Origin of the sequence: Paracoccus sp. S3-43 (assembly GCF_029027965.1) — a bacterium.
GTDB lineage: Bacteria > Pseudomonadota > Alphaproteobacteria > Rhodobacterales > Rhodobacteraceae > Paracoccus.
The window spans coordinates 2,687,358-2,741,171 of sequence record NZ_CP119082.1 but is presented as its reverse complement, the minus strand read 5'-3'; the positions used below and the strand labels follow the sequence as shown (position 1 = coordinate 2,741,171).

The 53,814-nt window shown below is 68.6% G+C and carries 57 protein-coding genes and 3 pseudogenes (2 of these 60 running past the window's edge); 36 read left to right on the top strand and 24 right to left on the bottom strand.

Features of this window, described 5'->3' with window-relative positions; translation table 11 throughout:
• The 8 genes from PXD02_RS14175 to PXD02_RS14140 all read left to right on the top strand — a co-directional run.
• Nucleotides 1–294, top strand: the end of a protein-coding gene (locus tag PXD02_RS14175) for a vWA domain-containing protein (RefSeq protein WP_275104480.1). 606 nt of this gene lie to the left of the window's left edge; 294 of the gene's 900 nt are visible here — the last part of the coding sequence; the start codon falls outside the window, past its left edge; it ends in the stop codon at nucleotides 292–294.
• Complete coding sequence (locus tag PXD02_RS14170) at nucleotides 291–905, top strand: hypothetical protein (RefSeq protein WP_275104479.1); 615 nt, start codon at nucleotides 291–293, stop codon at nucleotides 903–905. Before PXD02_RS14175 ends, PXD02_RS14170 begins: the two co-directional genes overlap by 4 nt.
• Nucleotides 899–2,059: a hypothetical protein gene (locus PXD02_RS14165; protein WP_275104478.1), complete on the top strand. Its 1,161-nt coding sequence runs from the start codon at nucleotides 899–901 to the stop codon at nucleotides 2,057–2,059. The genes PXD02_RS14170 and PXD02_RS14165 overlap by 7 nt, the downstream gene beginning before the upstream one ends.
• A 94-nt stretch (nucleotides 2,060–2,153) precedes the next feature.
• A complete protein-coding gene (locus PXD02_RS14160; protein WP_275104477.1) occupies nucleotides 2,154–3,749 on the top strand; it encodes an ABC transporter substrate-binding protein in 1,596 nt (531 codons plus the stop codon).
• 87 nt (nucleotides 3,750–3,836) lie between these two features.
• A complete protein-coding gene (locus PXD02_RS14155; RefSeq protein WP_275106441.1) occupies nucleotides 3,837–4,829 on the top strand; it encodes an ABC transporter permease in 993 nt (330 codons plus the stop codon).
• Nucleotides 4,826–5,731, top strand: a complete 906-nt coding sequence (gene nikC / locus PXD02_RS14150) for a nickel transporter permease (RefSeq protein WP_275104476.1) — start codon at nucleotides 4,826–4,828, stop codon at nucleotides 5,729–5,731. Before PXD02_RS14155 ends, nikC begins: the two co-directional genes overlap by 4 nt.
• Complete coding sequence (locus PXD02_RS14145) at nucleotides 5,728–6,606, top strand: ABC transporter ATP-binding protein (protein WP_275104475.1); 879 nt, start codon at nucleotides 5,728–5,730, stop codon at nucleotides 6,604–6,606. Before nikC ends, PXD02_RS14145 begins: the two co-directional genes overlap by 4 nt.
• Nucleotides 6,607–6,676: 70 nt before the next feature.
• On the top strand, nucleotides 6,677–7,429 hold the full coding sequence (locus PXD02_RS14140; RefSeq protein ID WP_275104474.1) for an ABC transporter ATP-binding protein: 753 nt from the start codon (nucleotides 6,677–6,679) through the stop codon (nucleotides 7,427–7,429).
• On the opposite strand, the gene PXD02_RS14135 is transcribed toward PXD02_RS14140, so the two are convergent.
• Nucleotides 7,430–7,849, bottom strand: coding sequence for a DUF1801 domain-containing protein (locus tag PXD02_RS14135; protein ID WP_275104473.1), 420 nt, complete (start codon nucleotides 7,847–7,849; stop codon nucleotides 7,430–7,432).
• A gap of 103 nt (nucleotides 7,850–7,952) precedes the next feature.
• On the opposite strand from PXD02_RS14135, the gene PXD02_RS14130 reads away from it, so the two are divergent.
• The 6 genes from PXD02_RS14130 to PXD02_RS14105 all read left to right on the top strand — a co-directional run bounded on the left by PXD02_RS14130 (nucleotide 7,953) and on the right by PXD02_RS14105 (nucleotide 13,236).
• A complete protein-coding gene (locus PXD02_RS14130) occupies nucleotides 7,953–9,011 on the top strand; it encodes an aldo/keto reductase (RefSeq protein WP_275104472.1) in 1,059 nt (352 codons plus the stop codon).
• 57 nt (nucleotides 9,012–9,068) lie between these two features.
• Nucleotides 9,069–9,992, top strand: coding sequence for a DnaJ C-terminal domain-containing protein (locus PXD02_RS14125; RefSeq protein ID WP_275104471.1), 924 nt, complete (start codon nucleotides 9,069–9,071; stop codon nucleotides 9,990–9,992).
• Between the two features lie 3 nt (nucleotides 9,993–9,995).
• Nucleotides 9,996–10,349 (top strand): hypothetical protein, encoded by a 354-nt coding sequence (locus PXD02_RS14120; RefSeq protein WP_275104470.1) that lies wholly within the window; start codon nucleotides 9,996–9,998, stop codon nucleotides 10,347–10,349.
• Nucleotides 10,350–10,505: 156 nt separating this feature from the next.
• A complete protein-coding gene (locus tag PXD02_RS14115; protein ID WP_275104469.1) occupies nucleotides 10,506–11,876 on the top strand; it encodes an MATE family efflux transporter in 1,371 nt (456 codons plus the stop codon).
• 29 nt (nucleotides 11,877–11,905) lie between these two features.
• Nucleotides 11,906–12,142: an Lrp/AsnC ligand binding domain-containing protein gene (locus tag PXD02_RS14110; protein WP_126154199.1), complete on the top strand. Its 237-nt coding sequence runs from the start codon at nucleotides 11,906–11,908 to the stop codon at nucleotides 12,140–12,142.
• A complete protein-coding gene (locus PXD02_RS14105) occupies nucleotides 12,142–13,236 on the top strand; it encodes a pyridoxal phosphate-dependent aminotransferase (RefSeq protein WP_275104468.1) in 1,095 nt (364 codons plus the stop codon). The genes PXD02_RS14110 and PXD02_RS14105 overlap by 1 nt, the downstream gene beginning before the upstream one ends.
• A 68-nt stretch (nucleotides 13,237–13,304) precedes the next feature.
• On the opposite strand, the gene PXD02_RS14100 is transcribed toward PXD02_RS14105, so the two are convergent.
• The 5 genes from PXD02_RS14100 to PXD02_RS14080 are packed head-to-tail and all read right to left on the bottom strand — an operon-like array spanning nucleotide 13,305 to nucleotide 19,294.
• Nucleotides 13,305–16,412, bottom strand: a complete 3,108-nt coding sequence (locus tag PXD02_RS14100; RefSeq protein ID WP_275104467.1) for a valine--tRNA ligase — start codon at nucleotides 16,410–16,412, stop codon at nucleotides 13,305–13,307.
• A gap of 60 nt (nucleotides 16,413–16,472) precedes the next feature.
• Complete coding sequence (locus PXD02_RS14095; RefSeq protein ID WP_275104466.1) at nucleotides 16,473–17,141, bottom strand: glutathione S-transferase family protein; 669 nt, start codon at nucleotides 17,139–17,141, stop codon at nucleotides 16,473–16,475.
• On the bottom strand, nucleotides 17,138–17,776 hold the full coding sequence (locus PXD02_RS14090) for a glutathione S-transferase family protein (protein WP_275104465.1): 639 nt from the start codon (nucleotides 17,774–17,776) through the stop codon (nucleotides 17,138–17,140). Before PXD02_RS14090 ends, PXD02_RS14095 begins: the two co-directional genes overlap by 4 nt.
• Nucleotides 17,773–18,561, bottom strand: coding sequence for a VOC family protein (locus PXD02_RS14085; protein WP_275104464.1), 789 nt, complete (start codon nucleotides 18,559–18,561; stop codon nucleotides 17,773–17,775). Before PXD02_RS14085 ends, PXD02_RS14090 begins: the two co-directional genes overlap by 4 nt.
• A gap of 10 nt (nucleotides 18,562–18,571) precedes the next feature.
• Entirely contained in the window at nucleotides 18,572–19,294 is a 723-nt protein-coding gene (locus PXD02_RS14080) for a DUF1428 domain-containing protein (RefSeq protein ID WP_275104463.1), read from the bottom strand.
• A gap of 79 nt (nucleotides 19,295–19,373) precedes the next feature.
• Here PXD02_RS14080 and PXD02_RS14075 point away from each other — a divergent pair, with 79 nt between their 5' ends.
• Nucleotides 19,374–20,018, top strand: a complete 645-nt coding sequence (locus PXD02_RS14075; protein WP_275104462.1) for a winged helix-turn-helix transcriptional regulator — start codon at nucleotides 19,374–19,376, stop codon at nucleotides 20,016–20,018.
• Nucleotides 20,019–20,028: 10 nt separating this feature from the next.
• Here PXD02_RS14075 and PXD02_RS14070 read toward each other — a convergent pair whose 3' ends face one another.
• Complete coding sequence (locus PXD02_RS14070; RefSeq protein ID WP_275104461.1) at nucleotides 20,029–20,460, bottom strand: Lrp/AsnC family transcriptional regulator; 432 nt, start codon at nucleotides 20,458–20,460, stop codon at nucleotides 20,029–20,031.
• A gap of 177 nt (nucleotides 20,461–20,637) precedes the next feature.
• On the opposite strand from PXD02_RS14070, the gene PXD02_RS14065 reads away from it, so the two are divergent.
• The gene (locus tag PXD02_RS14065) at nucleotides 20,638–21,792 is read left to right on the top strand and encodes a type III PLP-dependent enzyme (protein WP_275104460.1); all 1,155 of its coding nucleotides are present in this window, start codon (nucleotides 20,638–20,640) and stop codon (nucleotides 21,790–21,792) included.
• A 35-nt stretch (nucleotides 21,793–21,827) separates the two neighbouring features.
• On the opposite strand, the gene PXD02_RS14060 is transcribed toward PXD02_RS14065, so the two are convergent.
• Complete coding sequence (locus PXD02_RS14060; protein WP_275104459.1) at nucleotides 21,828–23,090, bottom strand: endonuclease/exonuclease/phosphatase family protein; 1,263 nt, start codon at nucleotides 23,088–23,090, stop codon at nucleotides 21,828–21,830.
• 72 nt (nucleotides 23,091–23,162) lie between these two features.
• The gene (metF, locus tag PXD02_RS14055; protein WP_275104458.1) at nucleotides 23,163–24,035 is read right to left on the bottom strand and encodes a methylenetetrahydrofolate reductase [NAD(P)H]; all 873 of its coding nucleotides are present in this window, start codon (nucleotides 24,033–24,035) and stop codon (nucleotides 23,163–23,165) included.
• A 90-nt stretch (nucleotides 24,036–24,125) separates the two neighbouring features.
• On the opposite strand from metF, the gene PXD02_RS14050 reads away from it, so the two are divergent.
• From PXD02_RS14050 to PXD02_RS14030, 5 genes are all read left to right on the top strand, one after another.
• On the top strand, nucleotides 24,126–25,040 hold the full coding sequence (locus tag PXD02_RS14050; protein ID WP_275104457.1) for a LysR family transcriptional regulator: 915 nt from the start codon (nucleotides 24,126–24,128) through the stop codon (nucleotides 25,038–25,040).
• Between the two features lie 54 nt (nucleotides 25,041–25,094).
• The gene (locus PXD02_RS14045; RefSeq protein WP_275104456.1) at nucleotides 25,095–25,901 is read left to right on the top strand and encodes an endonuclease/exonuclease/phosphatase family protein; all 807 of its coding nucleotides are present in this window, start codon (nucleotides 25,095–25,097) and stop codon (nucleotides 25,899–25,901) included.
• A gap of 232 nt (nucleotides 25,902–26,133) precedes the next feature.
• On the top strand, nucleotides 26,134–26,922 hold the full coding sequence (locus PXD02_RS14040) for an inositol monophosphatase family protein (RefSeq protein WP_275104455.1): 789 nt from the start codon (nucleotides 26,134–26,136) through the stop codon (nucleotides 26,920–26,922).
• A 78-nt stretch (nucleotides 26,923–27,000) separates the two neighbouring features.
• Nucleotides 27,001–27,954, top strand: coding sequence for a DMT family transporter (locus PXD02_RS14035; protein ID WP_275104454.1), 954 nt, complete (start codon nucleotides 27,001–27,003; stop codon nucleotides 27,952–27,954).
• Between the two features lie 51 nt (nucleotides 27,955–28,005).
• Nucleotides 28,006–28,572 carry a dual specificity protein phosphatase family protein gene (locus PXD02_RS14030; RefSeq protein ID WP_275104453.1) on the top strand — a complete coding sequence of 189 codons (567 nt, stop codon included), beginning with the start codon at nucleotides 28,006–28,008 and terminating at the stop codon, nucleotides 28,570–28,572.
• Between the two features lie 13 nt (nucleotides 28,573–28,585).
• Here PXD02_RS14030 and PXD02_RS14025 read toward each other — a convergent pair whose 3' ends face one another.
• Nucleotides 28,586–30,640, bottom strand: a complete 2,055-nt coding sequence (locus tag PXD02_RS14025; protein WP_275104452.1) for a lytic transglycosylase domain-containing protein — start codon at nucleotides 30,638–30,640, stop codon at nucleotides 28,586–28,588.
• A 109-nt stretch (nucleotides 30,641–30,749) separates the two neighbouring features.
• On the opposite strand from PXD02_RS14025, the gene dapA reads away from it, so the two are divergent.
• Both dapA and PXD02_RS14015 read left to right on the top strand, forming a co-directional pair.
• Nucleotides 30,750–31,625 carry a 4-hydroxy-tetrahydrodipicolinate synthase gene (dapA, locus tag PXD02_RS14020; RefSeq protein ID WP_275104451.1) on the top strand — a complete coding sequence of 292 codons (876 nt, stop codon included), beginning with the start codon at nucleotides 30,750–30,752 and terminating at the stop codon, nucleotides 31,623–31,625.
• A 94-nt stretch (nucleotides 31,626–31,719) separates the two neighbouring features.
• The gene (locus PXD02_RS14015; RefSeq protein WP_275104450.1) at nucleotides 31,720–31,893 is read left to right on the top strand and encodes a hypothetical protein; all 174 of its coding nucleotides are present in this window, start codon (nucleotides 31,720–31,722) and stop codon (nucleotides 31,891–31,893) included.
• 18 nt (nucleotides 31,894–31,911) lie between these two features.
• Here the strand turns inward: PXD02_RS14015 and PXD02_RS14010 are convergent, their stop codons facing one another.
• Nucleotides 31,912–32,511: an HNH endonuclease gene (locus PXD02_RS14010; protein ID WP_275104449.1), complete on the bottom strand. Its 600-nt coding sequence runs from the start codon at nucleotides 32,509–32,511 to the stop codon at nucleotides 31,912–31,914.
• Nucleotides 32,512–32,696: 185 nt separating this feature from the next.
• Between PXD02_RS14010 and PXD02_RS14005 the strand changes: the two genes are divergently transcribed.
• The 4 genes and pseudogenes from PXD02_RS14005 to PXD02_RS13990 all read left to right on the top strand — a co-directional run.
• Nucleotides 32,697–33,122 (top strand): VOC family protein, encoded by a 426-nt coding sequence (locus PXD02_RS14005; RefSeq protein WP_275104448.1) that lies wholly within the window; start codon nucleotides 32,697–32,699, stop codon nucleotides 33,120–33,122.
• A 120-nt stretch (nucleotides 33,123–33,242) separates the two neighbouring features.
• Nucleotides 33,243–33,859: pseudogene (locus PXD02_RS16915) on the top strand (transposase); the annotation flags it as partial.
• Nucleotides 33,811–33,984, top strand: a complete 174-nt coding sequence (locus PXD02_RS13995) for a hypothetical protein (protein WP_275104446.1) — start codon at nucleotides 33,811–33,813, stop codon at nucleotides 33,982–33,984. The pseudogene PXD02_RS16915 and the gene PXD02_RS13995, both read left to right, overlap by 49 nt.
• A gap of 123 nt (nucleotides 33,985–34,107) precedes the next feature.
• Nucleotides 34,108–34,488, top strand: a pseudogene (locus PXD02_RS13990) (transposase); the annotation flags it as partial.
• On the opposite strand, the gene PXD02_RS13985 reads toward PXD02_RS13990, so the two are convergent.
• The gene (locus PXD02_RS13985; protein WP_473092029.1) at nucleotides 34,450–35,415 is read right to left on the bottom strand and encodes an IS481 family transposase; all 966 of its coding nucleotides are present in this window, start codon (nucleotides 35,413–35,415) and stop codon (nucleotides 34,450–34,452) included. The pseudogene PXD02_RS13990 and the gene PXD02_RS13985 overlap by 39 nt on opposite strands.
• On the opposite strand from PXD02_RS13985, the gene PXD02_RS13980 reads away from it, so the two are divergent.
• Nucleotides 35,381–36,570, top strand: a protein-coding gene (locus PXD02_RS13980) for an IS3 family transposase (RefSeq protein WP_275103585.1) whose coding sequence is annotated in 2 segments (ribosomal slippage) — nucleotides 35,381–35,633 and nucleotides 35,633–36,570 — 1,191 coding nt in all. Because the reading frame shifts where the segments join, the coding sequence is not laid out codon by codon here. The two genes, PXD02_RS13985 and PXD02_RS13980, sit on opposite strands and share 35 nt — an antisense overlap.
• An 18-nt stretch (nucleotides 36,571–36,588) precedes the next feature.
• Here PXD02_RS13980 and PXD02_RS16910 read toward each other — a convergent pair.
• From PXD02_RS16910 to PXD02_RS13965, 4 genes and pseudogenes are all read right to left on the bottom strand, one after another.
• Nucleotides 36,589–36,684: pseudogene (locus tag PXD02_RS16910) on the bottom strand (IS481 family transposase); the annotation flags it as partial.
• A 221-nt stretch (nucleotides 36,685–36,905) separates the two neighbouring features.
• Nucleotides 36,906–37,556 (bottom strand): alpha/beta hydrolase, encoded by a 651-nt coding sequence (locus PXD02_RS13975; protein WP_275104444.1) that lies wholly within the window; start codon nucleotides 37,554–37,556, stop codon nucleotides 36,906–36,908.
• Complete coding sequence (locus PXD02_RS13970; RefSeq protein ID WP_275106440.1) at nucleotides 37,553–38,137, bottom strand: DNA-3-methyladenine glycosylase family protein; 585 nt, start codon at nucleotides 38,135–38,137, stop codon at nucleotides 37,553–37,555. The genes PXD02_RS13975 and PXD02_RS13970 overlap by 4 nt, the downstream gene beginning before the upstream one ends.
• 43 nt (nucleotides 38,138–38,180) lie before the next feature.
• Nucleotides 38,181–38,807: a GntR family transcriptional regulator gene (locus PXD02_RS13965; protein WP_275104443.1), complete on the bottom strand. Its 627-nt coding sequence runs from the start codon at nucleotides 38,805–38,807 to the stop codon at nucleotides 38,181–38,183.
• A 66-nt stretch (nucleotides 38,808–38,873) separates the two neighbouring features.
• On the opposite strand from PXD02_RS13965, the gene PXD02_RS13960 reads away from it, so the two are divergent.
• From PXD02_RS13960 to ilvD, 6 genes are all read left to right on the top strand, one after another.
• Nucleotides 38,874–39,566 (top strand): pyrimidine 5'-nucleotidase, encoded by a 693-nt coding sequence (locus tag PXD02_RS13960; RefSeq protein WP_275104442.1) that lies wholly within the window; start codon nucleotides 38,874–38,876, stop codon nucleotides 39,564–39,566.
• A gap of 45 nt (nucleotides 39,567–39,611) precedes the next feature.
• On the top strand, nucleotides 39,612–39,797 hold the full coding sequence (locus tag PXD02_RS13955) for a hypothetical protein (protein WP_275104441.1): 186 nt from the start codon (nucleotides 39,612–39,614) through the stop codon (nucleotides 39,795–39,797).
• A gap of 10 nt (nucleotides 39,798–39,807) precedes the next feature.
• The gene (locus PXD02_RS13950; RefSeq protein ID WP_275104440.1) at nucleotides 39,808–41,007 is read left to right on the top strand and encodes a UbiH/UbiF family hydroxylase; all 1,200 of its coding nucleotides are present in this window, start codon (nucleotides 39,808–39,810) and stop codon (nucleotides 41,005–41,007) included.
• Nucleotides 41,007–41,405 carry an NUDIX hydrolase gene (locus PXD02_RS13945; RefSeq protein WP_275104439.1) on the top strand — a complete coding sequence of 133 codons (399 nt, stop codon included), beginning with the start codon at nucleotides 41,007–41,009 and terminating at the stop codon, nucleotides 41,403–41,405. Before PXD02_RS13950 ends, PXD02_RS13945 begins: the two co-directional genes overlap by 1 nt.
• A gap of 103 nt (nucleotides 41,406–41,508) precedes the next feature.
• Nucleotides 41,509–41,823 (top strand): DMT family transporter, encoded by a 315-nt coding sequence (locus PXD02_RS13940; RefSeq protein WP_275104438.1) that lies wholly within the window; start codon nucleotides 41,509–41,511, stop codon nucleotides 41,821–41,823.
• Between the two features lie 165 nt (nucleotides 41,824–41,988).
• Nucleotides 41,989–43,827 (top strand): dihydroxy-acid dehydratase, encoded by a 1,839-nt coding sequence (gene ilvD / locus PXD02_RS13935; protein WP_275104437.1) that lies wholly within the window; start codon nucleotides 41,989–41,991, stop codon nucleotides 43,825–43,827.
• On the opposite strand, the gene nagA is transcribed toward ilvD, so the two are convergent.
• From nagA to PXD02_RS13915, 4 genes are read right to left on the bottom strand one after another with little or no spacing between them, the layout of a single operon-like run.
• Complete coding sequence (gene nagA, locus PXD02_RS13930; protein WP_275104436.1) at nucleotides 43,814–44,938, bottom strand: N-acetylglucosamine-6-phosphate deacetylase; 1,125 nt, start codon at nucleotides 44,936–44,938, stop codon at nucleotides 43,814–43,816. The genes ilvD and nagA overlap by 14 nt on opposite strands.
• Nucleotides 44,935–45,771, bottom strand: coding sequence for a glucosamine kinase nucleotide-binding domain-containing protein (locus PXD02_RS13925; protein ID WP_275104435.1), 837 nt, complete (start codon nucleotides 45,769–45,771; stop codon nucleotides 44,935–44,937). Before PXD02_RS13925 ends, nagA begins: the two co-directional genes overlap by 4 nt.
• 25 nt (nucleotides 45,772–45,796) lie before the next feature.
• The gene (locus PXD02_RS13920) at nucleotides 45,797–46,852 is read right to left on the bottom strand and encodes a YcjF family protein (protein ID WP_342759109.1); all 1,056 of its coding nucleotides are present in this window, start codon (nucleotides 46,850–46,852) and stop codon (nucleotides 45,797–45,799) included.
• Entirely contained in the window at nucleotides 46,849–48,216 is a 1,368-nt protein-coding gene (locus PXD02_RS13915) for a YcjX family GTP-binding protein (RefSeq protein WP_275104434.1), read from the bottom strand. Before PXD02_RS13915 ends, PXD02_RS13920 begins: the two co-directional genes overlap by 4 nt.
• Before the next feature lie 112 nt (nucleotides 48,217–48,328).
• On the opposite strand from PXD02_RS13915, the gene hrpB reads away from it, so the two are divergent.
• The gene (gene hrpB, locus PXD02_RS13910) at nucleotides 48,329–50,800 is read left to right on the top strand and encodes an ATP-dependent helicase HrpB (protein WP_275104433.1); all 2,472 of its coding nucleotides are present in this window, start codon (nucleotides 48,329–48,331) and stop codon (nucleotides 50,798–50,800) included.
• On the opposite strand, the gene PXD02_RS13905 is transcribed toward hrpB, so the two are convergent.
• From PXD02_RS13905 to PXD02_RS13890, 4 genes are all read right to left on the bottom strand, one after another.
• The gene (locus tag PXD02_RS13905; RefSeq protein WP_275106438.1) at nucleotides 50,797–51,129 is read right to left on the bottom strand and encodes a DUF2794 domain-containing protein; all 333 of its coding nucleotides are present in this window, start codon (nucleotides 51,127–51,129) and stop codon (nucleotides 50,797–50,799) included. The genes hrpB and PXD02_RS13905 overlap by 4 nt on opposite strands.
• Before the next feature lie 64 nt (nucleotides 51,130–51,193).
• Nucleotides 51,194–51,478: an I78 family peptidase inhibitor gene (locus tag PXD02_RS13900; protein WP_275104432.1), complete on the bottom strand. Its 285-nt coding sequence runs from the start codon at nucleotides 51,476–51,478 to the stop codon at nucleotides 51,194–51,196.
• Nucleotides 51,479–51,483: 5 nt separating this feature from the next.
• On the bottom strand, nucleotides 51,484–51,837 hold the full coding sequence (locus tag PXD02_RS13895; RefSeq protein ID WP_275104430.1) for a hypothetical protein: 354 nt from the start codon (nucleotides 51,835–51,837) through the stop codon (nucleotides 51,484–51,486).
• A 130-nt stretch (nucleotides 51,838–51,967) separates the two neighbouring features.
• Nucleotides 51,968–52,609 carry a TetR/AcrR family transcriptional regulator gene (locus PXD02_RS13890; protein ID WP_275104429.1) on the bottom strand — a complete coding sequence of 214 codons (642 nt, stop codon included), beginning with the start codon at nucleotides 52,607–52,609 and terminating at the stop codon, nucleotides 51,968–51,970.
• Between the two features lie 228 nt (nucleotides 52,610–52,837).
• Here PXD02_RS13890 and PXD02_RS13885 point away from each other — a divergent pair, with 228 nt between their 5' ends.
• On the top strand, nucleotides 52,838–53,814 hold the 5' portion of the coding sequence (locus PXD02_RS13885) for a Glu/Leu/Phe/Val family dehydrogenase (RefSeq protein WP_275104428.1). 451 nt of this gene lie beyond the right edge of the window; 977 of the gene's 1,428 nt are visible here — the first part of the coding sequence; the start codon lies at nucleotides 52,838–52,840; its stop codon lies off the right edge, out of view.

Sequence of the window (53,814 nt, the reverse complement as noted above, 5' to 3'; positions counted from 1 at the left end):
GCCGTGGCCGAGGCCGACCGGCTGGCCGCGCAGGGCGTCCGGCTGTGGGCGCTGCGGCTGACCGAGCGGGCCCCTGACGCGCCCGCAGCGCCGCCGGACGCGCTGGACCGGCTGGTGCGCGGCGGCGAGACGATGGACTGGGACCGCATGGACCGCCTGGCCGCGCGGCTGGCCCGCAGCGGCGGGTCGGTCCGCGATCCGGTCCTGCAAGCCCTGCAATACCGCGATCTTGGCCCTTGGCTGGCGATGCTGGCCCTGCCGCCGCTGCTGGTCATGCTGCGGAGGCTGGAATGAGGCCCGCGCTGATCGCCCTGGCCGGGATCGCGGCCCTGGCCGTCGCGGGACCGGGCGCGATGGGGCGGCTGGCGCTGCACGCGGGATGGGACCGCCCGGCGGCCTGGCTTCTGTCCGACCCGGCGGCGCGGGGCGTGGCGCTGTATCGGCTGGGCGATTACGCGGCGGCGGACGCGGCCTTCGCCAGGGCGGGGCGGTCGCAGACCTATAACCGGGGGCTGTCGCTGGCGGCGGTCGGGGATTACCCGCTGTCGGTCGCCTATTTCGACGCGATGCTGTTCGCCAATCCCGCCGACGAACAGGCCCGCGCCAATCGCGACCTGGTCGCGGCGATGTATCCGCCGCACCGGGGCGATTCCGTGGTGCCCGGCCGCATCAAGGGCGCGGGCGGCCTGCCTGCGGGGCAGAAGCCGATCTCGGAGCTGCTGGCCAATGCGCCGGGGCCGGACTGGGAACGCAGGTTTGACGCCAAGGGCCTGGCCGCGACCGACCAGTGGCTTGACACCATCGCCGACGATCCCGGCGAATTCCTGAAGCTGCGCATCCGCGCCGAATTCGACCGCCGCGCCGGGCTGGGCCTGATCCGCCCGCAAGAGGGCGACCCATGGTGATCCGCGTCCTTCTGGCCTGGCTGCTGATGGCGGGCGTGGCGGCGGCCCAAGGCGACACGCGGCTGATGATCCTGCACGATCACGGCAACCCCGTCGTGTCCGAGATGGTCGAACTGACGATCCGGGGCGAATACGACCTGACCGTCTCGCGCGAGAAGATGGAGTTTCCGAATTCGCCCGATTACGACTGGATCCACACGGCACGCGACGACTGGCGCAAGGAACGCGTCCAGGGCCGCCTGCTGCAAATCTTCGAACGCAAGGTAGCGCTGTTTCCGCGCCGCGACGGCCCGGTGACGGTCGGGCCGATCAGCCACAACCTGACCTATGTGACGGCGGATGGCGGACGCGCGGAAACCACCGTGACCGCCGCCCCGATCACCCTGGCGGTCAGGCCCTTTCCGGCGGATGCCCCGCCCTTGTCGGCGCGGCAACTGACGCTGAAGGACGAACTGTCCGCCGAACCGGGACGCCTGAAAAAGGACGAGATCCTGACCCGCCGCGTCACGGTCGAGGCGCTGGGCACGCTGGCCCACCAGCTGCCGCCCCGGCCCGACCTGTCGGAACCCTGGCTGATCCTGTTCAGCCAGCCCGAGATCCGCGAAACCGTCCTGACCGAGGCCGGTCCGGTCGCGCGCGTCGTCTGGGAATGGCAGTTGCGCCCCCGCACCGGCGAGCCCGCGATCCTTCACGCCGAGTCGTTTTCCTGGTTCGACACCGACAGCCGCCGGGTCGAGATCGCGCCGCTGAAGCCCATCCCCTTCGGCTTCGCGGGCTTCGGATCGAACTTCGGCGCATCCGGCCAGAGGGCCTGGCGCAACTGGCCGCTGGCCCTGGCGGCGCTGGGCGGGGGGATGGCGGTCGCGCTGGGCCTGACGCTGCGGGGCAGGGGGCTGCTGCCCTGGGACGCGATGGCCGCGCGCCTGCGCCGCCTGCTGCCCGGTCCGCACCGGCGGGCCATGCGCCGCGCCGCCGAACGGGGCGACCTGGCGGCTCTGCGCGCCGCCGTCGCCGCCCATCTGCACTGGCGGCGCCAGCCCGCCCCGCCGATCCTGGCCGACCTGGACCGTCAGCTTTACGCCGCCGCCCCTCCGCCCGGCTTCGACGCCGGATGCTGGCTGGCAGCGTTCCACCGGACGTTGCGGCAGGCGTGATCATCGAAGGCTTGCCAGCGGCGCGGCCTTGGGTCACCCTTCACGTCATGCAAACCCGCACCCAAGGCGGGCACGACAAGAACAGGGAACCATCATGAGACATCTGCTGACCCCGCGCGCCATCCTTCTGGCCTCGGCCCTTGCCATCGCGCCCGCCGCCTGGGCCGAGACGCCCGCCGACACGCTGGTCGTGGCCCATACGATCGACGACATCATCAGCCTGGATCCGGCGCAGAGCTTCGAATTCTCGGGCAATGACGTGAACCAGAACACCTATGACCGGCTGGTCGATTTCGACCCGCTGGACATGGAGGCGGGCTTCAAGCCCAGCCTGGCCGAAAGCTGGGACGTGTCCCAGGACGGCCTGTCCATCACCTTCCGAATGCGCGAGGGCGTGAAGTTCCATTCCGGCAACCCGGTCCGGGCCGAGGATGCCGCCTGGTCGCTGCAACGCGCGGTCCAGCTGAACCTGACGCCCGCCTTCATCCTGACGCAGTTCGGCTTCACCGCCGACAATGTCGAGGACAAGATCACCTTCGACGACACCAGCCTGACCCTGCACCTGGACAAGCCCTATGCGCCGTCCTTCGTGCTGAACTGCCTGACCGCCAATGTCGCCAGCGTGGTCGACAAGGAAACCGTCATGGCCAATGCGGGCGAGGATCTGGGCAATACCTGGCTGTCGAACAACGCCGCCGGTTCCGGCCCCTATACCCTGACCGCTTGGCGTCCCAATGAAGCGGTGCAGCTTGCCGCCTTCGAGGAATACTGGCAGGGCGCGCCGACGATGAAGCGGGTGATCGTGCGCAACGTCCAGGAAAGCAGCGCGCAACGCCTGCTGCTGGAACAGGGCGATATCGACGTGGCCCGCAACCTGTCGCCCACCGATGTCGATTCCATCGCCAGCGTCGAGGGCGTCAAGATCCAGGACGAGCCGCGCGGCCGGATCCTGTATATGGGCCTGAACCAGAAGGATCCCGTGCTGTCGAACCCCGCCGTGATCGAGGCGATGAAGCATCTGGTCGATTACGACGGCATCGCCAACAGCTTCCTGAAAGGCATGTTCGTTCCGCACCAGTCCTTCCTGCCCTCGGGCTATCTGGGCGCGCTGGACGACAATCCCTGGACCTATGATGTCGAGAAGGCCAGGAAGCTGATCGACGATGCCGGCATGTCGGGCAAGACCATCGTCACCAAGGTCCGCGACCTGCGCGAATATACCGACGTGGCGCAGGCCTTGCAGGCGTCGATGGCGCAGGCCGGGCTGACCCTGGAAATCCAGCAGATGACCGGCGCGCAGGTGCTGGACGCCTATCGCGCGCGCGATGTGCCGGTCTTCATCGGCGAATGGGGGCCGGATTATTCGGACCCGAACACCAATGCCGCGACCTTCGCCTTCAACCCCGACAACAGCGACGAGGCGAAGGCCACCGGCCTGCTGGCCTGGCGCAACGCCTATGCCGTGCCGCAGGCGATGAACGAGGCCACCGTGGCTGCGACGCTGGAACAGGATGCCGAGAAGCGCAAGCAGATGTATATCGACATCCAGAAGCAGTATCAGGCCGAGGCGCCGATCGTGCCGCTGTTCCAGCGGATCGAGCCGACCGGCCTGCGCGACAACGTGCAGAACTGGAACTCGGGCCGGTCCGTCACCTCGGTCATGTATCGCCAGGTGACGAAGGGCGAATAGGTCTTGGCCGTGACCGATACCGACCGGGGGGCGGCGGCACCGCCCCCCGATCACCGCGCCGCCGCCCGCCGCCGCCGCGCCCGCAGCATCGGAGGGACGGCTCTCTCGCTGGCGCTGACGATGCTGGGCCTGCTGCTGGTCACCTTCGTGATCGGCCGGGTGATGCCCATCGACCCGGTGCTGAAGGTGGTGGGCGACCGCGCCACCCAGGCGCAATACGACGCGGCCTTCCAGGCGATGGGGCTGGACCAGCCGCTATATGTGCAGTTCGCGCGCTATCTGGGCGACGTGCTGACAGGCGATTTCGGACGCTCCATCTCCACCGGGCAACTCGTGGTAAACGACATCCTGCGCGTCTTTCCCGCGACCTTCGAGCTGGCGACGCTGGGCACCCTGATCGGCGTCTTCGTCGGCGTGCCGCTGGGCGTGATCGCCGCCGCGCGCCGGGGCGGGATCGTGGACCAGGTGGCCCGCGTGGTGGCGCTTGTCGGCTATTCCATGCCGATCTTCTGGCTGGGGCTGATGGGGCTGCTGCTGTTTTACGGCATCCTCGGCTGGGTCGGCGGGCCGGGGCGGCAGGGGATCATCCATGACGGCATGGTGCCGACCGTGACCGGCCTGATCCTGGTCGATTCGCTGATCGCGGGCGACTGGGCGGCCTTCAAGGACGCGTTCAGCCATATCATCCTGCCCGCCAGCCTGCTGGGCTATTACAGCCTGGCCTATATCAGCCGCATGACCCGCAGCTTCATGCTGGAACAGCTATCGGCCGAATACGTCACCACCGCCCGTGTCAAGGGCCTGTCGGAGCGCGCGGTGATCTGGCGCCACGCGTTCGGCAACATTTCGATCCCGCTGGTCACCGTGATCGCCCTGTCCTTCGGGTCGCTGCTGGAAGGGTCCGTCCTGACCGAGATCATCTTTTCCTGGCCCGGCCTCGGCCAGTACATCACCAAGGCGCTGCTGTCGGGCGACATGAACGCCGTCCTGGGCGGCACCGTGGTGATCGGCACCTGCTTCGTGGCGCTGAACCTGCTCAGCGATATCCTGTATCGCATCCTTGACCCGAGGTCGAAATGAACGCCGCACGCCGGGAATGGCTTCTGTCCGACGCGCCGCAGACCCGCAGGCAGGCCCGGCTGGGCGCGCTGTATCAGGGCTGGCTGACCTTCCGCGCCAACAGGCTGGCGATGTTCGGGCTGATCGTGCTGATCCTGCTGATCGCCATGGCAGCCCTGGCGCCCTGGCTGTCGCCGCAAAGCCCCTTCGCGCAGGATCTGGCGAACCGGCTGCAACCGCCCTCCGCCGCGCATTGGCTGGGCACCGACCATCTGGGCCGGGACATCCTGTCGCGGCTGATCTTTGGCTCGCGCATCACGCTGTTCATCGTCGGCACCGTGGCCCTGATCGCGCCGGTCATCGGGCTGTTCATCGGCACGGTGGCGGGCTTCGCGGGCGGCTGGGTCGATCAGGTGCTGATGCGGATCACCGACATCTTCCTGGCCTTCCCCAAGCTGATCCTGGCGCTGGCCTTCGTCGCGGCCCTGGGCGCCAGCATCGGCAACGCGGTGCTGGCGCTGGCCCTGACCGCCTGGCCCCCCTATGCCCGGCTGGCGCGGGCCGAGACGCTGACCATCCGCCACGCCGACTATATCGCCGCCGCCCGGCTGCAAGGCGCGGGGCCGCTGCGGCTGCTCGTCAAGCATATCTGGCCGCTCTGCGTCAGTTCGCTGATCGTGCGGGTGGCGCTGGACATGGCGGGGATCATCCTGTCGGCGGCGGGCCTGGGCTTCCTGGGCCTTGGCGCGCAGCCGCCGATGCCGGAATGGGGGGCGATGATCTCGGACGGGCGGACCTATATCCTGGATTTCTGGTGGGTCGCCGCGATGCCGGGGATCGCGATCTTCATCGTCTCGATGGCCTTCAACCTGCTGGGCGACGGATTGCGCGACGTGCTGGATCCCAAGGGTGCCAGGTCATGACGCTGCTGTCGGTGCGAAACCTGCGCGTGGCCTTTCCGACCCGCCAGGGCATGTTTCAGGCCGTGCGCGGCGTCAGCTTCGACCTGGGCCGGGAACGGCTGGGCGTGGTGGGCGAATCGGGGTCGGGCAAGTCGATGACCGGCCGGGCGATCCTGGGCCTGGTCCGCCCGCCCGGCATCGTCACCGCCGACCGGATGGAACTTGACGGCCAGCCGATCCTGAACCTGCCGGAACGGCGGATGCGCCGGATCCGGGGCAGGCGGATCAGCATGGTCATGCAGGATCCGAAATTCAGCCTGAACCCGGTGATGACCATCGGCGACCAGATCGTCGAGGCCTATCGCCTCCATGCCGGCGGCGCCCGCGCCGCGGCCCGGCAGAAGGCGCTGGACATGCTGGCCGCCGTGCAGATCCGCGACCCCGAACGGGTGATGGGTGCCTATCCGCACGAAGTCTCGGGCGGGATGGGCCAGCGGATCATGATCGCGATGATGCTGGCCCCCGACCCCGAGATCCTGATCGCCGACGAACCCACCTCGGCCCTCGATGTCTCGGTCAGGACCGAGGTTCTGAACATCATGGACCGGCTGGTCCGCGACCGGGGCATGGGCCTGATCTTCATCAGCCACGACCTGAACCTGGTCGCGCAGTTCTGCGACCGGGTGCTGATCATGTATGCGGGCCGGATCGTCGAAACGCTGGCCGCCCCGGATCTGCACAAGGCCCGCCACCCCTATACCCAAGGCCTGCTGAACAGCCTGCCGCGCCTCGATGCGCCGCAGCCCCGCCTGCCGGTCCTGCAACGCCAGGACAGCTGGCGCGAGGCCGACACGATCCCCGAAAGCCTGGAAACCGAATTTCCGGGGGGCCTCTGATGCTTCTTCTTCACCCAAATATCCCACGGGGGTGCGGGGGTGTGAAACCCCCGCTGCAACGATGCCGCCCATGCTGACGGTCGATCATCTGAACGTCTGGTTCGGCCATCCCCCGGCCCGCGTGGAGGCCGTGAAGGACGCCGGCTTCACCGTGGCGCAGGGCGAAAGCTTCGGCCTGGTCGGCGAATCCGGCAGCGGCAAGTCCACCATCCTGCGGGCCATCGCCGGACTGATCGACAGCTGGTCGGGCACCATCCAAGTCGCGGGCCGGCCGGTCGCCGCCCGCCGCCGCGACCGGGCCTTCTACAAGACCGTGCAGATGGTGTTCCAGGATCCCTATGCCAGCCTGCATCCGCGCCATTCGGTCGATACGGTCCTGTCCGAGACCCTGCGCCTGCAAGGCATGGACGACATCGACCGCCGCATCGCCCGGCTGCTGGAGGATGTGGGCCTGGGGCGCGGCTTCCGCTTCCGCTATCCGCACCAGCTGTCGGGCGGGCAGCGCCAGCGGGTCGCCATCGCCCGGGCGCTCGCGGCCGAGCCTCGCCTGCTGCTGCTGGACGAGCCGACAAGCGCGCTGGATGTCAGCGTGCAGGCGGAAATCCTGAACCTGCTGTCCGATCTGCGCGCCGAACATGGGCTGACCTATGTGATGGTCAGCCACGACCTGGCGGTGGTCGGCCATATGTGCGACCGGCTGGCCGTCATGCAGCAGGGCCGCATCGTCGAGGTGATGGCGGTCGAGGAACTGCGCCAGGGCATCGCGCAGCAGGACTATACCCGCCGCTTGATCGCGGCATCGGCGGGTTACGCGCGGGCGTGATCACATCTTCTCGCCGGGCAGACGGCTGGCCTGCCGCGTCCAGTCGGTGAACTGCCCTTCGTCGAAGGCTCCGTCCTCGGCGATGTGCAGATAGCGGACCAAGGGTTGCTTCGATCCGATCGGCGGCACCGGCTGCAATTCGGCACCCCGAAAGAACGCGACCTTGATATATTTCGTCATGCAGTGGAAGGACAGAAACCACCGCCCTTCCTCGACCCCGTAGAGCGGCGAGTTCCACTTGACCGCCTTCAGCACCCCCGGCACGGCGGCAGTGGCAAGCTGATCCAGTCGCCGCCCGACATCCTGCTTCCAGCCTGGCATCGCCGCGATATAGTCCTGCACCGGGCCATCGCCATAGCCCTTGGCGATCTGCGGGTTGCCTCCCGACAGAAGAACCGGCTTGCCTGTGTCCTGCGCCATCGTTCCCCTCCTTTCGCTGTTGGCCAGTCTGACACAGGGGGCGCGGCCTTGCACCCCGCCGCGTGATCGCTAACCTGCGCGCGAACGGACGAAAGGAACCACCATGAAGCGCGTCACCCTGGGCGGCAGCGATGTCGAGGTCAGCGAAATCTGCCTTGGCACCATGACCTTCGGCAACCAGACGGCCGAGGCCGACGGCCACGCCCAGATCGACCGCGCGCTCGATGCGGGGATCACCTTCCTCGACACGGCCGAGATGTATCCCGTGAACCCGGTCCGGCGCGAGACCATCGGGTTGACCGAAACCATCGTCGGCACCTGGATCGCCCGCAGCGGCAACCGCGACCGCGTGGAACTCGCCACCAAGATCACCGGACCCAGCCAGATGGTCCGCGAGGGCGCGCCCTTCGATGGCGCCATCGTCGCCGCGGCCATCGACGCCTCGCTGGAACGGCTGCAAACGGACCGCATCGACCTCTATCAACTGCACTGGCCGGTGCGCGGCAGCTATGCCTTCCGGCAGAACTGGACTTACGACCCCGCGAAGCAGTCGAAGCAGCGGAACCTGGACCACATGGCCGATGTGCTGGGCGCGCTGTCGGCCGCGCAAAAGGCGGGCAAGATCCGCGCCGTGGGTCTGTCGAACGAATCCGCCTGGGGCCTGACCCGCTGGTGCGACACGGCCGACCGCCTGGGCGCCCCGCGCATGGTCTCGATCCAGAACGAATATTCACTGCTCTACCGCCTTCACGACACCGACCTGGCCGAGGTCGCGGTGAACGAGGATGTGACGCTGCTGGCCTATTCCCCGCTGGCCGCCGGGCTGCTGTCGGGCAAGTATTCCGGCGGCGCGATGCCCGAAGACAGCCGCGCGGCGGTGGACAGGGCCAGCGGCGGTCCGGGCAACCTGGGCGGGCGCAAGACCCCGCAGGGGGTGGAAGCGACCGAAGCCTATCACGCGCTGGCCGCCGACCATGGCTGGGATCCGATCCACATGGCGATCGCCTGGCAGGCGACCCGGCCCTTCAAGGTGGTGCCGATCATCGGCGCCACGCGCATCGACCAGCTGGACCGCCTGCTGGCGGGCCTGGGCAAGGCGGTGCCCGACGATCTGCGCAAGGCCATCGACCGGCTGCACAAGCAATATCCGCTGCCCTATTGATGAACGCCGCGTCCTGCTTATCTATTTGATCCGAAAGCACGGAAACGAGGACAGGTCATGGCGGGCGATCCTTATGCAGCCTTGGGACTGAAGAAATCGGCCAGCGACGCCGACATCAAGAAGGCCTATCGCAAGATCGCCAAGGCGGATCATCCCGACCTGAACCCCGATCCGGCGGCCATGGCGCGCTTCAAGGCGGCCTCGGCCGCCTATGACCTGCTGAAGGATCCCGAACAGCGCCGCCGCTTCGACGCGGGCGAGATCGACGACCAAGGCCAGGAACGCCCGCAGCGCCGCGCCTGGCGCGACCATGCCGAGGCTGCGGGCAACCCCTATGCCCGCAGCTACGGCTTTGACAGCGATCCCGACCTGTCCGGCGTGTTCTCGGATCTGTTCGGGCGGCGCGGCGGCTTTCAGCGCGGCCAAGACTATGACGATCCGCGCGATTTCCATGTGCGCGGGCAGGATTACCGCTTTTCGCTCCAGGTCGATTTTCTGACCGCCGCGCGGGGCGGCAAGACCCGCATCACCCTGCCCGAGGGCGGCGATCTGGAGGTCACCATCCCCAAGGGCGTCCGCGACGGCCAGACCATCCGGCTGAAGGGCAAGGGCGGCAAGGGCCTGGGCCAGGGCGGCGCGGGCGATGCCTATCTGACGATCAGCGTCGCCCCCCATCCCGATTTCCGACGCGAGGGCGACGACATCCTGCTGACCCTGCCGATCAGCCTGCCCGAGGCCGTGCTGGGCGGCAAGGTCGCCGCCCCCACCATCGACGGGCCGGTGAACCTGACCATCCCCAAGGGGGCGACCACGGGCCAGAAGCTGCGTCTGCGCGGCCGGGGCATCAACGGCGGCGACCAGCATGTGGACCTGAAGATCGTGATGCCGCCCAAGGTGGACGACGACCTGGCCCGGTTCTTCGAGCAGTGGCGCAAGGATCACCCCTATGATCCGCGCGCCGGGATGAAAGCGGAGGGTTGAGCGATGGCCCATCACTATTCCGAAGCCGAGGTCGTGGCGATCCTGGACGGCCTGGACCCCGACCGCCTGCGGTCCTTCGTGTCGGCCCATGTGGTGACGCCCGTCGTCACCCCTCAGGGCGACGCCTATACCGAAACCGATCTGGCGCGGCTGCAACTGCTGTGCGACCTGTCGGATTTCTACGACCTGCCCTCGGATTCGCTGGGCATGGTGATGTCGCTGATCGACCAGTTGAACACCGCGCGCGGCGACATGCGCGCGCTGATCCAGGCGGTCGCGACCGAACCCGACGAGGTGCGCGGCCGGATCCAGAAATCGGTGCGGCGGCTGCGGATCGTGAGGGTGGAGAGGGGATAGGCGGCTGCCCGCCCCGCGCGACAGCACCGCTTTCCGCATTTCCTTTCCGACCGCGACGCCGCCTCATCCAAACGGCGCCCGCTTTCAACGCCTTGGGTAAACTGCCCCACTGACTTGCAGATTGTGAACTGCCCCGCGCCGCGCTAAGCGGGGTCCATGTCCCGCTTCGTCCCCCACATCGCCGCGACGCTGGCGCTGGGCCTGCCGCTGATCGGCAGCCATCTGGCGCGCATGGGCATCCATGTCAGCGACACGGTGATGCTGGGCTGGTATGGGGTCGAGGCACTGGCGGCCCTCGTCATCGCGACCTCGATGATCCAGATCCTGTATTTCCTGGGCATGGGATACGGCACCGGCGTGATGGGCCTGATCGCCACCGCCGTCGCCCGAGGCGACGAAACGGACGTGCGCCGCGCCGCCCGCATGGCGTTGTGGCTGTCGGCGATCCATTCGATCCTGTGCCTGCCGCTGTTCTGGTTTTCCGGCCCGATCCTGTTGGCGCTGGGCCAGACCCCGGCCGTGGCCGCGCTGGCCCAGGATTTCCTGCACATCGCCGGCTGGGGCCTGCTGCCGATGCTGTGCGCGCTGGCGCTGAATTCCTATCTGGCGGCGCTGGAGCGGGCGCAGGTGGTGATGTGGGTGACGCTGGCAGGGCTGCCGGTGAACATCGCGCTGATCTGGTTGCTGACCTTTGGCAACATGGGATTTCCCGAACTGGGGGTGCGCGGCGCCGCCATTTCCAGCGTGATCGTCCAGACCGCGCAGCTTGCGATTCTGGCGCTTTATGCCCATTGGCTGCCCGCCACGCGCAAGTATCATCTGTTTCAGCGGTTCTGGAAACCCGACTGGGCCGCCCTGCGCCAGGTGTTCCGCCTGGGCTGGCCCATCGGCCTGACCCTGGTGGCCGAGGGCGGGCTGTTCGTCGGATCGAACATCATGATGGGCTGGATCGGCACGCAGGAACTGGCCGCGCATGGAATCGCGCTGCAAATCACCTCGATCACCTTCATGGTGCATCTGGGCCTGTCGAACGCCGCCACGGTCCGGGTGGGCCAGGCCAAGGGGCGCGGCGACGCCGCCTGGATGCGCGACGCGGCGATCACGGTGATCGGCATGTCTCTGGCCTTCGCGGCCCTGGCCATCGCCGTCTACCTGCTGGCGGGCGAGGGGCTGGTGCGCCTGTATCTGGATCCCGCCGATCCGCGCGGGCCCGCCATCGTGGCGCTTGGCGCGGGGCTGCTGGTCTATGCCGCGCTGTTCCAGCTGACCGACGCCTTCCAGGTGATTGCCCTGGGCTTCCTGCGCGGCGTCCATGACACCCGCGTGCCGATGTGGATCGCCGGGTTCAGCTATTGGGTGGTGGGCATGCCGGTGGCCTGGGGGCTGGCCTTCCCGCTGGGTTTCGGGCCCGCCGGTCTGTGGCTGGGCCTTTGCGTCGGGCTGACAGTGGCGGCGGTGCTGCTGATGGCGCGGTTCTGGCGCGGCCATGCGCGGGGGGTCTGGACCCGTCCGGCCGCGGCGGTCTAACGTGGCGCCGACCGGCAAAGGAGGCCAATATGCGACCCGTCTTCGTTCAGTTCCGCTGCGAGCCTGGCAAGACCTACCAGGTCGCCGAGGCCATCTATGACCGTGAAGTCGTCAGCGAGCTTTACTCGACCTCGGGCGATTACGACCTGATCGCCAAGGTCTATATCCCCGAGGACGAGGATGTCGGCCGCTTCCTGTCGGAAAAGCTGTTCGACATTCCCCATATCAGCCGCACGCTGACCACCATGACCTTCCGCGCCTTCTGATGGTCCGCCTTGCCCCGATCCCGGCGGGCCTGCCCGCGACCGTGCCTTTCGTCGGACCCGAGACGCTGGAGCGCCAGTCGGGCCGCCCCTTCGCCGCCCGCCTTGGCGCCAATGAAAACGGCTTCGGTCCCAGCCCGCGCGCGGTGGCCGCGATGCGGGCGGCGGTGGCCGAGGTCTGGAAATACGCCGATCCGACCAGCCATGACCTGACGGCGGCGCTGGCGGCCCATCACGGCGTCCAGCCGGGCAACATCATGGTGGGCGAGGGCATCGACGGGCTGCTGGGTCTGCTGGTGCGCCTGACCGTCGCGCCCGGCGATGGGGTGGTGACCTCGGACGGCGCCTATCCGACGTTCAACTTCCACGTCGCGGGCTTCGGCGGGGTGCTGGACAAGGTGCCCTATCGCGACGATGCCGAGGATCCGCAGGCTCTGGCCGACCGCGCCCGCCGGACCGGGGCGCGGCTGGTCTATCTGGCCAATCCCGACAACCCGATGGGAAGCTGGCAGGACGGCGCGGCGATTGCCGCGATGCTGGACAGCCTGCCGCCCGACACGCTGCTGGTCCTGGACGAGGCCTATGCCGAATTCGCCCCCGCAGGCGCGATCCCGGCCATCGCCGCCGACGATCCGCGCGTGATTCGGATGCGCACCTTTTCCAAGGCCCATGGCATGGCGGGCGCCCGGGTGGGCTATGCCATCGGCCATCCCGACCTGATCGCCGCCTTCGACCGGGTGCGCAACCATTTCGGCATGAACCGGATCAGCCAGATCGGCGCGCTGGCCGCCTTGCAGGACCAGGACTGGCTGGCCCAGGTGGTCGCGCAGGTCGCCGCCGCCCGCGACCGCATCGCCGCGATCGGCGCCCGGCACCAGCTGACCGCGCTGCCCTCGGCCACCAATTTCGTGGCGCTCGACACCCATCGCGACGGCGCCTTCGCCCGCCGCCTGGTCGAGTCCCTGGCCGGGCAGGGCGTGTTCGTCCGAATGCCCGGCGTTGCCCCCCTGAACCGCTGCATCCGCATCAGCTGCGGCCCCGACGCAGAGCTCGACATCCTGGAACAGGCGCTGCCGCGCGCCCTCGCCGCGCTCTAGGCTTCTTCTTCACCCAAATATCCCCGCCGGAGGCACCTGCGATCCCCGCAAGCGCCCCCGGCAGCCGTTTACAGCGCCGCCAACTGCGCCAAAGCCGCGCGCAGCCGGGCGATATCGTCATCCAGCGCGGCCAGCTTCTCGCGGGTTTCCTCGATCACCTCGGCTTCGGCGTTTTCCACGAACTTCGGGTTCTTCAGCCGCTTGCGCAGCCCGTCCGCGTCCTTTTCGGACTTCGCCACCGCCTTCTGCAACCGCGCCGTTTCCGCGCCCGCGTCGATCACATCGCCAATGGGCAGCGCGAAGCTCGCCCCCTGCGCCGCGACGGCGATCATGCCCTTGCCCGCCGCGCCGTCCACCGGCGCATTGACCCGCGCCAGCCGCTCGATCAAGGGCGCATTGGCGGCCAGAGCCGCGCGGGCGGCCGCATCGGCTTCGGTCACGATCAGGTCCAGCTTCGCCCCCGCCGGGACGCCCATCTGGGCGCGGGCGGACCGCACCGCCTCGATCAGGGCGATCACCCAGTTCATCTGCCGGTCCGCATCAGTGTCGATCAGTTCGGCGCCATAGACCGGCCAGTCGCCATGGACCAGCATCTTCGGACGGTCGCCGGTCAGCGACCACAGTTCCTCGGTCACGAAGGGCATGATCGGGTGCAGCAGCAGATAGCACTGGTCCAGAACCCAGCCCATCGTGGCGCGGGTCTCGCTCGCATGGTCGCCGTCGAACAGAGGCTTGGCGAGTTCCACATACCAGTCGCAGACCTTGCCCCAGACAAAGGCATAGAGCCCGTTCGCCGCGTCGTTGAAGCGATAGCCGGCCAGGGCCTCGTCGGTGGCCAGCCGGATCCGCGCGACCTCGCCGATGATCCAGCGGTTCACGGTATGGGTCGGCTGCGGCAGCGCCCCGCCGCCGCGAACGCCGTTCATTTCCGCGAACCGCGTGGCGTTCCAGATCTTGGTGACGAAGTTGCGCGCCCCCTCGACATGCTTCGGCCCCAGCTTCGGGTCGCGGCCCATGGCGGCCATGCCGGTCAGGGTCATGCGCAGCGCGTCGGCGCCGAAATCGTCGATCAGGGTCAGCGGGTCGATGACGTTGCCCTTCGACTTCGACATCTTCGCGCCCTTTTCGTCGCGCACGAGGCCGTGGACATAGACGGTGCGGAAGGGCACGTCGCCCGCGACCTCAAGCTGCATCATCATCATCCGGGCGACCCAGAAGAAGATGATGTCGAAGCCCGTGACCAGCACGTCGGTCGGGAAATACTTGCGCAGTTCGGGCGTGTCCTCGGGCCAGCCCAGCGTGCCCAGCGGCCAGAGCCCCGAGGAGAACCAGGTGTCCAGCACGTCGGGATCGCGCCAGACCGGATAGACCAGCCGGGTCGGATCCTGCGAGACGTTGTAGTCCGCCAGGCCCTGGGCAAAGGCGTCGATGGCGGCGTCGCGGCCGGCGACCTCGACGATGCGGGCGATTTCCAGCGGCTGGGGCAGCCCGGCGATGGCATCGCGGAAGCGGACGGCCACCTTGTCGAAATCGGGGGCGGCCTGGTGGATCTCGCCGCGATGGACCAGGCCCTCCTCCAGCAGCGCGAAGATCTCCACATCGTCCAGCGCGCCGTCATGGTCGTCATCGACCCGGCCTTCGAGCGACAGGTCCAGACCATACCAGACCGGGATCTGGTGCCCCCACCACAGCTGGCGGCTGATCGTCCACGGCTCGATATTTTCCAGCCAGTTGAAATAGACTTTCCTGTGCTGTTCCGGCAGGATTTCCGTCCGCCCGTCGCGCACGGCCTCCAGCGCGGGGCCGACGATCCGCGCGGTGTCCACGAACCACTGATCGGTCAGCATCGGCTCGATCACCACGCCGGAACGGTCGCCGAAGGGCTGCATGATCGGCTTCGATTCCACCAGCGGGCGGCGTTCCAGATGCTCGGCCCCGGTTTCGGCGTCGATCTCCTTGTGCAGGTATGTGACGGCCAGCCCTTCGGCGTTGATCTGCGCGATCACGGCGCGGCGCGCGTCCAGGCGGTCCAGCCCGCGCAGATCCTCGGGGACCAGGTTCACGTCGGACACATCGCCCACATTCTGGCCCCGCGCCGCGCGGGTGGCGATGGCGGCGCTGTCGGCATGGGACAGCCCGTCGGCGCGCATCGCCCCCTTGCTGTCCATCAGCGCATAGAGCGGGATGTCGTTGCGCATCGCCACGCCATAGTCGTTGAAGTCATGCGCGCCGGTGATCTTGACCGCGCCCGATCCGAAATCGGGGTCCGGATAGTCGTCGGTGATGATCGGGATCAGGCGGCGGTGTTCCTTGGGGCCGACCGGGATCTCGCACAGCTTGCCGACGATGGGCGCATAGCGCGGATCGTCCGGGTGGACCGCCACCGCGCCGTCGCCCAGCATGGTTTCGGGGCGGGTGGTGGCGATGCTGATATAGTCGCGGGTCTCGCGCAGCGTCACATTGCCGTCTTCGTCGCGTTCCACATATTCATAGGTCTCGCGTTCGCCAGTTTCAGGATTGGCCGCCAGCGGGTATTTGAAATGCCACATATGGCCGGGAACCTCGCGGTTCTCGACCTCCAGGTCGCTGATCGCGGTTTCGAAATGCGGATCCCAGTTCACCAGCCGCTTGCCGCGATAGATGATGCCCTTGTCGTAGAGATCGACGAAAACCCGGATCACCGCATCGTGGAAATTCCCGCCTTCGCCCGCAGGGGCGCCGGGCGCGCCGGACATGGTGAAGGCGTTGCGCGACCAGTCGCAAGAGGCGCCCAGCCGTTTCAGCTGGTTGATGATCGTGTCGCCGGATTCCTGCTTCCAGGCCCAGATCTTCTCGACAAAGGCCGCGCGTCCGATGTCGCGGCGGCCCGGTTCCTGGCGCTCGGCCATGCGGCGTTCGACGACCATCTGGGTGGCGATGCCCGCATGGTCCTGGCCGGGCTGCCACAGCGTGTCGAAGCCGCGCATCCGGTGCCAGCGGATCAGGATGTCTTGCAGCGTGTTGTTGAAGGCGTGGCCGATATGCAGGCTGCCGGTGACGTTCGGCGGCGGGATCATCACGGTGAAGGTTTCGCTGCGCGAGGCGTTGGCCCCCGCGGCGAAGGCGTTCTGCTGTTCCCATCGGGCGCTGATCCGCGCCTCGGCGGCCTTGGCGTCAAAGCTTTTGTCCATGCTCATGTCGGCGATCCCCTTCACTGGGGGACGGCTTAGCGAATGCGCGGGCAAAGGCCAAGACGGTCAGCGAAACCGGGCGGGGATCCGATCCGGAAAGGGGAAGAACCGCAGCCAGGGCTTCGCCTCGTCCAGCACCCGCGCGACCGAGGGGCGGGCCAGCAGCCGTTCGAAATAGGCCGACAGGTTCGGATGGGCGTCGAAGGGATGCAGGAAACCCGCATAGAACAGCGCCGGGACCGCCGCGCAATCGGCCATGCCGAAATCCCCCGCGATCCAGTCGCGCCCGGCAAGCTGGCGGTCGGCCGCCGCATAGGCGCGGTCCAGCTGGCTGCGCGCGAAGGGGGCGACCACATCCACCGCGCCCTCGGCCATGAACAGCCGGGCATCGACCATCGGCTGCGCGGCGTTCATCACATGGATGTCGAAGAAACGGTCCCATTGCCGGGCGGGCAGGGCGGCGTCGGGATCGCGCGGCAGCAGCGGCACGGGGCCGGGATGGTGGCGGTCCAGCCATTCGATGATGATCGAGGTCTCGGCCAGCGTCACCCCCGCCGCCTCGTCGCGCAGCGCGGGCATCTTGCCCATCGGTGTCAACCGGGCCATCAGGCGCCGGTCCTCCTCGGCCGACAGGTCGATGTGGCGACAGGTGAAATCCGCGCTCAGTTCATGCAGCGCGACCAGCACCTTCTGGCAATAGCTGGACAGCGGATGGCCATAGAGGGTCAGGCTCATGACGCGGCGGTTTCGTCCGCCGCGCGCCAATGCGCCATCTGGTCGGCCAGGGCCTTGCGGAAGGCCGGGCGGGCGGTGGCGCGTTCCAGATAGGCGGCAAGCTGCGGCAGGTCGTCCAGCAGCCCGTTCTGCGCGGGGATCCGCAGCACGTCGGCCATCATGATGTCGGCCACCGTGAAGGCGTCGCCCGCGATCCAGTCGCGCCCCGCCATCGCCGCCTGCACCTGTGCCAGCCGCTGCCGGACCAGAGGCTCGCGCCGGGCCGCGCCCGCCTCGTCCTTGTCGAAGAACCGGGCGAGGATCCAGGCGATGCAATGAATCTCGACGCTGTTCAGGGCGGCGATCAGCCATTGCTGGACCTGCGGGCGCTGCGCCATTGGCATCAGCGCGGTGCCCTCGGCCAGGTGCAGCAGGATCGCGCCGGACTCGAACAGGGTCAGGTCGCCGTCGCGGATGAAGGGCACCTGATGAAACGGCTGGCAGGCCAGATGCGCGGCGGTGCGGTCCTTCATCGGCACGGTTTCGACCGTGTAGGGCCGCCCGAGTTCCTCCATCAGCCAGCGGACGCGCAGGTCGCGCACGAAGCCGCGCGGAAAGTCGGGCACCCAGTCATAGGTGGTCAGGACCAGGGTCATGCCGCCGTCTCCAGCGGGCCGACCACGGCGAACCACGCCCCCTGCGGATCGGTGGCGATGGCGATATGGGCGCCGCCCGGAACCTCTTGCGGGCCATGCTGAAGCGTGCCGCCAGCCTCGCGGATGCGTGCGATAGCCGGGTTGACGCCGTTCACGCCGAAATAGGCCAGCCAGCAGGGCTGCGGCGCGTTGCCCAGGCCCATCATGCCGCCGATCTCGGCACCGTCATGGCGGAACAGCTGATAGGTGCCCATCTCGCCCATATCCATCGCCTCGCCCTTGGACCAGCCGAACAGGCCGGCATAAAAGGCAAAGCCCGCCGCCGGGTCGCTGGACATCAGTTCCGTCCAGTTGCCATGCCCGGCCTTCTGCTGATCGAAGGCCCCGCCGCCCGAGCCGTCCGCCATCGGCAGCGGCGCGAGGATCCCGAAGGGCGCGCCCTGCGGGTCGGCGGCAACGGCAAAGCGGCCGGTGCCGGGAATGTCGGCGGGTTCCTTCCAGATCCGCCCGCCCGCGGCGGCAATCGCCGCCGCCGCGCGGTCGGCATCGTCCACGCCGAAATAGATCGTCCAGTTCGGCGGCATTTCCGCCATGCCGTCGGAGATCTCCATAAGCCCCGCCACCATGTCGCCATCGGACGAGGCGAGGTGATAGGTGAACCCCTCCATCCCCGCATCAGCGATCCGCCAGCCCAGCAGGCGGGCATAGAAATCGCCCGCCGCCGCCAGTTGCCCCTGGGTCGTCGCAAGCTCGAACCAGACGGGAAGCCCGTGAACCTTGGCCATCGGCGCCCCCTTACGCGGTCTTGCTGTCGAAGACGGGCGTGAAGCCGCCCCAGAACATCCGCATCCCGTCGAAGGGCATCTCGGGCATGTCCTGGCCGTCCATATCGGCCTCCATCTTCTTGCCCGCCGCGTCGCAGGTGGCGCGGTCGGGCCATTCGATCCAGGAAAACAGCGGCACCTCGCCCTCTTGGGCGTCGGTGGCGCGATAGAAATCGGTCAGCTTGCCATGGGGCACATCCTCGCCCCAGCATTCGACCTGATAGTTGGCGCCATAATCCCGGAACATCTCGGTCGCGCTTTTCGCCATGTCGATATAGGCCTGCTTCTTGTCTTCCGGCGCGGCCAGCACGAAGCCCTGGACATAGCTGCCGGGGCGGCTCTCGCCCTCCTCGACGATGGGGGTGAAGCCGCCCCAGAACATGCGCGCGCCGTCGAAGGGCATTTCCGGCATCTCGGGCAGATCCGTGTCGCTCTGCATCCCCGCCCAGGCCGCGTCGGCGGTCGCCCGGTCGGGCCATTCGACCCAGGAAAACAGCGGCACCTCGTCCTCCTTGGCCAGGGTGGCGCGATAGAAATCGGTCTGCTTGCCGGGCTTCACGTCCTCGGCCAGGCATTCGACCATCCGCAGCGCGCCGCGCTTCTGGAACCAGGGCCAGCCTGCCTTGGCATGGGCGATGAAGGCGTCCCTGTTCGCACGCGGCACGGCGGCCACGAAACCGGAAATATAGGTCATCTGATGTCTCCCTTGGGGTCAGGCTCCGAGTCGCAGCGTGGCAGTTGCAGTATCAAAAAGCAACTGCTAGTATCAAGAAATGACCAATGCCGGCGAAACCACGCGCATCCGCTATGACGAGGGCTGCCTTGCCGCCCATGCCCTGAACGTGTTCGGCGACCGCTGGGCGCTGCTGATCGCGCGGGAACTGATGCTGGCGCCCAAGCGGTTCCAGATGATCCGCCAGGGCCTGCCGGGGATCACCGCGACGGTGCTGACGCAGCGGCTGGGGCAACTGGCGCAATCGGGGGTGCTGACCCATGACGCGGCCCTGGGGCTTTACGCGCTGACCGACAGCGGGCGGGCGCTGCTGCCGGTCTTGCAGGCGATGTGCCGCTGGGGGGCGGTCCATCCCGGCCACGATCCGCGCCGCTTCATCAGCCCCACGGCGCTGATGATTTCCATGACCGCGATGATCGGCGAGGCGCGGGGCCATGTCGCCACCGCCGCCTTCCGCACCGCGCGCGAAGGCTTCGTGCAGCGCCTGACCGGCGACGGCGTGCTGCGGCCCCAGGCCGTCGCCGATCCGCAGGGCGATTTCACGCTGGAGGGCGACGGCAACAGCCTGGCGCGGGCGGTCTATGGCCCCCTGCCGCTGGCCGATCTGGCCGCCGAAGGGGTGATCGGCCTGGCGGGCGACGCGCGGGCGGCGCAGGACTTCGTGGACCTGTTCCGGCTGCGCTAGCCGGCCCTGATCACACAGCGCGATCCAGCTTGGTCGTCAGGTGGATCAGGCTTTCATGCGACCGGATGCCGTCGATGGCGCCGATGCGGTCCAGGGCCTCGTCCAGTTCCGCCGTCGATGCGCTGACGATCTGGACCAGAAGGTCGATCCGGCCGCTGGTGGTGTGGATACGCTCGACCTGGGACATCGCCTTCAGCCGCGACAGGATGGCGGGCTGGCTGCGCGGCTCGATCGCCAGCAGGACGGTGGCGCGGATCCGTCCCAGCCTGGCGGCCTCGCCCAGGCGCAGGGTGTATCCGGCGATGGCGCCCGACGTTTCCAGCCGTTCAAGCCGGGCTTGCAGCGTCGACCGCGCCACCTTCAGCCGCCGCGCCAGGACCGCGATGGATGTGCGCGCGTCCTGCGACAGCAGCGCCACGATGTTGCGATCCAGATCGTCCAATCGGCGACACCCCCGCTGTTTCGTCAAAATGACATGATGTTCGGCATAATAGCGCGCAAGGGGTGCGAATCTACCCTTTTCATCGGTGAAATTGAAACCCAAAAGCGCCATTCTGGGTTGAGGGGCTTCGATCTGGCGATGCCCGCCCGCATCCAAAGCGCGAAAGGATCCCACCCCATGGGGACACAGAAGACCGTCTGGGACAATCCCGCCGAGATCGTCCGCCATCTTCAGCCCGACCATCCGGTGATGGCCTTTGCGCCCACCGTGTTGCAGGACCGGGCGCGGCAGTTTCTGGACGGCTTTCCGGGCCTTGTCACCTATGCCGTGAAGTCGAACCCCGACGAGGCGGTGATCCAGAACCTCGTCACCGCCGGGATCCAGGGTTTCGACGTGGCATCCCCATTCGAGATCGACCTGATCGGCCGCCTCGCGCCGCGCGCCGCGCGCCATTACCACAACCCCGTCCGCTCGCGCCGAGAGATCGCGCATGGCGTCCGCGAAGGCATCCTCGCCTGGTCGGTCGACAGCCGCAGCGAGTTGGAGAAGCTGTTCGAACAGCTGCCCGTTTCGGTGGACGGGCAGGGGGTCGAGATCTCGCCCCGCTTCAAGCTGCCGGTCCTGGGCGCGGCCTATGACTTCGGCTCGAAATTCGGCGCCACGCCGGATCTGGCGGCGGATCTGCTGCGGCGGGTGGCGGAACGGGGCTATGTCGCCTCGCTGACCTTCCATCCCGGCACGCAATGCACCGACCCGATCGCCTGGGAAAGCTATATCCGCGTGGCCAGGGAAATCTGCGACATCGCGGGCGTCCGGGCGCGGCGGCTGAACGTGGGCGGCGGCTTCCCCTCGCACCGCGTGGTGGGGGTCGAACCGGACCTGCAATCCATCTTCGCGGAGATTGCCGATACGGTCACGGAATGCTTCGGCGACGACGCGCCCGCACTGGTCTGCGAACCCGGCCGGGGCCTTTGCGCCGACGCCTATGCGCTGATCACCCGCGTCAAGGGCGTGCGCGACGGCACCGACCTGTTCCTGAACGATGGCGTCTATGGCGGCCTGGCGGAACTGCCGATCATCGGCAATATCGACCGGATCGAGGTGCTGACGCCGCAGGGCAAGCCCCGCACGGGCGACCGCAACGGCCGCGTGATCTTCGGCCCGACCTGCGATTCGGTCGACCGCCTGCCGGGGGAACTGGCCCTGCCCGACGACATCGCCGAGGATGATTACGTCATCTTCCACGGCGCGGGCGCCTATTCGGTCGTGACCAACACCCGCTTCAACGGCTTCGGCGCCATGACCCGCGCCACGGTGATGGGCTTCGAATAGCCCGGCGGCACCGATGCGCCGCCGAGTGTGGCGTTTCAACGGCGGCGGCGCGCCAGGACCAGACCGGCGAGGCCCGAGACCAGCAGCAGACCGGCCGCCGGAACCGGGATCGGGGCGGGCGCCGGAATGTCCAGGTCGACCCAGACCGGGCGGTGGTCCGAAGTCGGGAACGGATATTCTCCGGTCAGGACCGACAGCGGATCGTCGCCGGCCGGCCAGAAGACGCCCGAACCCGTGACGGTCAGTCCCCGCGACGGCAGCACGTAATCGGCCCGCAGGTTGCCGGGGGCGGTGTCGGCGAAATCGGCCGTATCCTCGGCCGGATCGCCGGTATGGCTGTCGTTCGCCCCGCCCTGCGCCGCCGCCGCCTCGCCGCCCTTGCTGCGCGGCGTGAAGGTCGCGTTGACACGCTCATGCTCCAGCAGTTGAAGGATCGCGTTCCGGAAGGAATCGCCGTCATGCGGGTCGGCGTTCTGGTCGCCCATGATCACGAACTGCGCATCCTCGGCCAGGCCGCCGGTCACGCCCTTGTCGTCATAGATATACTCCGCGCCCGAGATATAGTCGGCCCAGAACCGGATCTCGTCGGCATTGCGGCGGCCGTTGCGATCCTCGGGGCCGTCGAAGGTGGGCGGGGTGGGGTGGCTGGCCAGCAGATGCACGACCTGATCGCCGATGCGGATCGGGATGTCCCAGTGGCTTTTCGACGACAGCCGCAGCGTTTCCAGCGATTCCGACGGGTAATAGCTGCTGCCGTCGTCCTTCGTGGGCAGGTTCGCGTCCGGCATGTCGGTCCAGCGGAAGGTCTGGAAGGTGCGCACCTGGTCGGTCAGGATCTCGTGGCGGGAATAGACGGTCATGCCATACTGGCCCTCGAACAGGCCGAAGCCATGGGCGTCGTTGCCGGTGATGCCGCCGTCGCCGTCCATGTCGAAGCCGGTCTGCAACCCGGTATTGGACGGCGCGATGAAGCTGTAGCCATAGTCGACGCCGGTCGCGGTGCCCTGGCCCGACACGTTCTGCGGCTTGGCCAGATAATTGTCGGCGAACAGCCTGTCATTGCCGGGGGCATAGTCGAACTCGTTGATCAGCAGCACGTCCGCGCCCAGGTGCTGAATGACCTCGGCCACGGCGCTGGCCTGCTGGCTGGCGCCGCTTTCCAGATCGGCCTTCAGCGCCCCGTCGGTGTCGCGGTTCAGCGAGGCGTTGTAGGTCGCGAAGCGGACGGTGTCGGCCGCCGCGCCGCTTGCGGCCAGAACGCCGGCGGCCAAGACCGGCGCATACATGGAAAATCGCATCGGTTTCTCCTGATGACGGGTAAGGGGATCATCAGGTTAACGCCTGCGTGCGACGCTGCGGTGTCGCCCCGGTCAGGCGACGGCCTCCAGCCCCGATACGGGGCGGATGCCAAGCGCCGAACAGACCGCCAGCGTCAGGTCGGGCCGGTTCAGCGTATAGAAATGCAGCCGGTCCACGCCACCCGCCAGTAGGGCGCGGCACAGATCCACGCAGACCCGTTCCGACAGCGCGCGTTCCGCCGCCGGGCCTTCGGCCGCGGCCTGGGAAAACGCCTGCTCGGCCCAGCCCGGCACGCTGGTCCCGCAGGTCGCGGCGAACCGCCTGGCCCCGGCCCAGCCCTGGATCGGCAGGATGCCGGGGATGATCGGCGCGTCGATCCCCAGGGCCGCGCATTTGTCGCGGAACCGGAAGAAGGTCTCGGCATCGAAGAAGAACTGCGTGATCGCGCTGGTCGCGCCCGCGTCGATCTTGCGCTTCAGCCAGGCCACGTCGGCATCCGTGCCGCTGCTGTCGGGATGCGGCTCGGGATAGGCGCCGACGCGAATCGTCATGTCGCCCCGCGCGGCGATCGCCTCGATCAGTTCGACCGTGTCGGCGAAGCCCTCGGGATGCGGGGTGAAGCGGTCCTCGCCCTGCGGCGCATCGCCGCGCAGGGCCACGATTTCCCGGATCCCGGCATCGGCATAGGCTTGCACGATCTCCATCGTCTCGGCCCGCGTGGCTTCCACGCAGGTCAGGTGGGCGGCGACGGGGATGGCGTAATGGCGGTGGAGGGTCGTCACCGCCTCATGCGTCAGCTTGCGGGTGGTGCCGCCCGCGCCATAGGTGACGGACACGAAATCAGGCGCCAGCGGCGCCAGGGCCCGCGCGGTTTCCCACAGCCGGAAGGACGCGTCCAGCGTCTTCGGCGGAAAGAACTCGAAACTGATCTGCGGGCGGGACATGGCGATTCCTTTGGCTTTGGGTGCTTGTGCCATGCGTCGCCTCGTGAGACAAATTCATAATCCTCAAGATCAACATGAGCCTGCCTCACCATGCATCTGGAACTGCGCCATCTGCGCACCGTCCGCGCCATCCACGAACAGGGCGGCCTTGCCCGCGCGGCCGAGGTGCTGAACATTACCCAGTCGGCCCTGTCGCACCAGGTCAAGGCGCTGGAGGAACAGGCCGGGGTCGATCTGTTCGTGCGCCGCGCCAAGCCGATGCGCCTGTCGCCCGCCGGAATGCGCCTGCTGCGGCTGGCCGAGCAGGTGCTGCCGCTGGTCGCCGCCACCGAGGCCGAGTTCAAGGGGGTCGAGGCGGGCCGCATCGGGCGGCTGCACATCGCCATGGAATGCCATGCCTGTTTCGACTGGCTGCTGCCGGTGCTGGACATCTTCCGCCGCGCTTGGCCCGAGGTGGATCTGGACATCCGCCAGCGTCTGGCCTTCGGCGCGCTGCCCGCGCTGGCCCGGCAAGAGGTCGATCTGGTGATCTCCTCGGATCCCGAGGAGATGGCGGGCATCGTCTTCCAGCCGCTGTTCGATTACTCGCCCACGCTGGTGGTGCCCGCCGATCATCCGCTGGTGGCCAAGGGCTATGCCGACCCGCCCGATCTGGCGGGGGAAACGCTGATCACCTATCCGATGGACCGGGCGCGTCTGGACGTGTTCAGCCAGTTCCTGACGCCCGCCGGGGTCGAGCCCGCGCAGCAGCGGACGGTGGAACTGACCGCGGTATCGCTGATGCTGGTGGCATCGGGGCGGGGGGTGGCGGTGATGCCCGACTGGGTGCTGCGCCGCGAATCCGCGAATGCGGAGATCGCCATGCTGCCCCTGACGCGCGGCGGTCTCATCCGGCGGCTGTATGCGGCGGTCCGGGCCGAGGATCTGGGACAGCCCTACATGGCGCATGTCCTGCGCCTGTCGCGGACGGAACCGCTGCGGATGCTGCGCGGGGCGGTGGCGTAAGCGCCGCCAGCCGCGCCGCCGCCACCGGACGGGCATCGAACCGGCGCGGGGCGCATGCCGGGCAACGGGATTGGCTACGACAATCTGTATCTGTTCACCCGCTATGACATCACCGACATCTACAACGCCGACAGCAGCACCGGCATCATCAGCAACTTCAACTTCGGCGGTGCGCGGGTCGAACTGCCCAGCGGGCAGGGGCTGAACCTGTTCCCGCTGTGGACGAGCTATACCGATCCCTGGATTGGCTACATGATCAACGACAACGCCAATGACATCGCCAAGGGGCTGGAGCCGCGCCACAGCGTCGAAGCGGTCGAAAGCGCCGATCGCGTGCAGGTCGCGCAAAACCGCGAGATCATTCGCCAGATCGAGGCGCTGGTCGGCGAGACCGATGAGGCGATCCTGGCCGGCGGCGACCTGAACACCGTGTCCGCCTCGGACTGGTCGGTCGAAAATGCCGATATCCCCAGCCATCATGGCCAGTCCTTTGATTTCGAGGCAACCGATCTGTGGGAACGCGCCGGCTACAGGGATGTCTATCGCACCGCCAATCCCGATGTCGCCGCCGCAGCGGGTTCGACCTGGAGCCCGCACGAACCCCAGAACCTGGTGCCGCAGCGCATCGACTTCACCTTCGCGCGGGGCGAGGGCATCGATGTGCTGTCGGCCTGGAACGTCGACACCCGCCTGCCCCAGCATGGCGACGGCCTGTTCTATTCCGACCATGCCGCCGTCGTGGCGGATCTGCGTATCGGCAGCCAGCCGGCGCCGGTTCCGCTGCCGGCCGGCGGGCTGCTGCTGGCCAGCGCGCTGGCGATGGGCCTCGCAACGCGGCGCCTCGGCGCGCGTCGCGCCTGAGCTTGTCGCGCCCAAGACAGGGCGGTGGAGGGGGCTTCCCTTCCTCCGACGACAGGGGCCGTCGCTCCGCGAGGTCCGAAGGGCGATGCCGCGGACCGCATGTCGCCGCCGGTGGCGGGCCAGGCGAGGCACGCGCCTGCGACGGCCCATCCGCCATGGCCCCTCTTCGCGCGCTTCACATTCCCGCCGCGTGCCCCTATGACGCCCCCGACCCCCATTCCCGGAGCATCCCATGGCAAGCGCCAATCTGAACGTCATGATCAAGGCCGCCCGCAAGGCGGGGCGCAGCCTCGTCAAGGATTTCCGCGAGGTCGAGAACCTTCAGGTCAGCGTCAAGGGCGCGGGCGATTTCGTCAGCAAGGCCGACCACGAGGCCGAGCGGATCATCAAGGAAGAACTGCGCGGCGCGCGCCCCAACTATGGCTGGCTGGGCGAGGAAACCGGCGAGGAGGCGGGCGAGGATCCGACCCGCCGCTGGATCGTCGATCCCCTGGACGGGACCACCAACTTCCTGCACGGGCTGCCGCATTGGGCGGTCAGCATCGCGCTGGAACACAAGGGTGACATCGTCGCGGCGGTGATCTTCGACGCCGCCAAGGACGAGCTGTTCGTGGCCGAGAAGGGCGGCGGGGCCTTCATGAACGACCAGCGGATGCGGGTCTCGGGCCGCCGACGGCTGGACGAATCGCTGTTCGCGACGGGCATTCCCTTCGCCGGGCGCGGCCCGCTGCCCGCCGCGTTGCAGGATCTGGCGCGGCTGATGCCGCTGACGGCGGGGGTGCGGCGGCTTGGCGCGGCGGCGCTTGATCTCGCCTATGTGGCGGCGGGGCGGTATGACGGATACTGGGAACGCGGCAACAAGCCCTGGGACGTGGCGGCGGGCATCCTGCTGGTGCGCGAGGCCGGCGGCTTTGTCGAAGGCATCCGCGAGGGCGACGACCCGCTGGAATCGGGCCGCCTGATCGCCGCCAACACCCAGGTGTTCGAACCCCTGGCCAGGATCATCCGCAGCCGCGACTGATTTGCGCCCGGCGGGGCGGGGCCGCCTTGACCTTGGGGCGGAAACAGGCGCATGGCGGTTCCATCCGGGGGACGCGCCATGCCAGACGATCGGGATCCATTGCCTTACGCCGCCTCGGCGGCCGCTGCCGCCGCGCCGCCGCCGATTCCGCCGGTGACGCGGGGCGCCAGGGATCGGACGGGCCTGGGCATCCTGCTGATGTGCGCGACCAGCCTGATCTTTGCCGTCCAGGATGGGTTCTCACGGGTGCTGGGGTCGGACTATCCGCCGGTCCTGATCGTCATGCTGCGATACTGGGTGTTCGCGCTGTTCGTGATCGCCCTGGTTTCGCGCCAGCCGGGCGGGCTGCGCCGCGCCATCCGCACCAAGCGGCCCAAGACCCAGATCCTGCGCGGCGCGATCCTGGTGATCGAGACCACCGTCATGATCGAGGCCTTCGTCCGCCTGGGCCTGGTCGGCACGCATGCGATCTTCACCGCCTATCCGCTGCTGGTCGCGGCGCTGTCCGGGCCGATCCTGGGCGAAAAGGTCGGCTGGCGCCGCTGGACCGCGATCGGGGTGGGCTTCGTCGGCATCCTGATCATCCTGCGGCCCGGCAGCACCGCGCTGAACCTGGGGGCGGGCATGGCATTCGCCTGCGCGCTGCTGTTCGCGGTCTATGGGCTGCTGACGCGGCATGTGTCGCGCGACGATCCGGCCCAGGTCAGCTTTTTCTGGACGGGCATCGCCGGGGCGGTCACGGTGACGGTGCTGGGCATCCGGCACTGGGAATGGCTGGCCCCCGCCGACTGGATCTGGATGGCGCTGCTCTGCGCCTGCGGGATCGCGTCGCATTGGCTGCTGATCCGCGCCTATGAACTGGCCGAGGCGTCCGCCCTGCAACCCTTCGCCTATACCCAACTGGTCTGGGTCAGCGTCATCGGCGTCGCGGTCTTCGGCGAGGTGCTGCATCTGAACGTGGCGATCGGGGCTGCCATCGTGGTCGCGGCGGGGCTGTTCACGTTGTGGCGGGCAAGGGTGAAATCCCGTTGACAGGGGCCGATCCGATGCTGCTAGAAGATGGCGTCTTTTCAGGGGTGCGGCATGTGGCGCGGAACAAGACGGCTGTGTCTGGCGCTGGCCGTCCTGCTGGTGGCGACCGTGGCCTGGCTGGGTTTTCTGCAGCTCAGCGGCAATTTCCACGAAGTCAGCCAGGGTCAGGTTTATCGCGCCGCCCAGATGGATGGCCAGGCCCTGGCGCGGTGGAAACGCGAATACGGGATCGCAAGCGTCCTGAACCTGCGCGGTGAAAACGCGGGCACCGACTGGTATGAAACCGAACTGGCCCTGACCCGACACCTGGGGATCCAGCATATCGACTTTCGTATGTCGGCCAGCAAGGAACTGGACCAGGCCCAGGTGATGGCGCTGATCGATGTGATGAAGGCCGCGCCCAAGCCGCTGCTGATCCACTGCATGGGGGGCGCCGATCGCACCGGGCTGGCCTCGGCGCTGTATGTCGCGGGGGTCGAGAAACGGGGCGAGGAGGCGGCGGAATGGCAGTTGTCGCTGGCCTTCGGGCATGTGGGCATTCCCTGGATCAGCCGGGCCTGGGCAATGGACACCACCTGGGAGGACATGGAAGCCTGGCTGGGCTTTCCCGACAGCTGACGACCGAAATCCCTTACCGCACCGCCGACGCCTCGATTGCCACCGGCTCCCACCCCTCGGGAAGCCTCGGCCCGATGAAGGGCTTTGCCGCCGGCCGCGCCGACAGGGCCAGCGTCAGCCGCGCCACGGGGGGCGGCATCAGCCCGCCGCCGGTCAGATCCCAGGTCGGCAGGATGGGCGCGGGTTCGCCGTGGATGCGGGCGCGATAGACGGGCATCGCCTCGGTCACGCGCATCACATAGTTGCGGGTCTCGTCAAAGGGGATCAGCTCGACCCAGTCCACCGGGTCCATGTCGCGGCGCAGGTCGCCGAAATCGCGCAGCCAGCGCGCCGGGCGCCTCGGCCCGGCATTGTATCCCGAGGCCGTCAGCGCCGTCGACGCCCCGAAGCGGTCGCGCAGCCCCGCCAGATAGGCCGCGCCCAGCCGGGCGTTATAGCCGCCATCCGCCGTCAGTCGCGCCAGGTCGAAGGGTTCGCGGATCTGCCGGGCCATCTGCCGGGCGGTGTCGGGCATCACCTGCATCAGGCCGCGCGCGCCGACCGGGCTGCGGGCGGCGGGGTTGAACTCGGATTCCTGCCGGGCGATGGACAGCACCAGTTCCGGGGGCACCTGGTGGTCGCCGTCCTGCAAGCCGGTCATCGGGAAATGCGCGGCCGGGTGGATCACGCCCTTGTCGGCGGCGCGCTTGGACAGGCGCAGACCGTGCCAGGGCATGTCCGCCTCGAACATCAGGCGGGCCATGCGCAGCGTGTCCTGCGGATCGGCGGTTTCCGACAGGTGCAGGAAGAAGCGCTGCGCCTGATCCGCGCGGCCCGTCGCCAGAAGCCAAAGACCCGCGCGAAAAACGCTGCTGCGGCCCAGCGACGACCCGCGCCAGTCGGGCAGGGGGCCGGGGGTGGCGTAATCGGCGGGCATCGGCGCGCCGACCTGCTCGGCGGCAAGTTGGCCGTAATAGGTGCCGGGCATCGCCGCCGCCTGCGCGAAGGCGGCCTTTGCCGCCGTGATGTCGCCAAGCGCCTGATGCGCGCGGGCCTGCCAGTAGAAGGCGCGGGATTTGCCGATCTGGCTGCCGACGACCGTTTCCAGATGCCGGAAATGCGCCAGCGCCCGGTCCCCCGCCCCCTGCTTCAGCGCGGCGAAGCCCGCCAGCCATTCGAGATCGGCGTAGTGGCGATTCTCGGGCGGCAGGAAATGCGGCCGGGCCAGGGCCTCGGCCCGCGCCCAATTGCCGCCGCGCATCGCCATGCGCGCGTAATCCACCCGCATCGGCGCCCAGGCGTCCGGGACGCGCAGCGCCGCCGCATCGGTCGAGGCCTCCAGCATCAGCGCCTGCGCGCCGTCATGCTGCTTGGCGCGGACCCGCCACAGGAAACGGTCCAGCGTCAGGCCGGGATCGGTGCGGGCGGCGGGGGGCAGGGCCAGGATCAGGTCGTCCACGCCCGCCCGCCCGGCTTGCAGGGCGATGCGCGCGGCCAGCAGCGGGCGGTCGGGTTCCGGCAGTTTCGGCAGCAGGCGTTCGGCCTGCGCCCAGTCCTGCCGGTCCAGCATCGCCACGGCCCGCGCGGTCAGCAGCGGCGTCAGTTCGGGCCCATGCGCGGCCAGCAGGGCGGCTTCCTCGGGCGCGGTCAGGGGCACCGTGGTCCAGAAGCGGACGCGTTCGGCGCGGGCGGCGGCCGGGTCCAGCACCGCCAGATAGGCGTTCTCGGCCGCCAGCGTGGCGGGCAGGCGGTCGCCGAACCAGTCGCGGATGTCCTGCGCGGGCAGATCGGGGCGCAGTTTCGCGTCGCCCCGTTCCCGCAGCAGCGCCAGTCCCGGCCAGTCGCCATAGGCGCGCACGAAGTCGATATAATCCGCCGCCGCGCCATGCCCGCCGCGGAGGGCCTGCCAGCCGATCAGGGCCTCGGCCATCGGGCCGGACCGGCGGGCGGCGTCCCGCGCCGTCACCCAGTCCTTCGCCTCGGCCGCCGACAGGGCAAGCGCCATCGCGCCCGCATCCTCGGCCCGGACGGGGGCAAGGGGGGCCAGCATCAGCAGCCCGGCGGCCAGCATGTCGCGCAGCAGTCGCATCACCATCCTGTGTCGCCGCCGGGCGTCCGCGACGCAATTCACAACCTTGGCAAGTTCCGCTTGCCCCGTTAATCAGGCCCGCGATCAACCATTCTCAAGGAAGCGTGTCATGTTCAAGGGATCCCTGCCCGCACTGGTCACGCCGTTCACCCCGGACGGCGAGCTGGATCTGGACACGCTGAAGAAGCTGGTCGACTGGCATGTCGATCAGGGCAGCCACGGCCTTGTCCCGGTCGGCACCACCGGCGAAAGCCCGACGCTGACCCATGACGAACACCGCCTGGTGATCGAGGAGGTGGTGCGCGCCGCCGACGGCCGCATCCCGGTCATCGCCGGCGCCGGGTCGAACAGCACCCGCGAGGGGATCGGCCTGATCCGCCACGCGGCCGAGGTCGGCGCGGATGCCGCCCTGGTCGTGACGCCCTATTACAACAAGCCCACCCAGGCCGGGCTGATCGCCCATTACACCGCCCTGGCCGAAGCGTCGGACCTGCCGATCATCATCTACAACATCCCCGGCCGGTCGGTCGTGGACATGACGCCGGAAACCATGGGCGAACTGGCCAGGCTGCCCTCGATCATCGGCGTCAAGGACGCCACCGGCAGGCTTGAACGCGTCAGCCAGCAGCGCATCACCTGCGGCGCCGATTTCGTGCAGCTTTCGGGCGAGGACGCGACCGCCCTTGGCTTCAACGCCCATGGCGGGGTGGGCTGCATCAGCGTCACCGCGAATGTCGCGCCGAAGCTGTGCGCCGAATTCCAGAACGCGACGCTGGCGGGCGATTACGCCAAGGCGCTGGAATACCAGGACCGGCTGATGCCGCTGCATATCGCGATCTTCGTGGAACCGGGCCTGGTCGGGGCGAAATACGCCATGTCGCGGCTGGGCCTGTGCGACGAACGGGTGCGCCTGCCGCTGGTGGCGCTGACCGATCCGACCCGCCACCTGATCGACGCGGCGCTGGCCCATGCGGGCCTGATCTGACGGCGACGGCGCGCGACATTTTCGCGCGCATTTTCCGCATCGTCTTTTCAAAGCGGAATCCCGGCCCCATATTGGGGGAGAGGAGACGACCGTCATGCCCCTTCCGCATTTCCTGATCCTGATCGCCGCAGTCATCCTTATTGCTGCCCTGACGCTGTGGGCCTCTTTCGCGGCGGGCGTGCCGGCGGTGGCCTTGGCGCTGATCGCCCTGTCGGGCGCTGCGGTGCTGCATCTGGCGCAGGGCGACCGGCACGATCACGACGCATAGGGCGCGCCGCCTGACCCGTCAGCTTTCCAGTTCGGCGTCCCAATACAGGAAATCCATCCAGCTCTCGTGCAGGTGATTCGGCGGAAAGCGCCGGCCTGCCGCGTGCATCTCCTCGGGTGTGGGCTGGCGCGGCTTGCGGCGCAGGGTCATCCCCGAATGGCGCAGGCTGCGATTGGCCTTGCGCAGGTTGCAGGGCGAACAGGCGGCGACGACGTTTTCCCAGCTGGTGACGCCGCCGCGCGACCGGGGCACCACATGGTCGAAGGTCAGATCGCCCTTGGCCCCGCAATACTGGCAGCTGAATTCGTCGCGCAGAAAAAGATTGAAGCGCGTGAATGCCACGCGCTTCTGGGGTTTGACGTAATCTTTCAGAACGACGACCGAGGGCAGGCGGAACGCTTGGCGCTGACTTCGCACCACCTCGTCATATTCGGCGATGATGTCCACGCGGTCCAGGAAGGCGGCCTTGATCGCCTCCTGCCAGGGCCACAGCGACAGGGGATAATAGGATAAGGGCCGGTAATCCGCGTTCAGCACCAGGGCGGGATAATGGCGCAGGCCCGCAGGCTCGCGCACGAACTGGGTTCGAAAATCCGTCTGCTGTCTCTGATCCAGCATGTTGCCTTCCCGCCTGCCCCCCTTTGTGGCCGGGGGCGCCCCGTCAGAACCGTGGCTTCGACTATATATCGCGTCCGGCATCTGACAAGCCCCCGGATCTATCCGGTCTGCGGATCGAATAATCCGGGATGGTGACAAGGCGATGACAGTTGCCGTCCGCACGCGCCGCTGGCAGTCTGCGGATCATGACTGACCGGACGCCCCCCGTGCTCGGCACGCTGGAAACCGCGCTTTACGCCGAGGATCTGGACGCCGCGACCGCCTTCTGGCGCGACGTGATGGGGCTGGCGCCGTTCCAGACCGTGCCGGGGCGGCATGTGTTTTTCCGCGTCGCCCCGTCGCAGGTGCTGCTGGTCTTCAACCCCGCCGCCACCGAACAGCCGCCGAAACCGGACGCGCGCCTGCCGGTGCCGCCGCATGGCGCGCGGGGACCGGGCCATGTCTGCCTGGCCGTGGCCCCCGACCACCTGGACGCCTGGCGCCGCCACCTGACCGCCCAGGGCATCGCCATAGAGGCCGATTTCCACTGGCCGAACGGCGCGCGGTCGATCTATGTCCGCGATCCGGCGGGCAATTCCATCGAACTCGCCGACCCCGCGATCTGGGGCTGAAATCTTCTGTGCGAAAATATCCTCGGGGGCTTCGAAGCGCCCGGAAAAAGGTCTCCCGGGGCTGCTGAAAAAGCCATGGATCGCTGATTCGATCGGTCGACGGGTTTCGGAGGGATGCGCATGCTGGGTCGGAAGGAGCGGGATCAACTTGAGCTGTTCGTTGTGGGTCGCTCCGCGCTCTTCTGCCCGAAGATCATGTTCTCGTCCGGATCGCTCCGGTTCTCGACCTTGGGTGGCTGTGCGCCGAGGTGGCCGAACTGTATTGCCCTGACAATGGCCGCCTTGGGATCGATCCGGACGTGGCCGTCCGGCTGATGCTTGCGGGTTTCCTGCACGGCATCGTGCATGACCGGCGGCTGATGCGAGAGGCGCAGGTCAATCTCGCGATTCGCGGGTTTGTCGGATACGGGCTTCACGAGGCGCTGCCGGACCATTCCTCCTTGACGCGCATCCGGCAGCGTTGGGGCGAGGCGGTGTTCCGCACCGTCTTCACCCGCGTCATGCAGCAGTGTCAGGCGACTGGACTGGTGACGGCCGAGACGGTGCATGTCGACGCCAGCCTGATCCGGGCCGATGCCAGCATGGATGCGCCGGTCGCGCGCCGTCTCGATGCGCTCGAGGATACCAACGACGCCGAGCGAGAGGCGCGCGCAAGCGGCAAGTTCAAGAAGCTCTGCCCAGCTCGGCAATGGCTGACCTTGCGGGCGTCATGGTCGATGTCGAGATCGTCACCGGCGAGGAGCACGACACGGGCCGGTTCGAGGAGCGCTTGAACGCCATCGAAAATGTCCTCGGTGGTTTCCCCGGGCCGGATCACGGCGGACAGGATCCCTGGCGTGGGCCGGGTTTACGCCGCCCTTGAAGACCGCCAGATCGACGCCGTCATCCCGCCTCTTCGTGCCCCCGCCGCAAGGGGGCGCAGGGCTTTCCGACCGAGCGGTTCACGTTCGATCCCCAGCATGATGGGGTCCGGTGTCCGACGAGGAGGCGGCTGACCGCGAGAAACGTCACCAAAGCCGGGCAATGGTGTCGTGCAGATCGTCGCGACTGCGCAGGCTGTCCTCTCAAGGCACAGTGCTTGCCGAAGGGCGCCCCTTCCCGCCGGGTGCATAGGGTGACAAACCATGCGGCCATCCTGCGCGCCCGGCGCAAACGCTTGGCATCGGGCGAGGATGACCATGCGATCTACACCCGGCATCGCTGGCGCGTCGAAGGCGCGCACGGCACCGCCAAGACGCTCCACGGATTGGACAGAGCCATTCGACGCGGCCTCGACAACATGAAAATCCAGGCCCTGCTCACCGCCGTCGCCATGAACCTCAAGAAGCTAGGTGTTCAGTCCCGGCATCTGGTGGATCGGGTTTAGGATGAATCTGTCTGGCTCTGATGTCCAGATCTTGCAGATGTATTCGTAGGGCGTGAGGCCGCCGAGGGTCTTGAGCCTACGCGCGAAGTTGTAGGCTGCCATGAAGTCGGCGAGATGCGTGCGGAGCTCGTCGTGGCTGGTGTAGTGAAAGCGTTTGACGGTGGCGTCCTTGATCGTGCGGTTCATCCGCTCGACCTGACCGTTGGTCCACGGGTGGTTGGGCTTCGTCAGGCGGTGCTCAATGCCGTTGGCCTCGCAGATCATGTCAAAGCGCATAGGTCTGGAATAGATGGTGTTCCGGTTCCGAGGCTGCTCGGCGAACTGAATACCGTTGTCGGTGAGGATGGTATGGACCTGATAGGGCACGGCTTCGAGCATGTGCTGCAGGAACTCCCAAGCTGTCTTCCTGTCCGCCTTGTCGACGAGCTGGGTCACGGCAAACTTGCTCGTGCGGTCAATGCCGACGAACAGGTAAAGCTTGCCTTCAGCAGTCTGCACCTCGGCGATGTCGATATGAAAGAAGCCGATAGGGTAGCGCTTGAACTTCGACCGTTTCGGCTTGTCGCCTTCCACGTCGGGCAGTCGAGAGATGCCGTGGCGCTGAAGGCACCGATGCAGCGCTGAGCGTGTCAGGTGTGGAATTGATGGCTGCAGGGCATAGAGGCAGTCGTCCAGCGGCAAAAGCGTGTGCAGCCTGAACGCGACGATGGCCGCCTCCTCGGCTTCTGTCAAAACCGTGGAGCGTGGCTCCTTCGGCTCTGTCTTGAGATCATCGACCGTCGCTCGCTTGCGCCACTTCGCCACTGTCTTGGGGTTAATGCCGAGCTCCTGACCTGCCACGGGATTTTTCCTCCACCGTCGATTAGAGTCCGGCCCAACCTGAGGACGGACAATGAAGCGAACGAGATTCACGGACGAGCAGATCATCGGCATTCTGGCCGAGCACGACGCGGGCGCGAAGTGCGCCGATCTGTGTCGGAAGCACGGGATGTCGGAAGGCACCTTCTACAACTGGAAAGCCAAGCTCGGCGGCATGACGGTGCCTGAGGCGAAGCGGCTGAAGGCGCTCGAGGATGAGAATGCCAAGCTGAAGAGGCTCTTGGCCGAGCAGATGCTCGACATGGCCGCGATGAAGGATCTGCTGGCAAAAAAATGGTGACGCCCGTCGTGAAGCGCGAGGCGGTCGCGCATCTGCAGGCCCGGTTCGGGGTCTCGGAGCGGCGGGCGTGCCGGATCGCGGGCGCCGATCGCAGGATGGTCCGCTATCGGTCGCGGCGCCCGGCAGATGGGGCGCTGCGCGGACGATTGCGCGAGCTTGCCAACGAGCGGCGCAGGTTCGGATACCGGCGGCTGTTCGTGCTGCTGCGGCGGGAAGGAGAGCCGTCTGGCATCAACCGGATCTATCGGCTCTACCGCGAAGAGGGGTTAACCGTCCGTAAACGCAGCGCCCGCCGCAAGGCGCTTGGCACCCGCGCGCCGATCCTGGTCGAGCCGCGGGCCAATGCACGCTGGTCCCTCGACTTCGTTCACGACCAGTTCGCCTGCGGGCGCCGGTTCCGGATCCTGAATGTGGTCGATGACGTGACCCGGGAATGCCTTGCCGCCATCCCCGACACGTCGATCTCGGGCCGCCGTGTCGCGCGGGAGCTGACGGCACTGATCGAACGGCGGGGGCGCCCGGGCATGATCGTCTCCGACAACAGCACGGAACTGACCTCGAATGCCATCCTGAAATGGTGCGGCGAGCATCGGATCGAGTGGCACTACATCGCGCCGGGAAAGCCCATGCAGAACGGCTTCGTCGAAAGCTTCAACGGCCGGATGCGCGACGAATTCCTCAACGAAACGCTGTTCCATAGCTTGGCCCATGCTCGCCATCTGATCGCGTCCTGGGTCCGGGACTACAACACAGAGCGGCCCCACTCGGCGCTCGGCTATCAGACGCCGGCAGACTTTGCCCGGGCTCTGATCACCGCAATCGACCGCCCCGTTGCGCGAATGGAGGCCCATGCAAGCCGAGCCATTGCTTTTACATCGAAGACACCCACAAATGATCACTGGGCTCCGGTCGCAACTGGATGAAAGACCAGTGGCAGGTCACTCCCGGCTCAGCGTCGCGAGCGAAGCTTGCGATCGTTGTATTGCAGCTCTGACGGCGTGCGTGGTCGTGGCGCTCCCGTGACGAACCTGACCCATAATGCTTCCCTCCATCCCTGAGAAAGGATCGCACCATCAAACCGTCGGATCAAACAGCTAGCCGCTGCGGTCCTTCCCGTCGTCGGCCTGCCCTTCCAGGCCAGCGCCATGCGAGAGCCACAGGCAACCCTCTGATCGAGGTTCTTCAAACAGCCCCCGCCGGACCTTATTTCAGCGAGGAAGGGGCCGGCAGGCCCGAATGGGGCGCGAAGTCCCCGGCCTTATTTCCCCAGCCGTTCCTTGACGAAATTCAGCGCCACCGACAGCCCGTCGGGCGAAATCCCGTGCCCGGTGCCCTTCATCACATGGCCATGGACGGTGAAGCCCGCCGCCTCCAGCGCCTCTCCGGCAAGCTGCATGTCCTGGAACGGCACCATTGGATCCTGGTCGCCGTGCAGCAGCAGGACCGGCGGCTTGACCTTCGCCTCGGCCAGCAGATCCGGGGCCAGCAACCGGCCCGAGAAGCCGACGATCCCGGCCACCGCCCGATCCCGGCGCGGCAGTACATGCAGCGCCATCATCGTGCCCTGGGAAAAGCCCACCACGACCATCCGGTCCGCCGTCAGCCCCTCATCGGCCAGAACCTTGTCCAGCCAGCCGTTCAGCAAGACGATGGACCGTCCCATCGATTCCTTCGCCTGCGCCTCGGTCGAGCCGTCCAGCCAGGGGATCGGAAACCACTGGAACCCGAACGGGTTGTTGAGGCTGCGTTCCGGCGCATCGGGGGCATGGAAGGCCACGCCCGGCAGATGCGGCCCCAGCGGGTCGGCCAGGCCCAGCAGGTCGGCCCCGTCCGCGCCATAGCCGTGCAGGAAGACCACGACCGCATCGGCCTTGGACGGTCCCTTTCGGGCGGATTTCAACTGGCTCATGACACTCCCTCGCGGCCCTTGGCCAGCCGGTAATAGGCCCACAGCCCCCGCGCCGCAACCGCCCGCCAGGGGCGCCAGGCTTCGGCCATCGCCCGCAGCGCGGCGGGGCCGGGGCGGGCGTCCAGGCCATACATCACCCGCGCGGCTTCCTGCAAAGCCAGATCGCCCGCCGCGAAGACATCCGCCCGGCCAAGCGCGAATTTCAGATAGATTTCCGCCGTCCAGACGCCGATGCCGGGCAGTGCCACAAGCGCCGCGATGGCGTCGTCGTCGGGCAGGGCGCGCAGCCCGTCCCAATCCAGCCCCGCCGCCGCGATCCCCTTCAGGTAACGTGCCTTGGGCCGCGACAGGCCCGCCGCGCGCAACGCGTCCTCATCCGCCGCCGCGATGCCTTGCGCGGTCAGCAACCCCGCCGCCGCCATCCGCGCCCAGATCGCATCCGCCGCCGCGACCGAGATCTGCTGGCCGACGATGGCATGGGCGACGGCCTCGAACCCGTCGGGACGCCGCCGCAGGGGCAGGGGGCCAAGCTCCGGCGCGACCCGCGCCCAGACCGGGCAGACCGCGACCAGATGGGCCATCCCCTCGGCCAGGTCGTCGGCCGTCCGGATCAGGCGCGGCCTGTCAGTCACGATCCACCGCGGCCTCCAGCTTCAGCCGCGTTTCCCAGGCCATCGAGATATGCTGCCGCAGCGCCTTGTCCGCCGCCGCCCCGTCGCCCGCCGCGATGGCGTCCACGATGCGCTTGTGTTCGGCCAGCGCGGTCTCTCCGCGCCCCTCGGCGGCCAGCGAGGTCTTGGCCATCAGCGCCATGGTCCGATGCACCAGATCCAGCTGCTGGACCAGATAGCGGTTGTGGGATGCCAGGTGGATCTGGTGGTGGAAGCGCTTGTTGGCGCGGGCCAAGGCCTCGGGGTCGCGGACGGCGCGCTGGTCGTCGGCGACCATCTGCGCCAGGACGCGCACCTCCTCGGGCGTGGCGTGGCGGGCGGCCAGGCGGGCGGCCAGGGCCTCCAGCTCGGCGCGCACCGTGTAAAGCTCGGCCAGCTGGTTGTGGTCCAGGGATGCGACGATCAGGCTGCGCCCGTCGCGGACCAGCATGGCCTGGGTTTCCAGCCGCTGCAACGCCTCGCGCACCGGGGTGCGGCTGACGCCGAAGCGTTCGGCCAGTTCCGATTCGACCAGCCGGTCGCCGGGGCGATAGGTGCCTGCCTCGATCGCGGTCAGGATCAGGGAATATGCGTCTTTCATGGCCCGCACGATTGGCCGCGCGCCGGGCGATTGCAAGCGCGGCGTCGCGGGGCTAGGCAGGCGGCCATGGATTTCACGCATGTCGATACCTGGATCTTCGATCTGGACAACACGCTCTACCCGCCCGAGATGGCGCTGTTCCCGCAGATCGAATCGCGGATGACCGATTACGTCATGCGCACCCTGTCGGTGGAACGCGACGCCGCCGACCGGATGCGGCGCGACTGGTGGATGCGGCACGGCACCACGCTGGCGGGGCTGATGGCGGAACATGCCATCGACCCCATCGCCTATCTGGACGAGGTCCATGACATAGACTTCGCGCCGCTGCTGCCCGCCCCCGATCTGGCGGCGGCCATCGCCGCGCTGCCGGGGCGCAAGCTGGTCCATACCAATGCCGACGCCGCCTATGCCGGCAAGGTGCTGGCGTTGCGGGGCCTGGGCGTGACCGGCGCCGACGTGCCCGCGCCGATCTTCGAGGCGATCTATGGCATCGCCGAAACCGGCTTTCACCCCAAGCCGTCCCCGCAGGCGTTCGAGGCGGTGATCAAGGCCGCCGCCATCGACCCCGCCCGCGCCGCCTTCTTCGAGGACGATCCCCGCAACCTGGCCGTCCCGCACGACCTGGGGATGCGCACGATCCTGGTCGGGCCGGGGCGGCACGGCCCCGATGCGATGGCGGGCGCGGTGCCCGGCCATGTCGATCACCACATCCACGACCTGACCGCATTCCTGCGCCAGATTGCCCTTGGCCGCTGATTGGGCCAGAATGTCCCCCGGACGCGCAATCCGATAGGCTGCCCCATGACCCATACTGCCGACAAAAGCGGAAATCGCCTGACTTTCCGCATCCTTGCCCTTCTGCTGGTGGTCGTCGTGATCGCCGTTCTGGCGGTCGCCGCCTTCGGCCTTCCCGTGCTTGGCCTGCTGGGCCTGGTGCTGACGGTCGCCGTTTTCGCGGTGATGCTGCTGTTCACGGCCGGGAACTAGGCCGCGGCATATGATCGCAGGCAAGGTCGAGACGACCGACATCCTGGTGTCAGGCGGCGGCATCGCCGGGCTGATCACGGCGGCGGCTTTCGGCGCGCAGGGGTTTTCGACGCTATGCGTCGATCCCGCCCCCCCGGTGACCGAGGAAGCGGCCGAGGGCGCCGATCTGCGCACCACCGCCTTCCTGGCGCCGTCCGTCGCCCTGCTGGGCCGGATCGGGCTGTGGGACCGCCTGCTGCCCCATGCCACGCCCTTGCAGATCATGCGCATCGTCGATGCGGGCGGCGCCCGGCCCGTGGCGCGGCTGACCCGCGATTTCGACGCAACCGAGATCGGCGACCAGCCCTTCGGCTGGAACCTGCCCAACTGGCTGCTGCGCCGGGAAATCTCGGCCCGGCTGGCGGGGCTGGAGACTGTCCGCTTCCAGCCCGGCACCGGCACGGCGGGCGTCGTCACCCGCGACGAAGGCGCCCTGGTCACGCTGACCGACGGGCGCCGCATCCGCGCCCGGTTGCTGGTCGGCGCGGACGGCCGCGATTCGCCGGTGCGCCGGGCGCTGGGCATCGGCGTGCGGACCTTCCGCTATGGCCAGAAGGCGCTGGCCTTCGCCGTCACGCACGAGCTGCCGCACGGCAATGTCTCGACCGAGATCCACAGGTCCGGCGGGCCGTTCACGCTGGTGCCGCTGCCCGACCGGGACGGAAAGCCCTGTTCCGCCGTGGTCTGGATGGAGAACGGGCGCGAAACGGCACGCCTTGCCGCCCTGCCGCCCGATGCCTTCGAGGCCGAACTGAACGCCCGCTCCGCCGGGGTGCTGGGCCGTCTGACGCTGGCGACCCGGCTGACGCAATGGCCGATCATCAGCCAGATCGCCGACCGCTTCACCGGCCTGCGCACGGCCCTGATCGCCGAGGCCGCCCATGTCGTCCCGCCCATCGGCGCCCAGGGCCTGAACATGAGCCTGGCGGACCTGGCCGTGCTGATCGACCTGTCGGGCGACGATCCCGGCAGCGCCGCCGGCCTTGCCGCCTATGACCGCGCCCGCCGCCCCGAGGCCTTTGCCCGCCTGCTGGGCATCGACGCGCTGAACCGCGCCAGCCAGGCCTCGCTGCGTCCCCTGCGCGACCTGCGCGCGGCGGCGCTGGGCGGGCTTTACGGCATCGCCCCGGTGCGGCGGCTGATGATGCGGGCCGGGCTGGGGATGCGCTGATGCCGGTCATTCCCGCCGTTCTGGCGGTGGTCATCCGCGACGGACAAGTGCTGCTGGCCCAACGCGCCAACCCGCCGGATGCCGGCCTCTGGGGCTTTCCCGGCGGCAAGATCGAGTTCGGCGAAACCCTTCACGCCGCCGCCGAGCGGGAACTGCTGGAGGAAACCGGCGTCATCGCCACAGCGCAGGGGATCGTCACCGCCCTCGACGCCCTCAGTCATACGAATGACGAACTTCGGCACCACTTCATCCTGATCGCCGTCCGCTGCCTCTGGCAGCGGGGCGAGCCAACCGCCGCGGATGATGCCCTCGACGCCCGCTGGTTCCCGCTGACAGACCTCGCATCCCTCCCACTCAGCGCCGACGTTGCCCGGCTGGCGCATCTGGCGGCAAGCTAGCCCTCTTGCCGCGCGGCAACCCCGTGCCTATTCTCAAGGCCCGAGGACGACCTCCCCGCCAAGGGCACCATGCCGGGACGACCCGGCCCGCAAGAGGTTCGTCATGGCCTGGTTCTATCTTGTTCTCGCCGGTCTGCTGGAAGTCGTCTGGGCGACCGCGATGAAGCAATCGCACGGCTTCACCCGCATCCTGCCCACCGCCGTCATGACCGTGGGCATGGTCGCGTCCTTCTGGCTGCTGGCGGTGGCGATGCGGACATTGCCGCTGGGCACCTCCTATACCGTCTGGGTCGGCATCGGCGCCGTGGGCGCCTTCCTGGCGGGCATTGCCCTGTTCGGCGAACCCGTCACGCCCGCGCGGCTGCTGGCGGCGGGTCTGATCGTCGCGGGCATCGTGACGATGAAGCTGGCGTCCTGACCCCGTTTGCCTTGGTGCAAATATCCCACGGGGGTCCGGGGGTGTGAAACCCCCGGCGCCTTCGGCGGGTGCGACATGAAATGTGCGTGCTGCTGCGTCCGCAGGCAATTTCCTTCCGCTGTCGATGGTGCTAAACCAACCCGCCAGCTACAGGAGACTTATGCCATGCCCGCCTATCGTTCCCGCACCACCACCCATGGCCGCAACATGGCGGGCGCGCGCGGCCTGTGGCGGGCGACCGGCGTGAAGGACAGCGATTTCGGCAAGCCGATCATCGCCATCGTCAACAGCTTCACCCAGTTCGTGCCGGGCCATGTCCACCTGAAGGATCTGGGCCAGCTTGTCGCGCGCGAAGTCGAGGCGGCGGGCGGCATCGCCAAGGAATTCAACACCATCGCGGTCGATGACGGGATCGCGATGGGCCATGACGGGATGCTGTATTCCCTGCCCTCGCGAGAGATCATCGCCGACAGCGTGGAATACATGGTCAACGCCCATTGTGCCGATGCGATGGTCTGCATTTCCAACTGCGACAAGATCACGCCGGGGATGCTGATGGCGGCGCTGCGGCTGAACATCCCGGTCGTGTTCGTGTCCGGCGGCCCGATGGAGGCCGGCAAGGTCGTGCTGGAAGACGGCAAGGTCAAGGCGCTGGATCTGGTCGATGCGATGGTCGCCGCCGCCGACGATGCGGTGTCGGATGCCGATGTGGCCGCCATCGAACGATCCGCCTGCCCGACCTGCGGGTCGTGTTCGGGCATGTTCACCGCCAATTCGATGAACTGCCTGACCGAGGCGCTTGGCCTTGCGCTGCCCGGCAACGGCTCGACGCTCGCGACCCATGCCGACCGCAAGCGGCTGTTCGTCGAGGCGGGCCACCTGATCGTCGATCTGGCCCGGCGCTATTACGAAAACGACGACGCCAGCGTGCTGCCGCGCTCGATCGCGACGGTCGAGGCGTTCGAGAACGCGATGACGCTGGACATCGCCATGGGCGGATCCACCAACACCGTGCTGCATCTGCTGGCCGCCGCGCATGAAGGCGGCGTCGATTTCACCATGTCCGACATCGACCGCCTGTCGCGCCGGGTGCCGGTGCTGTGCAAGGTCGCGCCCGCCAAGAACGACGTGCATATGGAGGATGTCCACCGCGCGGGCGGGATCATGGGCATCATGGGCGAGCTGGACCGCGCGGGTCTGCTGCATACCCAGGTCGGCAATGTCCATTCCGGCACGCTGGCCGAGGCGCTGGACCGCTGGGACGTGATGCGCACCGACGCGGCGTCGGTCCACGACTTCTATCGCGCCGCGCCCGGCGGGGTGCCGACTCAGGTCGCCTTCTCTCAGGACCGGCGCTATGACGCGGTGGATACCGACCGCAAGGCGGGCGTGATCCGCAGCGCCGACCATGCCTTCAGTCAGGATGGCGGCTTGGCGGTGCTCTATGGGAACCTGGCCGAGGATGGCTGCATCGTGAAGACGGCGGGCGTGGACGATTCGATCCTGACCTTCACCGGCACCGCGCATATCTTCGAAAGCCAGGACGATTCCGTGTCCGCCATCCTGACCGGCAAGGTCAAGCCGGGGGAAATCGTGCTGATCCGTTACGAAGGGCCGCGCGGCGGGCCGGGGATGCAGGAGATGCTGTATCCGACCAGCTATCTGAAATCCAAGGGGCTGGGCAAGGAATGCGCGCTTGTGACGGATGGCCGTTTCTCGGGCGGGTCGTCGGGGCTGTCGATCGGCCATGTCTCGCCCGAGGCGGCGGAAGGCGGCACCATCGGCCTGGTCGAACAGGGCGACACGATCCGCATCGACATCCCGAACCGGGTGATCCATCTGGAGGTGGACGACGCCACCCTGGCCGCCCGCCGCGAACAGCGCGAGGCCCTGGGCTGGAAGCCCGCCAAGCCGCGTCAGCGCAAGATCTCGACCGCGCTGCGCGCCTATGCGGCGATGACAACCAGTGCCGCGCGCGGCGCGGTGCGCGTCATCCCGGAATGACCGGCTGGCCTGCGATCCAGACGGACCGCAGGCGCCAATCATCGTCCAGCAGCACCAGATCGGCGCGCCTGCCTTCCCGCAGCGCGCCGTATTCGTTCGACAGCCCGGCGGCGCGCGCCGGTTCGGATGCCGCCATGGCAAGCGCGCGTTCAGGTGCGATGCCGACCTGTTCGACCAGAACTTTTATCGCCTGGTCCATCCTCAAGTCCGCCCCGGCCAGCGTCCCGTCCGCCAGCGTCAGCCGCCCGTCGCGGCGGTGGATCGCGCGGCCCGCCAGTCGGATTTCGGCCAGGTCGCTGCCTGCGAAGGCCATGCAATCGGTCACAAGGAAGATGCCCTGGGGCCGCGACGCCAGGGCCGCGCGCATCGCCGCCGGGTGGACATGGATACCGTCCGCGATCAGCCCGGCCTGGGCATCGCCCGCCAGCACCGCGCCGACCAGTCCGGGGGCGCGATGGCCCATCTGGCTCATGGCGTTGAACAGATGCGTGGCGAGCCGCGCGCCTGCGGCGAAGGCGGCGCGGGCGGTGTCGTAATCGCAATCGGTATGGCCCAGGCTGACGAGGGCGCCCGCGCGCGTCAGGGTGGCGATCTGGTCGACGGACGCGGCCTCGGGCGCCAGCGTCACCATCAGCACCGGCAGCGCGCGGGCCGCGTCGCAAAGCCGCGCCAGGTCGTCGGCGTCCATCGGCCGGATCAACGCCGGGTCGTGGGCGCCGTGGCGGCGGGGATCCAGGTGCGGGCCTTCCAGGTGCAGACCCAGGAAGCCAGGTGTGCCTATGGCCCGGATGCCTGCGGCGATCACCTGCGCGGTGGCCTGCGGCGTGTCGGTGATCAGCGTCGGCAGCACACCCGCGCAGCCCAGCCGCTGATGCGTGGCGCAGATATGGCGCAGCGCCGCCGGGTCGGTGTCGCCCCCGACCATCAGCCCGCCGCCGCCATTCACCTGCAAGTCCAGGAAACCGGGGGCGAGCGTGCCGTCCAGCCGCGTCGCGGGACCGGCCTTGGCCAGCGGCAGAATGGCGGCGATACGGTCGCTGTCGATCACCACGGCCTGACCGGCCCGGAACCGCTGGCCGTCGAAGAGGCGGGTCGGGGCAAGGACGGTCATGCCGCCCCGGCCATCTGCCGCGCCATCAGCACTGCGCCCTCGACTCCGGTCCCCAGCGGGGCGCGCTGCGGCCAGTCCGTCAGCCGCGCAGCATAGGCGGGGCCAAGCCCGCCCACGAAGACCACCGGCAGCGCCGCATCGCCTTGCAGCACGGTCAGGATGTGGCGGATCTCGGCCACGGCCGCATCAAAGACCTGCCGCGCCGCCGGATCGTCGCCCGTGACAATGCGCGGGGCGAAACCGGCGAAATCGGCGGGGCTGGCGGTGTTGCCGAAGCGGATGATTCCCTCGATGCCGCCCATCTCCTCCAGCAGCTGTTGCAGCAGGGGCGTCATGTCGGCAAAGCCGTCCTCGGCCCGCATCGCCAGGGACAGCAGCGCCCGGCCCAGGACCGCGCCGGACCCCTCGTCGCCCATCAGGAAGCCGCGCCCGCCGACCTGGCGCAGGTCGCCGCCGCGCTGCACGGCGAAGACCGACCCGGTGCCCATGGCGGCCAGAATGCCGTCCTGCGCCCCCAACGCTCCGCGCGCCGCCGTCACCGCGTCGTTGACGATCTGCATCCGGGCAAAGGGCAGCAGCCCGGCCAGCCTGTCGGTCGCCGCCGTCATGGTGCCGCCCGCAAGGCCCAGCGTGGCGATCAGGTCGCGGGGATCGGCGCCGGTGCCCTCGACGGCCTCGGCGGTGGCTTGCAGGATGCTGAGGGCGGCGGCGTCCACATCGGTGTTGATATTGGCAGGCCCGCCCCGGCCCTGGCCCATGATCCGACCGTCCGCATCCGCCAGGGCGGCGCGGCAGCCTGTCCCCCCGCCGTCGATTCCCAGAAAGAACGCCATCCGCCTGTCCCCTTTCGGGACGGTTCTAGCCCCGTTCGTCGTTTCCGAACAGCCCGCGCAAGCCGCGCGTCACCAGGTTGCCGACCTTGGGGCGGGGCTGGGCGATGAAGGGCAGGGGGCGGCAGACCTCCATCGCGGCGATGCCGACGCGGGCGGTCAGGGCGCCGTTCACCACCCCCTCGCCAAAGCGGCGCGAGACCTTGGAGAGGATGCCGCCCCCCGCCACCGTCTCGATCAGGTCGTCGCCCGCCGCCACCGCGCCGGTCGCGACCAGATGGGTGATGACCGTGCGCGCCAGCCGCCAGCCGCCGACCGCGCCCGCCCGGCCGCCATAGATCTCGGCCATGCGGCGGATCATGCGCAGGTTGGCGGCCAGGGCGGCGGCGACATCGGCCAGGGCCAGCGGGATCAGCGCGGTGGCGGCGGCGACGGTGCGGGCGGCGGCCTCGATCTCGCGCCGGGCGTCCTGGTCCAGTTGCGCCAGCAGTTCGGTTTCCGCCATGGTCAGCAGGGTGCGCGCGTCGAAGGCGTCGCCCCGGTTCTCGGCCAGCCGCTTGCGCCGCCATTCCATCTGGGGCCGGTCGCGATAGAGCGCGATAAGCCCGTCGGCCACCGCGCGGGCCTTGTCCATGCTGTCCTCGGCCAGGGCCGCGCCGGCCTGGCGCTGGATCGCGTCGATGCGCGCGAACCGCGCCCAGGCCCGGTATTCGCGCCAGGCCATGCCAAGCGCCGCCAGCGTGAACAGCGCGAACAGCCCGACCCCGATCCAGCCCAGAACCGGATAGCGGGTCAGCAGATCGTTGATGAAGTTCAGCGCGGCGATGGACAGAAGAAAGGTGAACAGCGCCACGCCGGAATTGATGAAGACCCGTGTCAGCCTGGACGGCGGACGGCCGACCAGCCGCGTCACCATCTCCATCGTGCGGGGGCGGGGCAGCAGCGGATCGGCCGTGTCGATGGGCGGGGCGTCGGCGGGGTTGGGGGCCTCGGCCCGCGCTTCCTGGGCCGGTGCGGGGCGCGGCTCGGCGGCTGGGCCGTCCAGTTCGATCAGCACGGGGCCGCGCCGGGTTGTGTCGCTCACAGCCGGTCTCCGATCAGGAATTCGGCGGCGCGGTCCAGCCGGATATGCGGCGGGCCGTCGCCGGGACGCGCGGTCATGGGCGCGGGGGCGAAGGTCATGATGGCATAATCCGCGTCCAGCCAGCGTTCCGCCCCATCGCGGGCCGGATGCAGCAGGGCCGCCGGATCGGCGGGCAGCTCGCCCGGATAGAAGGCCGCCTGCCGCCCGTCCAGCAGCCGCCCCCGCACGGCGGGCAGTTCTTGGCCGTCCTGGTGGATTGTATCCTCGGTCGTGGCGCGCAGAGCGGCGATGGACATCGCCTCGGTCCGGGCGCCGGAAAAATCGGCGCGGTCGCGCGCCTCTCTCAGCATGGCGGACAGGATCGCGGTCAGGCGGTTATGCTGGACATGGTGCAGGTGGTCGGCCTTGGTCGCGGCGAACAGGATGCGCTCGACCCGCCGCGTGCCCAGAAGCTGGGACAGCCAGCCCGCGCGGCCGGGGCGGAAGGCGGTCAGGATGTCGGCCATGGCGCGGCGCATGTCCTCGACCGCGCGCGGGCCTTGATGGATCGCGCCCAGCACGTCGACCAGCACCACCTGCCGGTCGATGCGGGCGAAATGCTCGCGGAAGAACGGCTTGACCACGCGCGACTTGTAGGCGTCGAAGCGGCGGCGGAATTCCCTGTGCAGGCGTCCGCCCTTGAAGGAGGCGGGCAGGGGGGCGAAGGTCAGGGCGGGGGATCCCTCCAACTCTCCGGGGATCAGGAAGCGGCCGGGGGTGCAGTCGGACCAGCCCGCCTCGCGCGCGGCGTGCAGATGGGCGGTATAGGTCTGGGACAGCCTCTGGGCCACGGGTTCGTCGAAGCGGTCGCCGTCCAGGCCGTTCAGCGCGGCATGATAGTCGTCCGCGCCGGGACGGCCCTGCATCCGGTCAAGCACCTCGGCCGACCATTCGCCGAAATCCTTGTCCATCAGCCGCAGGTCCAGCAGCCATTCGCCGGGATAGTCCACGATGTCCAGGTGAACGGTGCGCGGCCCGGTCAGCCCGCCCAGCAGGCCGCGACCGTCCAGCCGCAGCGACAGGCGCAACTGGCTGACATGGCGCGTGCCCTCGGGCCAATGCGGGTCCGGGCCGGTCAGCGCGGCCAGGTGGCGTTCGAAATCGAAGCGCGGGATGGTGTCGTCGGGCTGGGGTTGCAGCCAGGCGGCCTTGATGCTGCCATCGGCGGCGGCCCGCAGGGCGTGCATCCGGCCCCGGTCCATCAGGTTCGCGACCAGCGAGGTGATGAACACCGTCTTGCCTGCGCGGGACAGGCCCGTCACGCCCAGCCGGATCACCGGATCGCCCAGGCCGATGCCCGTCATCAATGTGCTGCCAATACCCATTCCGCCTGCCGTTTTTCCGTTGTCTTTGCCGGAAGATAGGCTCCGGGGAGGGGTTTGCATAGGGCGGCGGGCCGGGGTTCCGCTTGGCCCGCCGTTGCGACATAACGCCGACATGGCTGATCGGTTGCCCATCGACGACGTTCTGCCCGCCCTGTGCGCGGCGCTGGCCGCCCATGGCCGGGCGGTGCTGGTCGCGCCGCCGGGGGCGGGCAAGACCACGCGCGTGCCGCTGGCCCTGTTGGAGCAGGTCGCGGGAAAGATCGTGATGCTGGAGCCGCGCCGCCTGGCCGCGCGGGCCGCGGCGGACCGGCTGGCCGAGCAATTGGGCGAGGCGGTGGGCGCGCGCGTCGGATACCGGATGCGCGGCGAATCGGTCGCGGGCAGCCGGATCGAGGTCGTGACCGAGGGCATCCTGACGCGGATGATCCAGTCCGACCCGTCGCTGGACGGGATCGGCTGCGTGATCTTCGACGAATTCCACGAACGCAGCCTGAATGCCGATCTGGGCCTGGCCCTGGTCTGGGAGGCGAAGGGGGCGCTGCGCGAGGATCTGGCGGTGCTGGTCATGTCGGCCACGCTGGACGCCGAGCCGGTCGCGGCGCTGCTGGACGCTGCGCCGGTGATCCGGTCCGAGGGCCGGGCCTTTCCGGTCGAGACGCGCTGGCTGCCCCGCCCGCTGCCGGCAGGCGCACGGCTGGTCGATGAGGCCGCGCGACTGATCGCGCTGGCCGAGGCCGAGACGCGCGACATCGGCGGCACGATCCTGGCCTTCCTGCCGGGCGAGGGCGAGATCCGGCGGGTGATGGCGCAGCTTGGCGGGGGCTGCGAGGTGCTGCCGCTTTACGGCGCGCTGAAGCCTGCCGAGCAGCGCGCGGCGCTGTCTCCGCCCAACTCGGGGCCGGGCGCGCGGCGGCGGATCGTGCTGGCGACGGCGATCGCCGAGACCTCGTTGACGATTCCGGCGGTGCGGGTGGTGGTCGATGCGGGCCGGGCGCGACGGGCGCGTTTCGATCCGGGCAGCGGCATGTCGCGGCTGGTGACGGAGCGCGTCAGCCGGGCCGAGGCCGACCAGCGGCGCGGCCGCGCGGGCCGGGTGGCGCCGGGGATCTGTTACCGGATGTGGGCGCGGGCCGAGGAGGGCGCGCTGCCCGCCTTCGCCCCGCCCGAGATCGCCGTGGCCGATCTGGCGGGGCTGGCGCTGGACCTGGCGGTCTGGGGTGCGGCGCCGGGCGATCTGGCCTTCCTGACGCCGCCGCCCGAAGGCGCGCTGTCCGAGGCGCTGGCGCTGCTGGCGGGGCTGGAGGCGCTGGACGCCAGCGGCCGGATCACCGATCACGGCCGGGCGCTGGCGCGGCTGCCGCTGCATCCCCGGCTGGCGCATATGCTGCTGCGCGCGGGCGCTGGCGCGGCGGATCTGGCGGCGCTGCTGTCGAACCGCGATCCGCTGCGGGGCGCTCCGGTCGATCTGGCGCTGCGGCTGGCTGCCCTGCGCGATCCAAAGGGGTTTGCGGCGCGCCATCCCTATGAGGCCGAACGGGCGGTGATCCAGCAGATCCGCGACGAGGCGGCCCGGCTGCGGCGTCTGGTTGCGTCCCGCGACGGCGGGGGGCCTTCTGCCCCCCGCACCCCCCAAGGATATTTTCGTGAAGAAGAAGGGGGAGGTATGGTCTCCTTGGCCTATCCCGACCGGATCGGGCTGCGGCGCAAGGGGGACGATCCGCGATATGTGCTGTCGGGCGGCAAGGGCGCGGTCATGGAGGCATGCGATCCGATGGCCGGGCAGCGGCTGATCGTTGCCGTCGATCTGGACGGCGATCAGCGCGAGGCGCGGATCCGCATGGCGGCGCGGCTGGACGAGGCGGATCTGCGCGCCCTGCATGGCGGGCGGATCGAGGCGGTCGACATCTGCGAATGGTCGCGGCGCGAGGGGCGGGTTCTGGCGCGGGTGCAGGAGCGGCTGGGTGCGCTGGTCCTGTCGGATCGCGCCTGGCCGGAGGCCCCGGCCGAGGCCGTGGCGCGGGCGGCGCTGGAGGGGCTGCGGCTGGACGGGCTGCCCTGGTCGCCCGCCGCGGCGCGGCTGCGGGCGCGGATCGCGCTGTTGCCGGATCTGGGGCCGGTCGATGAGGCGAGCCTGCTGGCGGATGGGGACTGGCTGCTGCCCTGGCTGGGGCGGGTCCGCACGCTGGCCGATCTGCGCGGGCTGGATCTGGTCGAGCCGCTGAAGGCGCGGATCGGCTGGGACGGGCAGCAGCGGCTGGAGCGCGAGGTTCCGGCGCATTTCGTCACGCCGCTGGGCCGCAAGGTGCCGATCGACTATGACCACGAGCAGCCCTCCATCGAGCTGCGCTTGCAGGAACTGTTCGGCGTGACCCGCCATCCGGTCGTGGGCGGGCGGCCGCTGCGCATCAGCCTGCTGTCGCCCGGCGGCAAGCCGGTCGCGGTGACGACCGATCTGCCGGGGTTCTGGGCGTCCTCCTATGCCGATGTCAGGAAGGACATGCGCGGCCGCTATCCCCGCCACCCCTGGCCCGAGGATCCGCGCGAGGCCGATCCCACCACGCGGGCCAAGCCGCGCGGCACCTAATCCACGGGGCGGATCAGCGCCTTGTCCAGCACCCGCAGCACCTGGCGCAGGTCGTGGCCGCGTTTCAGGATGCGCCCGTCCATGCCGATCACCGCATAGGCGCCCTGGGCCGCGCGCAGGCGGGGGCGTTTCTCGATCCGGTAGAGGGGATGTTCCGTGGCGCGGCGAAAGACGCTGAAGACGGCGGCGTCGCGCAGGAAGGACATCGCATAGTCGCGCCATTCGCCCGCCGCGACGAAGCGGCCATAGACCGACAGGATCAGCGACAGTTCCGTCCTGTCGAAGACGACGCGATCGGGATCGGCGTGAAACGGCGGGCCGGCGTTCATCATGACAGGATGGTGACAGCCCGCCGCCCGCAAGGCAATGCCGAAAGCGGGCGGCGCGCGGGCATCAGTAGCAGCTGACCTTCTCGATCCGTCCGGCGCGGCCGTATTCGATGTTCAGCCGGTCGGGCCGGAAGTCCGAGGTCACGGCGTCGTTGGGTCCGATCTGGCGGGTGCCGATGGGGAAGGTCATCGCGGCAAGCACCGATACCTGCTGGCCCACCAGCCCCTGATAGGCCGAGGCGCGGCAGTCATCGGGCGGCGTGACGGGCGCGGGTTCCACCGGCAGCGGCTCGCAGGCGGCAAGCATGGTGGCGGCGGTCAGTCCAAGGCACAGGATCCTGGCGTTCATGATGGTCACCCGCAATCGACATTCGTGATGATGCCCGCCGCATCCAGGCGGAAGACGATCCGGTTGGGGTCGTATTCCTGCGGCTCGATCCCGCGGTATTCGACGACCCGGTATTCCTTGGTGACGCCCAGCGTCGGGATCACGCTGCCGGGCTGGCCCACGGCCGAGGCATGGTTCTTGGTGGCGCCGCACAGGTCGGGCTTGCGTTCGGTCAGCCCGGCCAGGCCCGCGACGGGTTGCGGGGCGGGCGGCACATAGGCCACGGGCGCGGGTTCCGGAATCGGCGCGGGTGCCGGGGCCATGCAGCCGGAAACAAGGGCAGCGGCCATCAGCGGCAGCAGGATGGTGGTGGTCTTCATGATGATCTGTCTTCCCTCGGGGGTGCCCGTTCTTGTGCCCGTCTGTCGCGGGGTTCATGGGCCGATGATACAATGGCCGCCCCGGCTTGAGAAGGCGTCGCGGCCGTCACGATCGCATCATCGCCTGCCGTCACCGCCTGCCTGTCCGGCGGCGCGGGGCGTCCGTTCGCAGGGGCAGGGCCGCGCGCAGGAACAGGTCGGCGGCGGGCTGGATTCCATCGGCCTGCCCCTTGCCTTTCCGGCACAGAAGCAACGACTCCGGCAGGCTTGCGCCGGACAGGGCGATCAGCTGCCCGACGGCGATTTCGGTGTCGTCAAGGCACAACTGGCCCGTTGCCACCCAGCGGTCCAGATAGGGGCGGATGGCGCCGTGCAGGACATGAACCAGCGTGTCGTGAAAGCGGGCGGACAGGTCGGCGAAGCGCGGCGCCTCGGCAAGGTGGACGCGGCACAGGGCGACGCGGGCCGGATCGGCCAGCCATTCGGCGATCCGGGCGACGATCAGGGGGATCGCCTGCGCGGGGTCCAGATCCGGGGCGATGTCCAGGGTGAAGCTGCCCTCCAGCCGGGCGGTCTCGGCCCGCATCGCTTCCTGGAACATGTGCGGCTTGTCGGGGAAATAGCTGTAGAGCGTCGCCTTGGACACCTGCGCGGCACGGGCGATGTCGTCCACGCTGGCCCCGGCAAAGCCGTCGCGCAGGAAGATGGCGGCGGCCCCGCGAACCACCTGGTCGAATTTGCGGCCTGGGCTAACCGCCTGAGATTTCGGCATCTTTACTTTCCTAAGTCAGCCATCACTAACACCGACCGCATCATGTTCAATCCGAAATTCTCGCCGTGGTTGCAGTCCGGCCACAGGATTTTTTACCCCGCCCCCGGCGGCCCGGCCGATAAAAACAGAAAATGCCTTGTTTTTGTTCAGATTACCCTTGGCACCCGCCGTTCGGCTGGCTTAGCGTCCGGGTGGTCGATAACCGGCGTCAACTGTCAGGAGCAGCCGATGACGATCCCCCATACATCCTTCCGCGACTCGGTCGAGCGGATGTTCACCCATGCCGCCGGTCTGATGGACCTTCAGCCGGGTCTGGAAGAAAAGATCCGGGTCTGCAATTCGACCTATACGGTCCGATTCGGTGTCCGGCTGCGCGGGCAGATCCACACCTTCACCGGCTATCGCTCGGTCCATTCCGAACATATGGAGCCGGTCAAGGGCGGCATCCGCTATTCGCTGGACGTCAACCAGGACGAGGTCGAGGCGCTGGCCGCGCTGATGACCTATAAATGCGCGCTGGTCGAGGTGCCGTTCGGCGGATCCAAGGGCGGCCTGTGCATCGACCCGCGCGCCTGGAACGAGGACGAGCTGGAACGGATCACCCGGCGCTTCACCTATGAGCTGTCGCGGCGCAACCTGATCTCTCCGTCGCAGAACGTGCCCGCGCCGGACATGGGCACGGGCGAGCGGGAAATGGCCTGGATGGCCGACGCCTACAAGCGGCTGCATCCCGACGACATCAACGCCAAGGCCTGCGTGACCGGCAAGCCGCGCCATGCGGGCGGGATCGAGGGCCGGGTCGAGGCGACCGGCCGGGGCGTGCAATACGCGCTGCGGGAATTCTTCCGCCATGACGACGTGATGAAGAAGGCGGGGCTGGACGGCACGCTGGCGGGCAAGCGGGTGATCGTGCAGGGCTTGGGCAATGTGGGCTATCACGCCGCGCAGTTCCTGTCGGTCGAGGACAAGGCCCTGATCACCTGCGTGATCGAACGCGACGGCGCGATCCGCAATCCGCAGGGCATCAACATCGACGCCTTGCGCGGCCATATCCGCGCGACCGGCGGCATCAAGGGCTTTGTCGGTGGCGATTACAGCGAAAACGGCCTGGCCGCGCTGGAGGATGACTGCGACATCCTGATCCCGGCGGCTGTCGAAAGCGTGATCCACGCCGACAATGCCGACCGCATCCGGTGCAAGCTGAT

Bases quoted from the DNA above. Each gene is read 5' to 3' on its own strand.
- PXD02_RS14170 (WP_275104479.1), top strand. From the start codon at position 291: ATGAGGCCCGCGCTGATCGCCCTGGCCGGGATCGCGGCCCTGGCCGTC.
- PXD02_RS14165 (WP_275104478.1), top strand. From the start codon at position 899: ATGGTGATCCGCGTCCTTCTGGCCTGGCTGCTGATGGCGGGCGTGGCG.
- PXD02_RS14160 (WP_275104477.1), top strand. From the start codon at position 2,154: ATGAGACATCTGCTGACCCCGCGCGCCATCCTTCTGGCCTCGGCCCTT.
- nikC (WP_275104476.1), top strand. From the start codon at position 4,826: ATGAACGCCGCACGCCGGGAATGGCTTCTGTCCGACGCGCCGCAGACC.
- PXD02_RS14145 (WP_275104475.1), top strand. From the start codon at position 5,728: ATGACGCTGCTGTCGGTGCGAAACCTGCGCGTGGCCTTTCCGACCCGC.
- PXD02_RS14140 (WP_275104474.1), top strand. From the start codon at position 6,677: ATGCTGACGGTCGATCATCTGAACGTCTGGTTCGGCCATCCCCCGGCC.
- PXD02_RS14135 (WP_275104473.1), bottom strand. From the start codon at position 7,849: ATGGCGCAGGACACAGGCAAGCCGGTTCTTCTGTCGGGAGGCAACCCG.
- PXD02_RS14130 (WP_275104472.1), top strand. From the start codon at position 7,953: ATGAAGCGCGTCACCCTGGGCGGCAGCGATGTCGAGGTCAGCGAAATC.
- PXD02_RS14125 (WP_275104471.1), top strand. From the start codon at position 9,069: ATGGCGGGCGATCCTTATGCAGCCTTGGGACTGAAGAAATCGGCCAGC.
- PXD02_RS14120 (WP_275104470.1), top strand. From the start codon at position 9,996: ATGGCCCATCACTATTCCGAAGCCGAGGTCGTGGCGATCCTGGACGGC.
- PXD02_RS14115 (WP_275104469.1), top strand. From the start codon at position 10,506: ATGTCCCGCTTCGTCCCCCACATCGCCGCGACGCTGGCGCTGGGCCTG.
- PXD02_RS14110 (WP_126154199.1), top strand. From the start codon at position 11,906: ATGCGACCCGTCTTCGTTCAGTTCCGCTGCGAGCCTGGCAAGACCTAC.
- PXD02_RS14105 (WP_275104468.1), top strand. From the start codon at position 12,142: ATGGTCCGCCTTGCCCCGATCCCGGCGGGCCTGCCCGCGACCGTGCCT.
- PXD02_RS14100 (WP_275104467.1), bottom strand. From the start codon at position 16,412: ATGAGCATGGACAAAAGCTTTGACGCCAAGGCCGCCGAGGCGCGGATC.
- PXD02_RS14095 (WP_275104466.1), bottom strand. From the start codon at position 17,141: ATGAGCCTGACCCTCTATGGCCATCCGCTGTCCAGCTATTGCCAGAAG.
- PXD02_RS14090 (WP_275104465.1), bottom strand. From the start codon at position 17,776: ATGACCCTGGTCCTGACCACCTATGACTGGGTGCCCGACTTTCCGCGC.
- PXD02_RS14085 (WP_275104464.1), bottom strand. From the start codon at position 18,561: ATGGCCAAGGTTCACGGGCTTCCCGTCTGGTTCGAGCTTGCGACGACC.
- PXD02_RS14080 (WP_275104463.1), bottom strand. From the start codon at position 19,294: ATGACCTATATTTCCGGTTTCGTGGCCGCCGTGCCGCGTGCGAACAGG.
- PXD02_RS14075 (WP_275104462.1), top strand. From the start codon at position 19,374: ATGACCAATGCCGGCGAAACCACGCGCATCCGCTATGACGAGGGCTGC.
- PXD02_RS14065 (WP_275104460.1), top strand. From the start codon at position 20,638: ATGGGGACACAGAAGACCGTCTGGGACAATCCCGCCGAGATCGTCCGC.
- PXD02_RS14060 (WP_275104459.1), bottom strand. From the start codon at position 23,090: ATGCGATTTTCCATGTATGCGCCGGTCTTGGCCGCCGGCGTTCTGGCC.
- metF (WP_275104458.1), bottom strand. From the start codon at position 24,035: ATGTCCCGCCCGCAGATCAGTTTCGAGTTCTTTCCGCCGAAGACGCTG.
- PXD02_RS14050 (WP_275104457.1), top strand. From the start codon at position 24,126: ATGCATCTGGAACTGCGCCATCTGCGCACCGTCCGCGCCATCCACGAA.
- PXD02_RS14045 (WP_275104456.1), top strand. From the start codon at position 25,095: ATGCCGGGCAACGGGATTGGCTACGACAATCTGTATCTGTTCACCCGC.
- PXD02_RS14040 (WP_275104455.1), top strand. From the start codon at position 26,134: ATGGCAAGCGCCAATCTGAACGTCATGATCAAGGCCGCCCGCAAGGCG.
- PXD02_RS14035 (WP_275104454.1), top strand. From the start codon at position 27,001: ATGCCAGACGATCGGGATCCATTGCCTTACGCCGCCTCGGCGGCCGCT.
- PXD02_RS14030 (WP_275104453.1), top strand. From the start codon at position 28,006: ATGTGGCGCGGAACAAGACGGCTGTGTCTGGCGCTGGCCGTCCTGCTG.
- PXD02_RS14025 (WP_275104452.1), bottom strand. From the start codon at position 30,640: ATGCGACTGCTGCGCGACATGCTGGCCGCCGGGCTGCTGATGCTGGCC.
- dapA (WP_275104451.1), top strand. From the start codon at position 30,750: ATGTTCAAGGGATCCCTGCCCGCACTGGTCACGCCGTTCACCCCGGAC.
- PXD02_RS14015 (WP_275104450.1), top strand. From the start codon at position 31,720: ATGCCCCTTCCGCATTTCCTGATCCTGATCGCCGCAGTCATCCTTATT.
- PXD02_RS14010 (WP_275104449.1), bottom strand. From the start codon at position 32,511: ATGCTGGATCAGAGACAGCAGACGGATTTTCGAACCCAGTTCGTGCGC.
- PXD02_RS14005 (WP_275104448.1), top strand. From the start codon at position 32,697: ATGACTGACCGGACGCCCCCCGTGCTCGGCACGCTGGAAACCGCGCTT.
- PXD02_RS13995 (WP_275104446.1), top strand. From the start codon at position 33,811: ATGGCTGACCTTGCGGGCGTCATGGTCGATGTCGAGATCGTCACCGGC.
- PXD02_RS13985 (WP_473092029.1), bottom strand. From the start codon at position 35,415: ATGATCTGCTCGTCCGTGAATCTCGTTCGCTTCATTGTCCGTCCTCAG.
- PXD02_RS13975 (WP_275104444.1), bottom strand. From the start codon at position 37,556: ATGAGCCAGTTGAAATCCGCCCGAAAGGGACCGTCCAAGGCCGATGCG.
- PXD02_RS13970 (WP_275106440.1), bottom strand. From the start codon at position 38,137: ATGGCCCATCTGGTCGCGGTCTGCCCGGTCTGGGCGCGGGTCGCGCCG.
- PXD02_RS13965 (WP_275104443.1), bottom strand. From the start codon at position 38,807: ATGAAAGACGCATATTCCCTGATCCTGACCGCGATCGAGGCAGGCACC.
- PXD02_RS13960 (WP_275104442.1), top strand. From the start codon at position 38,874: ATGGATTTCACGCATGTCGATACCTGGATCTTCGATCTGGACAACACG.
- PXD02_RS13955 (WP_275104441.1), top strand. From the start codon at position 39,612: ATGACCCATACTGCCGACAAAAGCGGAAATCGCCTGACTTTCCGCATC.
- PXD02_RS13950 (WP_275104440.1), top strand. From the start codon at position 39,808: ATGATCGCAGGCAAGGTCGAGACGACCGACATCCTGGTGTCAGGCGGC.
- PXD02_RS13945 (WP_275104439.1), top strand. From the start codon at position 41,007: ATGCCGGTCATTCCCGCCGTTCTGGCGGTGGTCATCCGCGACGGACAA.
- PXD02_RS13940 (WP_275104438.1), top strand. From the start codon at position 41,509: ATGGCCTGGTTCTATCTTGTTCTCGCCGGTCTGCTGGAAGTCGTCTGG.
- ilvD (WP_275104437.1), top strand. From the start codon at position 41,989: ATGCCCGCCTATCGTTCCCGCACCACCACCCATGGCCGCAACATGGCG.
- nagA (WP_275104436.1), bottom strand. From the start codon at position 44,938: ATGACCGTCCTTGCCCCGACCCGCCTCTTCGACGGCCAGCGGTTCCGG.
- PXD02_RS13925 (WP_275104435.1), bottom strand. From the start codon at position 45,771: ATGGCGTTCTTTCTGGGAATCGACGGCGGGGGGACAGGCTGCCGCGCC.
- PXD02_RS13915 (WP_275104434.1), bottom strand. From the start codon at position 48,216: ATGGGTATTGGCAGCACATTGATGACGGGCATCGGCCTGGGCGATCCG.
- hrpB (WP_275104433.1), top strand. From the start codon at position 48,329: ATGGCTGATCGGTTGCCCATCGACGACGTTCTGCCCGCCCTGTGCGCG.
- PXD02_RS13905 (WP_275106438.1), bottom strand. From the start codon at position 51,129: ATGAACGCCGGCCCGCCGTTTCACGCCGATCCCGATCGCGTCGTCTTC.
- PXD02_RS13900 (WP_275104432.1), bottom strand. From the start codon at position 51,478: ATGAACGCCAGGATCCTGTGCCTTGGACTGACCGCCGCCACCATGCTT.
- PXD02_RS13895 (WP_275104430.1), bottom strand. From the start codon at position 51,837: ATGAAGACCACCACCATCCTGCTGCCGCTGATGGCCGCTGCCCTTGTT.
- PXD02_RS13890 (WP_275104429.1), bottom strand. From the start codon at position 52,609: ATGCCGAAATCTCAGGCGGTTAGCCCAGGCCGCAAATTCGACCAGGTG.